Source organism: Pseudophaeobacter profundi (assembly GCF_029697505.1).
GTDB lineage: Bacteria > Pseudomonadota > Alphaproteobacteria > Rhodobacterales > Rhodobacteraceae > Pseudophaeobacter > Pseudophaeobacter profundi.
Genome location: NZ_JARJEF010000006.1, coordinates 55,700 through 110,575, shown reverse-complemented (window position 1 = coordinate 110,575; position 54,876 = coordinate 55,700). Strand labels below are relative to the sequence as shown.

Annotated in this window: 55 protein-coding genes (1 of these 55 running past the window's edge); 30 read left to right on the top strand and 25 right to left on the bottom strand. The window is 60.3% G+C overall.

Annotated elements, in window-relative coordinates; all coding sequences use genetic code 11:
• On the bottom strand, positions 1–164 hold the 5' end (the start) of the coding sequence (locus tag P2081_RS11515; protein WP_278923015.1) for an EI24 domain-containing protein. It extends 529 nt beyond the left edge of the window; 164 of the gene's 693 nt are visible here — the first part of the coding sequence; the start codon lies at positions 162–164; its stop codon lies beyond the left edge, outside the window.
• The gene (locus P2081_RS11510) at positions 161–739 is read right to left on the bottom strand and encodes a nitroreductase family protein (RefSeq protein ID WP_278923014.1); all 579 of its coding nucleotides are present in this window, start codon (positions 737–739) and stop codon (positions 161–163) included. The genes P2081_RS11515 and P2081_RS11510 overlap by 4 nt, the downstream gene beginning before the upstream one ends.
• Before the next feature lie 166 nt (positions 740–905).
• Here P2081_RS11510 and P2081_RS11505 point away from each other — a divergent pair, with 166 nt between their 5' ends.
• Positions 906–1,193, top strand: a complete 288-nt coding sequence (locus P2081_RS11505; RefSeq protein WP_278923013.1) for a DUF167 domain-containing protein — start codon at positions 906–908, stop codon at positions 1,191–1,193.
• Positions 1,194–1,296: 103 nt separating this feature from the next.
• Here P2081_RS11505 and P2081_RS11500 read toward each other — a convergent pair whose 3' ends face one another.
• Positions 1,297–1,536, bottom strand: a complete 240-nt coding sequence (locus tag P2081_RS11500) for a DUF8831 family protein (RefSeq protein WP_278923012.1) — start codon at positions 1,534–1,536, stop codon at positions 1,297–1,299.
• Positions 1,537–1,694: 158 nt separating this feature from the next.
• On the opposite strand from P2081_RS11500, the gene P2081_RS11495 reads away from it, so the two are divergent.
• The 4 genes from P2081_RS11495 (at position 1,695) to P2081_RS11480 (ending at position 3,576) form a co-directional block, all read left to right on the top strand.
• The gene (locus P2081_RS11495) at positions 1,695–2,432 is read left to right on the top strand and encodes a M48 family metalloprotease (RefSeq protein ID WP_278923011.1); all 738 of its coding nucleotides are present in this window, start codon (positions 1,695–1,697) and stop codon (positions 2,430–2,432) included.
• A 31-nt stretch (positions 2,433–2,463) separates the two neighbouring features.
• The gene (locus P2081_RS11490) at positions 2,464–2,847 is read left to right on the top strand and encodes a YigZ family protein (RefSeq protein WP_278923010.1); all 384 of its coding nucleotides are present in this window, start codon (positions 2,464–2,466) and stop codon (positions 2,845–2,847) included.
• Between the two features lie 133 nt (positions 2,848–2,980).
• A complete protein-coding gene (locus P2081_RS11485) occupies positions 2,981–3,244 on the top strand; it encodes a DUF6455 family protein (RefSeq protein ID WP_278923009.1) in 264 nt (87 codons plus the stop codon).
• 53 nt (positions 3,245–3,297) lie between these two features.
• Positions 3,298–3,576 (top strand): DUF6455 family protein, encoded by a 279-nt coding sequence (locus P2081_RS11480; RefSeq protein ID WP_278923008.1) that lies wholly within the window; start codon positions 3,298–3,300, stop codon positions 3,574–3,576.
• Between the two features lie 65 nt (positions 3,577–3,641).
• Here P2081_RS11480 and rimO read toward each other — a convergent pair whose 3' ends face one another.
• On the bottom strand, positions 3,642–5,048 hold the full coding sequence (gene rimO / locus P2081_RS11475) for a 30S ribosomal protein S12 methylthiotransferase RimO (protein WP_278923007.1): 1,407 nt from the start codon (positions 5,046–5,048) through the stop codon (positions 3,642–3,644).
• A 193-nt stretch (positions 5,049–5,241) separates the two neighbouring features.
• Between rimO and P2081_RS11470 the strand changes: the two genes are divergently transcribed.
• A complete protein-coding gene (locus P2081_RS11470) occupies positions 5,242–7,197 on the top strand; it encodes an AsmA family protein (protein WP_278923006.1) in 1,956 nt (651 codons plus the stop codon).
• Between the two features lie 129 nt (positions 7,198–7,326).
• Here P2081_RS11470 and P2081_RS11465 read toward each other — a convergent pair whose 3' ends face one another.
• From P2081_RS11465 to P2081_RS11450, 4 genes are read right to left on the bottom strand one after another with little or no spacing between them, the layout of a single operon-like run.
• On the bottom strand, positions 7,327–8,823 hold the full coding sequence (locus P2081_RS11465; RefSeq protein WP_278923005.1) for a phosphomannomutase/phosphoglucomutase: 1,497 nt from the start codon (positions 8,821–8,823) through the stop codon (positions 7,327–7,329).
• Between the two features lie 23 nt (positions 8,824–8,846).
• Entirely contained in the window at positions 8,847–9,680 is an 834-nt protein-coding gene (gene kdsA, locus P2081_RS11460) for a 3-deoxy-8-phosphooctulonate synthase (protein WP_278923004.1), read from the bottom strand.
• A gap of 3 nt (positions 9,681–9,683) precedes the next feature.
• Positions 9,684–11,435: a KpsE/RkpR family capsule polysaccharide export protein gene (locus P2081_RS11455; protein ID WP_278923003.1), complete on the bottom strand. Its 1,752-nt coding sequence runs from the start codon at positions 11,433–11,435 to the stop codon at positions 9,684–9,686.
• Positions 11,413–12,072, bottom strand: coding sequence for an ABC transporter ATP-binding protein (locus tag P2081_RS11450; RefSeq protein WP_278923002.1), 660 nt, complete (start codon positions 12,070–12,072; stop codon positions 11,413–11,415). Before P2081_RS11450 ends, P2081_RS11455 begins: the two co-directional genes overlap by 23 nt.
• A gap of 91 nt (positions 12,073–12,163) precedes the next feature.
• Between P2081_RS11450 and P2081_RS11445 the strand changes: the two genes are divergently transcribed.
• The 3 genes from P2081_RS11445 to P2081_RS11435 are packed head-to-tail and all read left to right on the top strand — an operon-like array spanning position 12,164 to position 13,805.
• Positions 12,164–12,367 carry a hypothetical protein gene (locus P2081_RS11445; protein ID WP_278923001.1) on the top strand — a complete coding sequence of 68 codons (204 nt, stop codon included), beginning with the start codon at positions 12,164–12,166 and terminating at the stop codon, positions 12,365–12,367.
• 59 nt (positions 12,368–12,426) lie between these two features.
• Entirely contained in the window at positions 12,427–13,017 is a 591-nt protein-coding gene (locus P2081_RS11440; RefSeq protein WP_278923000.1) for a uracil-DNA glycosylase family protein, read from the top strand.
• Entirely contained in the window at positions 13,014–13,805 is a 792-nt protein-coding gene (locus P2081_RS11435) for an SseB family protein (protein ID WP_278922999.1), read from the top strand. The genes P2081_RS11440 and P2081_RS11435 overlap by 4 nt, the downstream gene beginning before the upstream one ends.
• A gap of 419 nt (positions 13,806–14,224) precedes the next feature.
• On the opposite strand, the gene yghU is transcribed toward P2081_RS11435, so the two are convergent.
• Positions 14,225–15,106 (bottom strand): glutathione-dependent disulfide-bond oxidoreductase, encoded by an 882-nt coding sequence (gene yghU, locus P2081_RS11430; protein ID WP_278922998.1) that lies wholly within the window; start codon positions 15,104–15,106, stop codon positions 14,225–14,227.
• A gap of 289 nt (positions 15,107–15,395) precedes the next feature.
• Here yghU and P2081_RS11425 point away from each other — a divergent pair, with 289 nt between their 5' ends.
• A complete protein-coding gene (locus P2081_RS11425; protein WP_278922997.1) occupies positions 15,396–15,911 on the top strand; it encodes a YHS domain-containing (seleno)protein in 516 nt (171 codons plus the stop codon).
• A 175-nt stretch (positions 15,912–16,086) separates the two neighbouring features.
• On the opposite strand, the gene P2081_RS11420 is transcribed toward P2081_RS11425, so the two are convergent.
• Positions 16,087–16,680 carry a GcrA family cell cycle regulator gene (locus P2081_RS11420; protein ID WP_278922996.1) on the bottom strand — a complete coding sequence of 198 codons (594 nt, stop codon included), beginning with the start codon at positions 16,678–16,680 and terminating at the stop codon, positions 16,087–16,089.
• Positions 16,681–16,840: 160 nt separating this feature from the next.
• Here P2081_RS11420 and P2081_RS11415 point away from each other — a divergent pair, with 160 nt between their 5' ends.
• Positions 16,841–17,683, top strand: a complete 843-nt coding sequence (locus P2081_RS11415) for an ABC transporter permease (RefSeq protein ID WP_278922995.1) — start codon at positions 16,841–16,843, stop codon at positions 17,681–17,683.
• Here the strand turns inward: P2081_RS11415 and P2081_RS11410 are convergent.
• The gene (locus P2081_RS11410; RefSeq protein WP_278922994.1) at positions 17,673–18,596 is read right to left on the bottom strand and encodes a DMT family transporter; all 924 of its coding nucleotides are present in this window, start codon (positions 18,594–18,596) and stop codon (positions 17,673–17,675) included. The genes P2081_RS11415 and P2081_RS11410 overlap by 11 nt on opposite strands.
• A gap of 385 nt (positions 18,597–18,981) precedes the next feature.
• Between P2081_RS11410 and P2081_RS11405 the strand changes: the two genes are divergently transcribed.
• From P2081_RS11405 to P2081_RS11395, 3 genes are all read left to right on the top strand, one after another.
• Positions 18,982–20,157 (top strand): aspartate aminotransferase family protein, encoded by a 1,176-nt coding sequence (locus P2081_RS11405; RefSeq protein WP_278922993.1) that lies wholly within the window; start codon positions 18,982–18,984, stop codon positions 20,155–20,157.
• A gap of 69 nt (positions 20,158–20,226) precedes the next feature.
• On the top strand, positions 20,227–21,153 hold the full coding sequence (gene argF, locus P2081_RS11400) for an ornithine carbamoyltransferase (RefSeq protein ID WP_278922992.1): 927 nt from the start codon (positions 20,227–20,229) through the stop codon (positions 21,151–21,153).
• 94 nt (positions 21,154–21,247) lie between these two features.
• On the top strand, positions 21,248–21,841 hold the full coding sequence (locus tag P2081_RS11395; RefSeq protein ID WP_278922991.1) for an isochorismatase family protein: 594 nt from the start codon (positions 21,248–21,250) through the stop codon (positions 21,839–21,841).
• A gap of 104 nt (positions 21,842–21,945) precedes the next feature.
• Here P2081_RS11395 and P2081_RS11390 read toward each other — a convergent pair whose 3' ends face one another.
• A complete protein-coding gene (locus P2081_RS11390; RefSeq protein WP_278922990.1) occupies positions 21,946–23,430 on the bottom strand; it encodes an inorganic phosphate transporter in 1,485 nt (494 codons plus the stop codon).
• Positions 23,431–23,523: 93 nt separating this feature from the next.
• The gene (locus P2081_RS11385; protein ID WP_278922989.1) at positions 23,524–23,982 is read right to left on the bottom strand and encodes an NUDIX hydrolase; all 459 of its coding nucleotides are present in this window, start codon (positions 23,980–23,982) and stop codon (positions 23,524–23,526) included.
• Between the two features lie 313 nt (positions 23,983–24,295).
• On the opposite strand from P2081_RS11385, the gene P2081_RS11380 reads away from it, so the two are divergent.
• Complete coding sequence (locus P2081_RS11380) at positions 24,296–25,045, top strand: SDR family NAD(P)-dependent oxidoreductase (protein WP_278923134.1); 750 nt, start codon at positions 24,296–24,298, stop codon at positions 25,043–25,045.
• Between the two features lie 184 nt (positions 25,046–25,229).
• On the opposite strand, the gene hrpB is transcribed toward P2081_RS11380, so the two are convergent.
• Positions 25,230–27,704: an ATP-dependent helicase HrpB gene (gene hrpB, locus P2081_RS11375; protein ID WP_278923133.1), complete on the bottom strand. Its 2,475-nt coding sequence runs from the start codon at positions 27,702–27,704 to the stop codon at positions 25,230–25,232.
• 188 nt (positions 27,705–27,892) lie between these two features.
• Here hrpB and meaB point away from each other — a divergent pair, with 188 nt between their 5' ends.
• The 4 genes from meaB (at position 27,893) to P2081_RS11355 (ending at position 30,475) form a co-directional block, all read left to right on the top strand.
• Positions 27,893–28,873 (top strand): methylmalonyl Co-A mutase-associated GTPase MeaB, encoded by a 981-nt coding sequence (gene meaB / locus P2081_RS11370; RefSeq protein ID WP_278922988.1) that lies wholly within the window; start codon positions 27,893–27,895, stop codon positions 28,871–28,873.
• A 283-nt stretch (positions 28,874–29,156) separates the two neighbouring features.
• Positions 29,157–29,447 (top strand): 50S ribosomal protein L28, encoded by a 291-nt coding sequence (gene rpmB / locus P2081_RS11365; protein WP_278922987.1) that lies wholly within the window; start codon positions 29,157–29,159, stop codon positions 29,445–29,447.
• A 140-nt stretch (positions 29,448–29,587) separates the two neighbouring features.
• Positions 29,588–29,938 carry a DUF2946 family protein gene (locus P2081_RS11360; RefSeq protein WP_278922986.1) on the top strand — a complete coding sequence of 117 codons (351 nt, stop codon included), beginning with the start codon at positions 29,588–29,590 and terminating at the stop codon, positions 29,936–29,938.
• Positions 29,939–29,995: 57 nt separating this feature from the next.
• Positions 29,996–30,475, top strand: a complete 480-nt coding sequence (locus P2081_RS11355) for a copper chaperone PCu(A)C (RefSeq protein ID WP_278922985.1) — start codon at positions 29,996–29,998, stop codon at positions 30,473–30,475.
• A gap of 90 nt (positions 30,476–30,565) precedes the next feature.
• On the opposite strand, the gene P2081_RS11350 is transcribed toward P2081_RS11355, so the two are convergent.
• Together P2081_RS11350 and P2081_RS11345 are read right to left on the bottom strand one after the other, a co-directional pair.
• Positions 30,566–31,567, bottom strand: a complete 1,002-nt coding sequence (locus tag P2081_RS11350) for a LysR family transcriptional regulator (RefSeq protein ID WP_278922984.1) — start codon at positions 31,565–31,567, stop codon at positions 30,566–30,568.
• 301 nt (positions 31,568–31,868) lie between these two features.
• Positions 31,869–32,210, bottom strand: coding sequence for a hypothetical protein (locus P2081_RS11345; protein ID WP_278922983.1), 342 nt, complete (start codon positions 32,208–32,210; stop codon positions 31,869–31,871).
• Positions 32,211–32,920: 710 nt separating this feature from the next.
• Between P2081_RS11345 and lepA the strand changes: the two genes are divergently transcribed.
• From lepA to P2081_RS11315, 6 genes are all read left to right on the top strand, one after another.
• Positions 32,921–34,720, top strand: a complete 1,800-nt coding sequence (gene lepA, locus P2081_RS11340) for a translation elongation factor 4 (RefSeq protein ID WP_278922982.1) — start codon at positions 32,921–32,923, stop codon at positions 34,718–34,720.
• A gap of 253 nt (positions 34,721–34,973) precedes the next feature.
• Entirely contained in the window at positions 34,974–35,279 is a 306-nt protein-coding gene (locus P2081_RS11335; RefSeq protein ID WP_278922981.1) for a TraR/DksA family transcriptional regulator, read from the top strand.
• A 210-nt stretch (positions 35,280–35,489) separates the two neighbouring features.
• Positions 35,490–36,023 (top strand): PhnA domain-containing protein, encoded by a 534-nt coding sequence (locus P2081_RS11330; RefSeq protein ID WP_278922980.1) that lies wholly within the window; start codon positions 35,490–35,492, stop codon positions 36,021–36,023.
• 115 nt (positions 36,024–36,138) lie between these two features.
• Entirely contained in the window at positions 36,139–36,792 is a 654-nt protein-coding gene (locus tag P2081_RS11325; RefSeq protein ID WP_278922979.1) for a protein-L-isoaspartate O-methyltransferase family protein, read from the top strand.
• 113 nt (positions 36,793–36,905) lie between these two features.
• Positions 36,906–38,318 carry a TolC family outer membrane protein gene (locus tag P2081_RS11320; RefSeq protein ID WP_278922978.1) on the top strand — a complete coding sequence of 471 codons (1,413 nt, stop codon included), beginning with the start codon at positions 36,906–36,908 and terminating at the stop codon, positions 38,316–38,318.
• A 73-nt stretch (positions 38,319–38,391) separates the two neighbouring features.
• Positions 38,392–39,405, top strand: coding sequence for a hypothetical protein (locus tag P2081_RS11315; RefSeq protein WP_278922977.1), 1,014 nt, complete (start codon positions 38,392–38,394; stop codon positions 39,403–39,405).
• A gap of 146 nt (positions 39,406–39,551) precedes the next feature.
• On the opposite strand, the gene P2081_RS11310 is transcribed toward P2081_RS11315, so the two are convergent.
• Together P2081_RS11310 and P2081_RS11305 are read right to left on the bottom strand one after the other, a co-directional pair.
• Positions 39,552–41,051, bottom strand: a complete 1,500-nt coding sequence (locus P2081_RS11310) for a cobyric acid synthase (protein ID WP_278922976.1) — start codon at positions 41,049–41,051, stop codon at positions 39,552–39,554.
• 273 nt (positions 41,052–41,324) lie between these two features.
• Entirely contained in the window at positions 41,325–41,642 is a 318-nt protein-coding gene (locus tag P2081_RS11305) for a DUF6280 family protein (protein WP_009811619.1), read from the bottom strand.
• A gap of 218 nt (positions 41,643–41,860) precedes the next feature.
• Here P2081_RS11305 and efp point away from each other — a divergent pair, with 218 nt between their 5' ends.
• Complete coding sequence (gene efp / locus P2081_RS11300; protein WP_278922975.1) at positions 41,861–42,424, top strand: elongation factor P; 564 nt, start codon at positions 41,861–41,863, stop codon at positions 42,422–42,424.
• Positions 42,425–42,503: 79 nt separating this feature from the next.
• Here the strand turns inward: efp and P2081_RS11295 are convergent, their stop codons facing one another.
• Both P2081_RS11295 and ygfZ read right to left on the bottom strand, forming a co-directional pair.
• Positions 42,504–43,079 carry an invasion associated locus B family protein gene (locus tag P2081_RS11295; RefSeq protein WP_278922974.1) on the bottom strand — a complete coding sequence of 192 codons (576 nt, stop codon included), beginning with the start codon at positions 43,077–43,079 and terminating at the stop codon, positions 42,504–42,506.
• Positions 43,080–43,121: 42 nt separating this feature from the next.
• A complete protein-coding gene (gene ygfZ / locus P2081_RS11290; protein ID WP_278922973.1) occupies positions 43,122–43,856 on the bottom strand; it encodes a CAF17-like 4Fe-4S cluster assembly/insertion protein YgfZ in 735 nt (244 codons plus the stop codon).
• 138 nt (positions 43,857–43,994) lie between these two features.
• On the opposite strand from ygfZ, the gene P2081_RS11285 reads away from it, so the two are divergent.
• Complete coding sequence (locus P2081_RS11285) at positions 43,995–44,687, top strand: TIGR04283 family arsenosugar biosynthesis glycosyltransferase (RefSeq protein WP_278922972.1); 693 nt, start codon at positions 43,995–43,997, stop codon at positions 44,685–44,687.
• Positions 44,688–44,718: 31 nt separating this feature from the next.
• Here P2081_RS11285 and P2081_RS11280 read toward each other — a convergent pair whose 3' ends face one another.
• Complete coding sequence (locus P2081_RS11280; protein ID WP_278922971.1) at positions 44,719–46,578, bottom strand: ABC transporter ATP-binding protein; 1,860 nt, start codon at positions 46,576–46,578, stop codon at positions 44,719–44,721.
• A 292-nt stretch (positions 46,579–46,870) separates the two neighbouring features.
• Between P2081_RS11280 and P2081_RS11275 the strand changes: the two genes are divergently transcribed.
• Entirely contained in the window at positions 46,871–48,094 is a 1,224-nt protein-coding gene (locus P2081_RS11275; RefSeq protein WP_278922970.1) for a pyridoxal-phosphate-dependent aminotransferase family protein, read from the top strand.
• A 35-nt stretch (positions 48,095–48,129) separates the two neighbouring features.
• Here the strand turns inward: P2081_RS11275 and P2081_RS11270 are convergent, their stop codons facing one another.
• Positions 48,130–48,354 carry a histidinol phosphate aminotransferase gene (locus tag P2081_RS11270; RefSeq protein ID WP_278922969.1) on the bottom strand — a complete coding sequence of 75 codons (225 nt, stop codon included), beginning with the start codon at positions 48,352–48,354 and terminating at the stop codon, positions 48,130–48,132.
• Positions 48,355–48,461: 107 nt separating this feature from the next.
• Entirely contained in the window at positions 48,462–49,586 is a 1,125-nt protein-coding gene (locus tag P2081_RS11265) for a pyridoxal phosphate-dependent aminotransferase (RefSeq protein WP_278923132.1), read from the bottom strand.
• 92 nt (positions 49,587–49,678) lie between these two features.
• Between P2081_RS11265 and P2081_RS11260 the strand changes: the two genes are divergently transcribed.
• Positions 49,679–50,761, top strand: a complete 1,083-nt coding sequence (locus P2081_RS11260; protein WP_278922968.1) for an SMP-30/gluconolactonase/LRE family protein — start codon at positions 49,679–49,681, stop codon at positions 50,759–50,761.
• Positions 50,762–50,902: 141 nt separating this feature from the next.
• Complete coding sequence (locus P2081_RS11255; RefSeq protein WP_278922967.1) at positions 50,903–51,688, top strand: crotonase/enoyl-CoA hydratase family protein; 786 nt, start codon at positions 50,903–50,905, stop codon at positions 51,686–51,688.
• A gap of 260 nt (positions 51,689–51,948) precedes the next feature.
• Here P2081_RS11255 and P2081_RS11250 read toward each other — a convergent pair whose 3' ends face one another.
• The gene (locus P2081_RS11250; RefSeq protein ID WP_278922966.1) at positions 51,949–52,845 is read right to left on the bottom strand and encodes a fructose bisphosphate aldolase; all 897 of its coding nucleotides are present in this window, start codon (positions 52,843–52,845) and stop codon (positions 51,949–51,951) included.
• 215 nt (positions 52,846–53,060) lie between these two features.
• Positions 53,061–54,704 carry a CTP synthase gene (gene pyrG / locus P2081_RS11245; RefSeq protein ID WP_278922965.1) on the bottom strand — a complete coding sequence of 548 codons (1,644 nt, stop codon included), beginning with the start codon at positions 54,702–54,704 and terminating at the stop codon, positions 53,061–53,063.
• Between the last annotated feature and the right edge of the window lie 172 nt (positions 54,705–54,876).

Below are 54,876 nucleotides of genomic sequence, written 5' to 3'. Positions count from 1 at the left end.
GGCAGGGTAACGCTGGACGCGGTCAGCCATTGCACCAGCCCCAGAAACCCAAGGGTGGCGCCAATCAGCAGCGCCAGCGTCAGTCCGACACCAAGGAACAGAACCCGGCGAAACCGTGGGTCGCCCATTTGGCCAAGAGTTTTGAAAAACGCATCAAATATCATGCCGACATCCAGGTGGTCAGCTCTTCAAGATCCGGGCGGGGGCGTTCCGGTGGGATGGCGCCCTGGGTGGCGATATGGATGATCCCGGCGATGCGCTCGTTTTTGGCGAGGTTAAAGCCTTCCTCGCAGAACTGGCGGTCATGGCTGGCCCAACCTGACAGCCAATTGGCCCCCCAGCCCGCCGCCAAAGCCGCATTCAACAGTGCCAGGCAGACTGCCCCAGCGCTGTAGCTTTGTTCGATTGCTGGAATTTTTGCGCTTTCTTTCTGCACCTCGATCACCGCCACGGCCAGATGCCCCAGCTCGAACTGGCTGCGGCCCTTGGCAATATCCTCTGGTGATTTGCCCAAACGGGCGCCAGCCTGGCTGGTCAGATCGGCGAGGCGCGCCATGGCCGCCTTTTCGATCACCACAAATCGCCAGGGTTCCAGTTTGCCGTGGTCGGGGCTGCGGGCCGCAGCCTGCAACAGCGGTGCCAGCTCTGCGCGGCTGGGGGCGGGTGCGATCAGTGTCTTTGCCGGACGAGAGCGCCGCGACAGCAGGAATTGGAGGGCAGGAGCATTGGGTTGGGTCATATGTAAAGCCTTTTTACATCAATGAGCGTAATTTCGGCATCTATAGGCGGAAATTCAAGAGGAGGGGAGCGCAGTTTCTGTGCAACCCGTCAAGAGGACCCGGCAGCAGCCTGGGACGCGGCAAAAATCTCTGGTCATGGGGGGGCTTTGCAGGCATCCCTTGCACATGGGAAAGCCAAAGAAGAAAGACCTGCCGGATCTGTCGCATCTTGCGGTCAGGGATGGATTGATTGCCGTGAAGGTGGTGCCAAAGGCGGCGAGGAACGCCCTGACCGTGGCGGATGGCCTGATCAAGGTTGCGGTGACGGCCGCGCCAGAAAATGGCAAGGCCACCGAGGCGGTGCGCCAGCTCTTGGCTCGCGCCATGGGGACGGCCAGCTCCAACCTGGAATTGCGCCGGGGTGCCACCTCTCGCAGCAAGGTTTTTGTCTATATCGGTGCAGAGCCGCGCTAGCGCATGTTGCGCAACTCAAACATGCGAAATCAGATGGGCAGGCATGCGGCCTGACTGCACATGGTTGCGACAAGCGCTAGACCAGATCTGATCTGTTTTGCGCCTAGGGCTTGTCTGTCACCAGTCGATAGACGCCTTCGGGCAGGTCCAGGGCGGCTGCAAGGTCTCGCACCTGAGTATAAGAGAGGGTGATCTTTTGCACCTGATCGGTGCGCGCATCCAGTTGTTCAATCGTCACACATTCTGCAAAGGCATTGAGTGTAATGTCTTCTTGCAGCGGTGTTACCCCTTCATCCAGCAAGGTGACGGTGGTGCAGTCAAAGTCATGTTCGATACTAAACATGGCTTATAGGGTGCCCCCATTTCCAAAGACTTGCAAGGCCATAGCGGGGCTGCCACAAGGTTCCCCAGATTGGGCCGGTGGGGTACAATGCCGCGAACTGTGATTGTACCCCAGGCTCAATGCGGCTTATGATCCATGGCAGCAGCAGGGAACCCGATATGCGCCGTCCAATTTCCAAACTGGCTCTTGCCGTCACCGTTGCGTTTCTGGCGGGCTGCGGCATTGACATTGATGCGCCCCCTCCCGGTTCAGCGGGGGGTGGGGGATCGGTGGCGCCGCAGCTTGCAGGCATGGCCCCGGCGCAGGCGCGGCAGGCCTTTGCCACGGTCAGCCGCAGCGTGGAACCGGTTGCTGAACGCAGCTGCCGCGAGTTGTCCAAAGGGGTGAACTGCGATTTCCTGATCCGGATAGAGCCGAACCCGAATGCGCCGCCAAACGCCTATCAAAGCCTTGATAAATCCGGGCGGCCGGTGATCACCTTTACCCAGTCGATGCTGGGACAGATTGCCAACCGCGATGAACTGGCCTTTGTCATGTCGCATGAGGCGGCGCATCACATCCGTGGCCATCTGGCGCGTCAGCAGCAAAATGCAGTTGCGGGGGCCGTTTTGCTGGCGGGCCTGGCAAGCCTTGCGGGGGCTACGGCGGCAGATGTGTCGGCGGCTCAGGACATTGGGGCCAGTGTTGGCGCGCGCAGCTATTCAAAGAATTTTGAGCTGGAGGCCGATGAACTGGGTACGCTGATCACCCACAAGGCCGGGTATCGGCCCAGTGTTGGCGTGCAGTTCTTTTATCGTCTGCCCGATCCGGGGGATCGCTTCTTGGGCAGTCATCCCGCCAATCCCGACCGGGTGCGCGTGGTGCAGCAGACCATTCAACGCTATGGTTTGAACTAAACCTTCACTGTGACAAAACGGATGCCCCCAGATGACCTCGACTGACACCCCTGCCATTCCGCTGACCCAGCTGGGGGTGGTTCTGACGGATCGTGGCTCGCGCTATGCGGTGACGGGCGCGCCTGTGACATCGCGCGGGCAGGTCGATCAGGTACTGGCCGACCTGAAACAGGATCGCAGCTACGCCAAGGCAACGCACAACACCTGGGCGGCCCTTTTGCCGACAGGCGGGCTAAAGGCGGATGATGGCGAAAGCGGCGCGGGCATGGTGATCCTGCGGATGCTGGAACGTGAAGACCTGCGCGATCACATTATCATCGTGACCCGCTGGTACGGCGGCAAGAAGCTGGGTGGCGATCGGTTTCGCCGGGTGCAGGACGCGGTGCGCGCCTATCTGGAACACCGCGCGGGATAAGTGGCCTTTGGCCTGTCTCTGCTTTCTGTGGCGTGCTTTCCGGCGCTGTCCGCGCTGGCGTTGATCTGCATCAAAGCAAGTGTTCCCCTTGGTGCTAGGTTGTTTTCCAGCCATCACAGACGGAGGAAAAAACATGCCTGACCTTCCAACACTCACGCGACATGCAGCCCTGTTTGATGACATGGGGCAGGCCCTTGGGCTGGATCTTCAGGAAGAGGCCATTTCCGGGCGGCTGCAGTTTGATGAAATCTGCGAGGCGGTCCTGCGGTGCGGTCGCTGTGCCCATCCAAACTACTGCGCGGCACAGCTCGCGCGGGGGACGAATAGGCTGGCTGTCGCACCCGACTATTGCCGCAACCGTGATCTGCTGGGGTTCCTGAAAGAGGCTGTCGCCTGATCCGCTCGGGCTGCTCTGATTGCCGCCACTCTCCACGGTAAAGGAACTTTGACATGCATCCGCTTGGGGAGCCAATGCAGCATCTTCATCTCTTGGCCCGGATGGGAAAGGCCCTGGGCGTAGATCTGACCGAAGCCTTTCACCGGGGCGAGATCAGCGCCGAAGACTGGGCTGGGATGATCACCTCTTGTCGTGGATGCGATGCGCCAGAGGGCTGTAGAAGATGGCTGGACGCGCAGGAACGGGCCAGGGGCGCACCATCTGCGGTTCTGCCATTGGGCCAGTGCAGCAACGCTGCGCGCCTGTTGCATCTGCGCGACGGATCCCGCTAGCGGTGGCAATCCATGACAGCGCGGTCAGCGCCCCTGTACCCAGAACATACGCTGCCAGAGCATATCTATTCCGGGATGCATCCCCAAAGGTCATATTCGCCAGCCTCGTCCACCTCGACCGTCACCAGATCGCCGACCGATAGCCCATCGGTGCCTTCATCAATGAACAGGTTGCCGTCGATTTCCGGCGCGTCAGCCTTGGTGCGGCAGGTGGCGATGCCGTCTTCGTCGATATCGTCGACGATGACCTGCATGGTCTGACTGACCTTCGCCTGCAGCTTGGCTTCTGAAATGGCCTGCGCCTTTGCCATGAAGCGTTCCCAGCGGTCTTGCTTTACCTCGTCGGCCACATGATCGGGCAGCGCGTTCGAGCGCGCGCCAGCGACGTTTTCGTATTTAAAGCAGCCAACCCGATCCAGCTGCGCCTCATCCATCCAGTCCAGCAGGTGCTGGAACTCGGCCTCGGTTTCGCCGGGGTAGCCGACAATAAAGGTGGACCGCAGGGTGATGTCGGGGCAGATCGCGCGCCAGGCGGCGATTTCGGTCAGGGTTTTGGCGGTATGGGCGGGGCGCGCCATGCGTTTCAGCACATCCGGGTGGGAATGCTGAAACGGGATATCCATATAGGGCAGCAAGGCATTGTCCGGGTCGGCCATCAGCGGGATCAGGTCGCGCACATGCGGATAGGGATAGACATAGTGCAGCCGGATCCACAGTTCATCCGCCGGGGCCAGCTTGCCCAGCTCGCGCGATAGATCCAGGATATGGCTGCGGACCTCTTCGCCGTTCCACGGGTTCACGTCGTATTTGCGATCCAGCCCATAGGCCGATGTGTCCTGGCTGATCACCAAGAGCTCGCGCACGCCGGCCTTGACCAGCTTGTCGGCTTCGCGCAGCACCGCATGGGCCGGACGCGAGGCCAGACGCCCACGCATATCGGGGATGATGCAGAACTTGCACTTGTGGTTGCAGCCTTCCGAGATCTTCAGATAGCTGAAGTGGCGGGGCGTCAGCTGCACGCCAGTGGCAGGCAGCAGATCAATGAATGGGTTGGGGTCGGCCGGCACGGCGGCATGGACCGCATCCAGCACCTGTTCGTATTGATGCGGGCCAGTGACGGCCAGAATACGTGGGTGATGTTCGCGGATGTAATCGGGTTCAGCCCCCAGACAGCCGGTCACGATGACCTTGCCGTTTTCCTTCAGAGCTTCGCCAATGGCTTCCAGGCTTTCAGCCTTGGCACTGTCGAGAAAACCGCAGGTGTTGACGATCACCGCATCTGCGCCTGCGTAGTCTGGCGAGATGCCATAGCCTTCGGCGCGCAGCCGGGTGAGAATCCGTTCGCTATCAACCAATGCCTTGGGGCAGCCAAGAGAGACCATGCCCAGGGTAGGCTGGCCCGCGCGGGCAGGCTCTCCCAGGATGGCTTTGGGGGCGAGGTCGGGGCGAAGCTCTGGCGGATTGCTGGTCATGGCTGCGCATATAGTACGGGCGGGCGCCTTTGGGAATGGAGGATTTGCATGCAGGCTCGGTGATGCCTCTGCGGTCTTTGTGCCGGGATTGGCCCCACAGGGCGGGGCAAGCGACGCAAAAGCCTTGCATTGCCGCATTGCACCTGCTGTGGCTTGCGCTAATCTGTTTGAAATCAAGGGGCAGGAGCAGAGCATGCGGTGGATTTTTCGGATATTGAGCGCATTGGTCGCGACGGCGTTGCTTCTGGTTGCGCTGGTCTTTGTGTTGCCGGGAGAGAAAATCGCTGGTCTGGCTGCGGATCAGATCGAGGCCCAGACGGGCCGACGCCTGACATTTCTTGGGGATGTGCGCTTTACGCTTTGGCCGATTCTCGGGGTGAAATCCGAGGCGGTCACCCTGTCCAACGCGGACTGGGCCGGGCCAGAGCCGATGCTGACCGCTGAACGCCTGTCGATTGGGATTTCGGCCTCTGATCTTTTGCTGGGTAAAGTCCGCGTTACCGAGGTTTCGGCGCTATTGCCGCACCTGAACCTGAGCGAGCGAGAGGATGGCCTGGGCAACTGGGTGTTGGAGGGCCGCGGCGCTGCGGCCCCTGCGGGCAGCGGGGGGCAGTCGCAGAGGCAGCAGGCCGACATTCCCGCTATCAGCATCGAAAAACTGACCCTCGCCGGGGCCTCTGTGCGCTATCGCCCGCACCAGGGGGCACCAGTTGAACTGTCGGCGATGGATCTGGTTTTGAACTGGCCGGACCCCAGTGGCACCGTCAATGTGGATTTGAACTTCCTCCCGCTTGGGGCACCCATGCGTGTACAGGCCGAGGTCGGCACCTTTACCTCTTTCCTGAGCGGCAATGTCGCCTCGGTCGGGGCCACGGTTTCGGCGGATGGTGGTATGCTGCGCTTTGACGGGCGGGCCGATCTTACCGGGGCGGCAACCGGGCGGATCACCGCCAAGGCGACAGATACCAGCGCCTTTCTCGCGGCCTTTGGTCAGGCTGGTATCACCCTGCCACGCGGTCTGGGTCAGGCGCTGAGCCTGGGTGCGGATGCGACCTATACCACAGACGGCCGCCTGGCCCTGCGGGATATGGCGTTGGATCTGGATGGCAACCAGTTGCAAGGGGCGCTGGATTTGACCCTGACGGAGGTGCCGCAATTCACCGCGCAGCTGAACGGCACGCATTTGCAGGTGCCGGGGCTTGCGCCTGTAGCGGCCGGGGGCGGATCCGGCGCGCCCTCCGGTAGCGCGGCGGCCAGTTCTGTCGGCTGGTCAAAAGAGGCGATAGATGCCGCGGCGCTGGGGCTGGCCAATGGCACGGCAGTGCTGAGCTTCAAGAGCCTGAATGCGGCTGGCTATGAGTTGGGGGCCAGCAAGCTGTCGCTGACCCTGGATCGGGCGCGCGGGGTGCTGAAATTGCAACCGGCGGTGCTGTTTGATGGGCTGGTGCAGGGGCAGGTGGTTGCCAATAACCGCAATGGGTTCTCGACGGGTGGCAAGCTGAGTTTTAGCGGTATCCGGTTGGAAAAGGCGTTGGACCAGGTCGCAGGCTATGACCGGATGAACGGCGAAGCGCTGGGCGAGCTGGAGTTTCTTGCCTCTGGCAACACGGTGGATGAGCTGATGCACTCGCTTTCGGGCAAGGGCTGGCTAGAAGTCAACAAGGGCTTCTTTTCGGGCTTTGACCTTGAGGGGCTGATGCGGTCTGGCAAGGGCAATGGCGGCAGCACGGTGTTTGACCAGTTGACCGGCAGCTATGACATCGCGCAGGGGAATATGCGAAATGATGATCTTCTTGTGACACTCAAGGGGTTGCGGGCCGAGGGGGCCGGGCGGATCGGACTGGGGGCGCGGGATCTCGACTATCTGTTTTCACCCACGATTGCCGGGGTGAACGGCGGCAATGGTTTGACCATTCCCGTTTCGATCACCGGTCCCTGGGCCGACCCCAAGATTCGGCCTGATCTGAAAAACGCGCTGCAACCGCAGATCGACGAGGTGGAAGCCGAAGCCAAGGAGCGCCTGCGTGAAAAGCTGAGCGAAGAGCTGGAAACAGAGATCACGCCAGAGCAGGACCTGAACGAGGTAATCCGCGACCGTATCGAGCAGGAGGCCAAGGATCAGTTGCAGCGCCTATTGCTGGGCGATTGATACGGGGAAGCGCGCCCTGTTACATTGGCCCGCCTGGCGGCGGGACCGATCAAGCAAAAGGGCCTGCCGTTCGGCAGGCCCTTTTACGATTGGAGACCCTGGCTGAAGAGCGATGATCAGCAGATCGGATCAGATGGTTTGATCGTAGTCCCCGACCAGGGGTTCGCTACGGACCACTGCGTCGATATCGGCAAAGATAGCGCGCATTTCTTCTTCACTTTCTGAACTTTCGCAGACCACAACCAGGTTTGGCGTATTGGAGGAGGCCCGCACCAGGCCCCAGGAGCCATTGTCGAGGATCACACGGGCGCCATTGACGGTGACCACCTCTTTGATGGCGCGCCCGGCGATGGTTTCTTTGGCGGCGTGTTTGGCGACCAGTTTTTCGACCAGGCGGTCCAGTACGGTGTATTTTTCCGTGTCGGCGCAATAGGGCGACATGGTTGGGGTCGACCAGGTCTTGGGCAGCGCCTTGCGCAGGTCCGACATCGACATTTCCGGGTTGCGGTCCATCAGTTTGCAGATCTCAACCGCAACGCGCATGCCACAGTCGTACCCGCGGCCTATGGGCTCGGCCAGGAAATAGTGGCCGGATTTCTCAAAGCCCGCCAGCGCGCCGATTTCTTTCACCCGGCGCTTCATGTGGCTGTGGCCGGTTTTCCAGTAATCTGCTGTCACGCCGTTTTTGATCAGTTCCGGATCTGAGGCAAAGAGCCCGGTGGATTTTACATCGGCCACAAAGGTCGCGTTAGGGTAGATCTTGCTGAGGTCGCGCGCCATGATGACGCCAACCTTATCGGCAAAAATCTCTTCGCCCTCGTCATCCACCACGCCGCAACGATCACCGTCGCCATCAAACCCCAGCGCCATATCGGCCCCCGAGGCTTTGACGCTGGCAGACATATCATGCAGCATTTCCATGGCTTCGGGATTGGGGTTGTAGTGGGGGAAGGTGTAGTCCAGCCTGTTGTGGCTGGGCACCACTTCGACGCCGATCCGTTCAAACAGCTCTGGCGCAAAGGCCGAGGCGGTGCCATTGCCGGTGGCGCAGACGACCTTGAGCTTGCGGGTCATTTTGAAATCGCCCACCAGATCGTCAAGATAGGCCTCTTTGACACCATCGACAAATTCGTAAGAGCCGCCTGCGCGGGCCTCGCCATCGCCGTTCAGCACGATATCGCGCAGTTCCGACATTTCGTCCGGGCCATGGGTGAGGGGGCGTTCAAAGCCCATTTTAACACCGGTCCAACCATTGGGATTGTGGCTGGCGGTGACCATGGCGACCGCAGGCACGTCCAGGTGGAACTGGGCGAAATAGGCCATGGGCGACACCGCCGGGCCGATGTCCTTGACCTGAATGCCCGCCTGCATCAGGCCCAGAATAAGCGCCTGTTTGATCGCCAGAGAATAGTCGCGGTAATCATTTGCAACGGCGATGACCGGGGGAATGCCCCGGCGATGCATCTGGGTGCCCAGGCCAAGGCCAAGCGCCGTCATGCCGGGCAGGTTGATTTCTTCGGGGTATTTCCAACGGGCATCATATTCACGAAAGCCGGTGGGGGTAATCATCGGGTCACGCAAAAAATTCCAGGTGTTTGGCTGCACCGGAGAGCTTGGTTTCTTCATCTTAAAAAAAATCCCTTTTGGGCTCAAATATGTATGGGGTTGGCTTTGGCGAGCGCATCAAAGGCCATCAAGGTCTCGATAAGTTTCGGCATCTGATCGAGATAAATCATGTTTGGCCCGTCGCAGGGGGCATTGTCCGGATCCTGGTGGGTTTCCATAAAGACCGATGCAATGCCAGTCGACACTGCGGCGCGGGCCAGGACCGGGGCAAATTCACGCTGGCCGCCCGATGCACCGCCAAGACCGCCGGGCTGGGCCACGGCATGGGTGGCATCCATCACCACCGGATACCCGGTGCGCGCCATTTCCGGCAGGCTTTGCATATCGACAACCAGACGATTGTAGCCAAAAGAGACGCCGCGTTCGGTCAGCATGATGCGGGTATTGCCGGTGCTTTCGATCTTGGCCACGACATTGGGCATGTCCCAAGGGGCCAGAAACTGGCCTTTCTTGACATTGATTACGGCACCTGTGTGCCCTGCCGCGAGCAAGAGCGAGGTCTGGCGGCACAGGAATGCCGGGATCTGCAGGATGTCGACCACGGCTGCAACGGGGGCGCAGTGCTCGGCCTCGTGAATATCGGTGAGCACAGGCACGCCGATGGCATCCTTGACGGATTGCAGCACCTCCAGCCCCTTGTCGAGGCCAAGCGCAGGCTTGGCATTGATCGAGGTGCGGTTGGCCTTGTCGTAAGAGCCCTTGAAGACATATTGCGCCCCGGCCTTGTCACAGGCTTCTTTCAGGGTGCCCGCAATCATCTGGGCGTGATCTGCGCTCTCGAGTTGGCAGGGGCCAGCCAGAATGGTCAGGGGGCGATCATTGCCAATGGAGAGGTCGGCGACTTGGATGTTTTTCATGACTTACGATGAAACCTGTTCCCGGAGAATGGATGCTGTGAGTGAACACAACAGATAGATACCGGAAAAGATCAGGAATGCCAAAATCGTATTTTCAAACTTGCGCGGATACGAGGGTTCCTGGCTTGCGACGGGGGCAACAGCGGTGGTCAGATACCGTACCTGGCGGTTGGCCTCCATACGGGTTGATTCCACTTGCTGCAAAGCCGATTGCAGCATCAAATCGCGGGTGGCGAGGTCGGCCTGGGCCATCTGGATTTGCACCCGTGAATTGGCCAGCGAATTTTCGCCTTCCGAGGCATCGGTCATGCGGTCATTCAGTCGATTGATCACCACAGTCAGGCGCGCGATATCGGCCTCGACACCGTCGACCTTGGCGCGGTTGGGGCGGGTATTGTCCATCAGGGCGGCCAGTTCCAGCTCTTTTTGCTGCAACTGCACCTCAAAGGTGTTTATCTGCGAGCGCAGCGACAGGATGACGCCTTCAGGATCCAGCACCGTGCCATCTTGTTGCAGCTCGACCAGGCGGCGCTGGGCTTCGCGGCGTTTGGTTTCGGCCAGCACCAGGGCGGCTTCGGATTCGCGCACCTGATCCGCGCGCTTTTGTTCCGACAGGTGGTTCACTTCTTCCTGGGCATAGGAAATCAGGCGACGGGAAAAATCAGCCGAGACCTCGGGGTCGGCGGCTGAGACCTCCATGCGGACCACGCCTTCGGTGGGATCATAGCCGATTTTCACGTTGCGCTTGTAGGTTTTATAGGCCTGCTCATTGGTTGCATTCGGATCCAGCCGCTGGATCGGGTCGATCCAGTCCTGGGAAAAATGGGATTTGAAGCCGATTTCATCATCCAGGCGCAGCATGGCGCCCTTGGATTCCAGGTAGCCTTGTACCGCGATGGAATCCTGGCTGGTGGCAAACTGGGTGCCGCTCAGCAAGCCACTGACAGCGCCGGCACCATCAGCCTTTAGCACCAGAAAGGCGGATTTGGTCGCATACATCGGAGTGGCGACAACGTAAAAGAAATAGCCGGTGATCAGGGTTGGCAGCATGACAAAAAAGGCCAGGCGCCCCATCAACAGAACCAGTTTACGACGGCGTCGTCTGGCGATATCTTGCTGAATTTCCTGAATTTCCCGGTTGCGTCGTTCTGCCGGGCTCAGATCGGTTGAGGGCAGATTGGTCTTGGCTGTCGGCACGGTCTGGGGCAGTTGTACCCGGCTGTCACCACCGGGGACACCGTCTGGCTTGGCCTTGTTTTGCGGCACCACCAGTTCCAGCATGTTGGCATGCTTAAAGGGGTCAATGCCCTTTTCGCGCAGCAGCCGCACGGCCTCAAAATCCGAGGTCGCCGGCAGGTTATGCTTTTGTGCGACGCGGCGTGCCATGCGCAGTTGTCGCCCCGTCAGCCCCTCGCTTCGGATCGCATCCATGTTGGTTTCCAGCTGGGTTTCACGGGCGGAACTGACCTCACCTGACAAGGCGCCCCCCGGTTTTGGCGCGGCCTTAGCCTTGTCGGATCCAGACGCTGCCCGGCTGGCAGAGCCGCTGACCTGCGCGGCATCGGACGGTATCGCCTCAGCCTGCCGAGAGCTGGCCGGGGCCATCTGGGCAGAGGCGCTGGCAGCGTCAGCACTGCTTTGGGCACTCGGCGCTGGGACTGCGCGTGCAGCTGCTGGTTCTGTCGCGGGACTGCCCCCCGCGGTTGCGGGGTTGCGGCGAATTCTGAACTTTTTAGCCTTGGGTTTGATAGTCATAGAGCTGTTTCGCTTCTTCCAAGGTTTCAAACTGATTTAATTGCCCGTCCAGCAGTACAGCCGCCGAGCGGGCAAATTTTTCCAAGGTCTTCGCCTGATGCGAGACGATGATGATGGTGGTGGTCTGCAAGCGTTCCTGCAGGATCGTGCCAGCCTTTTTGTTGAACTCCACATCGGTGGTGCTGGGCATGCCTTCGTCGATCAAGTAGATGTCGAAGTCCAGAGCCAGCATCAGCGAAAAGCTGAAACGGGCGCGCATGCCTGAAGAATAGGTGCCAATGGGCTGGTCGAAATATTCGCCCAGACCACAAAGCCAGCGGCAATAGGCTTCGACATAGTCGGGGTCCAGACCGTAAAGATTGGCGATATAGCGTGCGTTGGCCAGGGCAGACAGGCGGCTGACAACCCCCCCCATGAAGCCAAGCGGAAAAGAAATCTTGCAGCCGCGCCTGATTTCGCCCTCATCCGGTTTTTCCAGCCCGGCCATCATATTGATCAGGGTTGTCTTGCCCGTGCCATTGGGGGCCAGGATGCCAAGAGATTTGCCCAGCTCAACCCGAAAAGACGCCTGGTCGAGGATGACCTTGCGCTGGGTTCCAGTCCAGAAGGACTTGCTGACATTTTCAAATTCAAGCATCGTTTGTTCCGGTTGGTGCTGGTGGTCGGCTGGCTTTCTGGCCTTTGTGCTGGCCCGATGGGGCGAAGAATATATCAGGAATGTTAAGGGTATGGCCTCTGACTTGGGCTTTATTATGTCGAATTATGGCATAATTATTCAATCATTGAGTAACCAATTGGGCCAAGGTCAAGCAGGCATCATGCGCGAAACGATGGTGGATTATACCTTTAACTGTTTTGATTTTGGAAACAATGCGCTTGCGCAGCGCCATGCAGATAACTCTGTCGCGGCGCGGGCGGGTTGGCACCGGTGACGTAGCGCCGTAGTCGCGCGTCGGATCAGCCGTCGGGCCGCGATGAACAGGAGGAAACGATGCAGGCAGACGAGCTTTGTGTGCAGATCAGCGCCTGCCGAATTTGTGCCGATCGGTTTGCCAAGACGCAGACCGCGCACCAGCCGCGCCCGGTGGCCTGGTTTGCCACTGGCGCGCGCATCCTGATTGCGGGGCAGGCGCCGGGGCTGCGGGTGCATGACAGCGGGCGCCCCTTTACCGATGCCTCGGGGGATCGTTTGCGCGACTGGTTGGGGCTGGAGGAGGCGCAGTTTTATGATCGCGCACAGGTGGCTATCGTGCCGATGGCTTTTTGCTTTCCCGGCTATAACCGGCAGAAATCGGATCTGCCCCCGCCGCCGATCTGTGCCCGCACCTGGCATGACAAGGTGCTGCAGGCACTGCCGAATATAGAGCTGACCGTTCTGGTCGGTGGCCATGCGCAGTGCTATCATCTAGAAGGGAAGACCCCGGTCAATCAACGCGTTGCCGCCTGGCGGGACTATGCGCCGCGCGTCTTTCCCTTGCCTCATCCCTCCTGGCGCAATACCGGGTGGTTGAAACAAAACCCCTGGTTCGCGGCAGACCTGCTGCCGGTTCTGCGGGGCCGGGTAAAGGAGCTGATGAGATGAGCGAGACAACCCCACTGGATCAGGCGCATGCAGCCATGCAGGCCGCACCGGAGGATGATGGCGTCAGGCTGCGCTTCTATGAGCGGCTGGCGGATAGTGAACTCTTTATGATGCTGAGCCAGGAGGCCGATGGGGATCGCATCTCACCGGAGCTGTTTGAAACGCCAGAGGGGCGGTTTGTCCTGGTCTTTGACCGCGAAGACCGGCTGGCACAGTTTGCCGGGCGTGCGGTGCCCTATGCCGGGCTGGCCGGGCGCGGGGTGGTCGAAATGCTGGCGGGGCAGGGGATCGGGCTTGGCGTGAACCTGGAGGTTGCGCCCTCATCGACGCTGCTGGCAGCACAGGCCGTTACCTGGCTGCATGAGACCCTGCAGAATGTGCCAGATCAGGTGGAGGCAGCGATCCAAGAGCTCTTGCCACCTGGCGGTCTACCCGAGGTTCTGCTGGGGGCCCTGGATGCCAAACTGGCAACCGCTGCAGGTCTGGCCGCATCTGCCTATCTGGTCTCTCTGCGCTATCAGGGGGGTGGCCAGGGGCATTTGCTGGGCTTTGTCGATGCCAAGCCCGAGGCCGAAGGTGCCCTGGCCAAGGCGGTTGGCGAGGCACTGACCTTTTCGGGGATTGCCGCCGGGGCCCTGGATGTGGGGTTCTTCGCCGGGTCGGATCAGATGGCGGCCCGGCTGGCACGGGTTGGGTTGCGGTTTGATCTGCCACTGCCGGAAGAGCCAAAGATCTACCAGCCGCGCATTCCGGGCAGCGACCCGGAGAACCCGCCAATCCTGAAATAGTTGGGCCGACAGAACGTCATGTCGGCGGCTTTAGAGTATGATCACCCTGCAGGGGGAGGCTCCCGCCCGTCATCACCCCTTGCGGGGGTCTTCCCGTTGGGCCCAGCGCCGCGCGATGCGCGGCGATAGTGGCTGGCGACAGCGAGTGGCAAGAGCCTGAGTGCTGCGATTTGTTGCGGACTTGCACCGGTATGGGGCACCGGGACGGGTCACTGGGTCGGGTTCTGCCGATCCGGCAACGGCGTGGCCAAAGCATGTCCTGCTGGTGCAAATGCCGTGGCCACTCGCCATTGCAGCTTGCAGTATTGCGGTAGCGCACTGCGCTTTTGCGCAGTGCCGGGCCCAAGGCCATTGAGGTCATTTGGCCTTGGCCAAACGACCTCTGGGCGCGGGAGCCCCCGCCTGCCCGTGTTCTGGCGTTAGCTGTTGGTTTCGACCGCTTCCAGCTTGTCCTGCGTACGGGTGTCAAAGTCACTGGCGTCGTGGCGCTCGTGCAGCTGGGTGTGTGGCTCGCCAAAGGCGCGGTTGACCATGCGACCCCGGCTGACGGCGGGGCGGGCGTCGATCTCTTTGGCCCAGCGCATGACGTGCTCGTAGGATGCCACATCCAGGAATTCGGCCGCGCTATACAACCGTCCCAGCACCAGCTGGCCGTACCAGGGCCAGATCGCAATATCGGCAATGCTGTAGTCCTCGCCCGCGATAAAGCGGTTGTCAGCCAGCTGCCGGTTCAGCACATCCAGCTGACGTTTGGTTTCCATGGCGAAGCGGTCGATCGGGTACTGCCATTTTTCCGGCGCATAGGCGTAGAAGTGGCCAAATCCGCCGCCCAGATAGGGCGCACTGCCCATCTGCCAGAACAGCCAGTTCATCACTTCGGTCCGGGCCGGACCTGATGCAGGCAGGAATTCGCCAAACTTTTCCGCCAGATGCACCAGCATTGAACCGGATTCAAATACCCGCAGAGGGGTCTCTCCGGTCAGGTCATGCAGGGCAGGGATTTTGGAATTGGGATTGATCGCAACAAAATCAGAGCCAAACTGATCGCCTTCACCGATATTGATCAGCCAGGCATCATATTCCGCGCCGCTATGGCCCTTGGCCAGCAGCTCTTCCAGCATCACCGTGACCTTTACCCCGTTGGGCGTCGCCAGCGAATAAAGCTGGAAGGGGTGCTTGCCGACAGGCAGTTCCTTGTCATGGGTCGGGCCGGAAATGGGGCGGTTGATCGAGGCAAACTGGCCGCCATTGCCCTTTTCCCAGGTCCAGACGGCTGGTGGGGTATAGGTTGTATCGCTCATCGTGTGAAACCCTGTCTTATGTGAGTGATGGCCCCTGCGCCGAAAACGCCAGGCCGCTGCGTAAGCTAGATAAGACCCTTGCTGAATATTCCAATGACTGGAAGGTCTATTCTGATCAACTTTTTGCGTCATCACAATAACGCCGGGGAAGACACAGTGGCGTGAGCCCCCGTTTCGCGGTGCCTGGGAACCGGCTAGCTTGCTGTCATGCGGGCCGATCGGCCTGTCTGTTGCGGCTATGGCTGCCGCAGCTGTGAATGTAGAATAGATAGATAGGAGAGTGAGCCTGATGAAGAGATTTGCATATGCAGCCCTGGCAGCCCTGAGCTTTGGCCTGCCTGCCTTTGCTGGTGAACAATTTGTCGACCAGACCGGCTTTGCGGTCTCTGGCTATGACGTGGTGGCCTATCGCAGCCTCAAGCAGAGCCCAGTTGGCACGATGCAGGTGGCAGCCGTTCCTGGGCAGGCGGATATCACCGCAGAATACAATGGCGCTACATTCGCCTTTGCCAGCCAGGAGAACCGCGACATGTTCCTGGAAAACCCCGAATATTTTGTGCCGCAATATGATGGCCACTGCGCCTATGGGGTCTCCAAGGGGGGGAAGGTGCCGGGAAACCCCAATCTGTGGCGCATCGTGGATGACCGGCTTTATCTCAACATCACCAAGAATGTTGTTGGCTTCTGGGAAGAGGATATCCCCGGTAATATCACCTTGGCCGAAGGCAATTGGCCGGGGATCGAGCCAGACGCTGCCTCTGAAAACCCAATTCCCAATTTCACCTCTCAGGCGCCAGCGCAATAAGATCGCGCGCGCAGGCGAGGCAGAACAGGCAGGTGAGGCGGAATTGCCTGGCCCCGCATAGCAAAAGCCCCGCGCCATAGGCTGCGGGGCTTTTATCAAAATAGATCGCTGCGGACGAACGCTTGCGCATATTTTCAGCGACGCAATACTGGTCGCCACTATTGCATGGGGTGCTCTAACGTTTGCGGTCGCGGCGGGCACTCATTGGCTGGAAGGCGACGCCAACATGCGCCTCGCAATAGGGTTTACCCTGCTGCACTGGCAGGCCGCAGAACCAGAAATCTTCGGTGGCGGGGTCACCAACGGGCCATTTGCAGGTGCGCTCAGTCAGGTCCATCAGGGACAGTTTCTTGGCTTTTTTCTCAACCTCGTTGACCTTGGCAAGGGCCTCTGGGCTGATTTCATTGGCCGAGGGCTGCGGCGGCAGAGGCTGACCAGCCGGGATGATCTGCTTGCGGGCAGGCACCACGGGGCGCGATTCTGTGGTTGTCGCCGTATTTGCGGCTGGCGGGGTCGTGGGGCGCGCGGGTTCTGTCTTGGGTTGCGGTTTGGGCTTTGGCGCTGGTTTGGCGGCCGCGGCAGGCTTTTCCTTTGGCTCGGCTGCGGCCTTGGCGCCGGTGGTCGCACGGTTGGACAGGCCGAGGCGATGCACCTTGCCAATCACCGCGTTGCGGGTCACCCCGCCCAGTTCTTTTGCGATTTGGCTGGCCGACTGACCTTCGCCCCACATCTTTTTGAGCAATTCGACGCGATCGTCTGTCCAGGACATCTGTTGCCTTCCCAAGCTAAAAGCGGCCCCAGAATCCTGTGGCCGCCATCGAGTTCCATATTCTGGTCCTATCTTAATCACTGGTGAGCGAGTTACAAGAGACCTTGCACCTCAGAACCCAGCGGCTATGCAGGGAAAACACAACAAATGTGGGGAAATCATGCGCGACCATTCGTCAGACCAGCCGTCAAAGCCGCTGAACGGCTATCAAATCTCCCTCGGAGAGCGCAGGTTTGGCCGGATCAACTGGCTGGGGTTACAGACGCTGGCAGGGCGCGAAGTGACTCGGTTTCTGGTGGTCTGGACCCAAACACTTCTGGCACCACTGATGACGGCGGCCCTGTTCCTGATGATTTTCAACCTGGCCATCGGTCCTAGACGCGGTGATGTGATGGGGGTGCCGTTCCTGCATTTTCTTGCGCCAGGCATCATGATGATGACAGTGATCCAGAATGCCTTTGCCAATACGTCCTCTTCGATTGTGATTTCAAAGGTGCAGGGGAATATTGTCGATACCCTGATGCCGCCGCTTTCGGGGCTAGAGATCCTGCTGGGCTATCTGGCGGGCGCGGTGGTGCGGGGCACATTGGTGGCCTGTGGCATCGGGTTGGGGCTGGCGCTGGTCTTGCAGATGATCCCGGCGCATCCGCTGGTGGCCCTGGTCTTTATCGTGCAGGGGGCTTTGTTTCTTGGTGGCCTGGGTATCGTCGCCGGTGTTTTTGCGGATAAGTTCGACCAGATGGCGGCGATTACCAATTTCATCGTCACGCCCTTGGCCTTTTTGTCGGGGACCTTTTATTCGGTGCAGGCGCTGCCGCCGGTTTTGCGGACGCTGTCGCAGTTCAACCCGGTGTTCTACCTGATCGACGGGCTGCGCTTTGGCATGATTGGTACATCGGACAGCCCGCCGTTTGTGGGGATGATGATCTGCTCTGGTGCCAGCTTTGGTATCTGCCTGCTGGCCTGGCTCATGCTGCGCAGCGGTTATCGCCTCAAGGCCTAAAGGCTGGGGCTTGGGGGGTACCCTCTGGCAGGCGCGGCTTTTGCCGCCCCTCACGCCAGGCCAGCACCGCCGCCCCAGTCAGGATTGCACCCGCCCCGGCAAGGGTCACGGCATCCGGAATGACGCCAAAGCCGAGATAGTCATAGAGGCTGGCAAAGATTAGCGTCGCATAGCTGAACGGTGCGGCAAACGAGGCATCTGCCCGCGCCATACCATTGATGAAACAGGCCTGGGCACAGGCCATCAGGGTGCCAAGCGCCGCCAAAGCGCCCCATTGCATTGGGGTTGGCGCTTGCCAAACCGGAAGCACTGCCACGGTGGCGATCACCATTCCCAGCGCATTGTTGAACCATAGCACCTGCAGTGGGCGTTCGCGCCCGGCGAGCTTTTTGATAAAGATCAGCTCTAATCCGATCACCGCGGCGGCGCTCAGCGCCAGCAGGGCAGTGGGCTGAAAACTGTCCCCGCTGGGCCGCAGCAGGGTCATTGCCCCGAGCAGGGCCAGCCCAGCCGCGCCCCAGCGCCAGCGGCCCACCCGCTCCCCCAGCAGTGGGATCGCCAGCAGCATGGCAAAGACCGGGTTCAAAAAGGCAATTGCGGTGGCGTCTGCCAGCGGGATATGCGCGACAGCAGCAAACATCAGCGTAATCCCCAGCCAGCCACAGCTGGTGCGCCCCAGATGCAGCCGCCACTGCGGCCCCTGCAAGCGAAAGCGCAGCAGCACGACGGCGCTGGAAATCACCATAAAGGCAAAGAGAAACCGCCCATGGCTGATCTGCAGCGGGTGCAGCGGCGTGCCAAGCGTATCGGTCCCAAGGGCTTTGGCCAACAATGTGGTCGCCGCAATAAAGACCGAGGCCATGGTGATCAACGCGGCAGCCAGGGGCGGGTTTTGTGGTGTGGTATGCATCATGATCTGCAGCTTTACCGCTTTCGCGGCATTTGCAAGACTTGCTGCTGCAAAACCCGCCCCGGCTGTTTCGCCTTATCGCAGTAGGGGATAACGGCAGGCGCAGGGGCGGCGGAACTGCGGCAATAGGGTGGTTGCCAAATTGTCCGTCTGTGGTGGCAAAAGGGCTTTCATTTTGTCAAATCCTCCGATATGGAGCTGACTTATGATCAAAGCCACGCATATCCCTTTGTTGCGACGTCGACGCCGACTGGCGTAATTCGACCACTTTGACCTATGGCCTGGCCGCTTTTGCGGTGCATTGGCACAAAACCATTCTCTCTTTCTTGACCCCTTGGCCCAGCTCATGCACTGCTTTGGCCGCAACCTGTGAAAAAGGATGATCCCGATGATCCCGTCCGTACTGCCCACCTACAATCGCGCTCCGTTGGAGTTTGTCAAAGGCGAAGGTTCCTGGCTGTTTGAGGCGGATGGACGCCGATTCCTGGATCTCGGCTCTGGGATTGCGGTGAACGCGCTGGGCCATGCGCATCCAAAGCTGGTTGATGTGCTGACCACCCAGGCGCAGAACCTCTGGCATGTTTCCAACCTCTACCGGATCCCGCAGCAGGAAAAGTTGGCCGATCTGCTGGTGGAGCACACATTTGCCGATACGGTGTTCTTCACCAATTCCGGCACCGAGGCCTGTGAATTGGCCGTCAAGATGGCGCGCAAGTATTTCTATGACAAAGACCAGCCAGAGCGGGTGGAGATCATTACCTTTGACGGGTCGTTCCACGGTCGTTCTTCTGCGGGTATTGCAGCGGCAGGCACGGAAAAGATGGTCAAGGGCTTTGGCCCGCTGCTGCCGGGCTTTGTGCATCTCACCTTTGGCGATATGGATGGCCTGACCAATGCCATCAGCGATCAAACCGCTGCGGTTCTGATCGAGCCGATACAGGGCGAGGGCGGCATTCGCCCGCTGCCGGATGCCGAGCTGAAGGCGCTGCGCCAGATCTGCGATGCGGCTGGCATTCTGCTGATCCTGGACGAGGTGCAATGCGGTGTCGGGCGGAGCGGTAAATTCTTTGCCCATGAATGGGCCGGGGTCACGCCCGATATCATGATGGTGGCCAAGGGCATTGGCGGCGGCTTTCCCCTGGGCGCGGTGCTGGCCACGGAAGAGGCCGCGTCTGGCATGACTGCGGGCACCCATGGATCCACCTACGGCGGTAACCCCTTGGGCTGTGCCGTTGGCTGCGCGGTAGTCGAAGAGGTGATGGCGCCGGGCTTCCTTGCGGATGTGAACCGGCGCGCGGGCCTGTTTCAGCAAAAACTGGAAGGCCTGGTTGCCGCCCACCCGGATGTGTTCGAAGAGCTGCGCGGCGCCGGGCTGATGCTGGGGCTGAAATGCAAGGCTGCGAACATGGATGTCGTGCAGGCAGGCTACGACAATGAGGTGATCACCGTGCCGGCCGCCGATAATGTCATCCGTCTGTTGCCGCCACTCACCGTGAGCGACGACGAGATCAGCGAAGCCATTGCCCGTCTGGACAGGGCCGCCACCCAGGTGGCAAGCGCCTGAATTTCCAATCTTACCTTTCCCCGTTCGCAGGCAGCCGCCTGTGGGGCTGATATGAAAAGCGAATACCCCATGAACCACTTTCTTGATATTCACAAAACCAGTGCCGCCGATCTACATGGCATTATCGACCAGGCCAAGGCGATGAAACAGGCGCGCCAGGGGCGCCCCAAGGGCATGCTGGACGACGAGCTGCCCCTGGCTGGCCAGATGGTGGCGCTGATCTTTGAAAAACCATCAACCCGGACGCGCATTTCCTTTGACGTGGGGGTGCGCCAGATGGGCGGCCAGAGCATGGTTCTGTCGGGCAAGGATATGCAGCTGGGCCATGGTGAAACCATTGCGGATACAGCGCGGGTGATGTCGCGTTATGTCGATCTGATCATGATCCGTACCTTTGACGAAACCGTGCTGACCGAAATGGCGGAATATGCCACGGTGCCGGTGATCAACGGGCTGACCGATCGCACCCATCCCTGCCAGATCATGGCCGATATCCAGACCTATGAAGAACACCGCGGCCCGATCAAGGGCAAGAAGGTGGTCTGGGCGGGAGACGGCAATAATGTCTGTGCGTCTTTCCTGCATGCGGCGGCGCAGTTTGGCTTTGACCTGACCTTCACCGGCCCGGCACAGCTGGATCCAGAGGAGGAATTTGTCGGCCTTGCGCGCAGGGCGGGCAGCAAGGTGGTGATTGAACGGGATGCGGTCAAGGCGGTAGCTGGCGCCGATCTGGTGGTGGCCGATACCTGGGTCAGCATGCACGACAGCCAGTCCTCAAAGGAGCGGCGGCACAACATGCTGCGCCCCTATCAGATCAATGACGCGCTGATGGCCCATGCAAAGGAGGATGCGCTTTTCATGCATTGCCTGCCCGCCCATCGCGAAGAAGAGGTGACCTCTTCGGTGATGGATGGCCCGCAGTCGGTCATCTTTGACGAGGCCGAAAACCGGCTGCACGCCCAAAAAGCCATCATGCGCTGGTGTCTGGGCCTCTGAACCGCCTGTGCCCCCGCCTGGGCGGGGCCTGCGGCTGGTAAACGCGGAAAATTTCTGCAACCCTCGCGCAGCACAACCTGCGCGGGGGATTATTTTGACACAAACAACAGATCAGGCCATGGGGCCAAATTGCGCGCTATTGGTGGTCGATATGCAGATGGAAATGGCCAATGCCACCGCTGCGGGACGTCCACGCGCCAACCCAGATGCCGAAGACAATGTCGCAAGCCTGCTCGCGGGCTTTCGTGGGGCTGGGTTGCCGGTGCTACATGTGCTGCATGATGATCCGCGCCCCGAGAGTAAATTTCGCCGGGATCTGGCCTCTGGTCAGCCAATGCCCTGTGCGCAGCCGCTGCCCAGTGAAACGCTGTTCTGGAAAACCGGGTCTTCGGGGTTCGTTGGCACCGGGTTGGCTGCCACGCTAGAGGCCGAGGGGATTACCAATCTGGTTATCGTGGGCGGGGTGGCGGCGTTTTGCGTCAATTCCACGGCCCGTTCGGCGGCCAATCTTGGTTTTCAGATCGAGGTGGTCGAAGATGCGCTGATCGCCTTTGCGATGCCCGCGCGAAACGGCGGCGACATTGATGCGCATCTGGTGCTTGAGGTCACGCTTTCAGGTCTAGCGGCGGGCTTTGGCGCGGTGGTGCCCACGGCAGAGGTTTTGGCGCGGCTAAGCGTTGCTGCATGACCGCCCCCCCCCAAGGCGCTGCATGTAGCGCTGGTCGGGGAGGGGATGTTTTGGACCCGTCGGCAGGGCATTCGGTGACCCTGCCGGGGTGGCGGGGCAGCCTTCTAGTGGGTGACTGTGGCCAGCAGCAGGTAAATACAGCCGGAAAGCAGCGCGGCAGCCGGAACGGTTATCACCCAGGCGGCGGCAATGGTCATAAAGTGGCTGCGCCGGACCAACTTGCGGCGGCGGCGTTCTTCAGGGGCGATGCGTTTTTCTACCGGGCGGCCCACGGCGGATTGACGCGAGCGGCGCTCGTGATGCCATTCGCGGAAGAAGCCAACCCCAAAGACAGCCCCAACCGCAATATGGGTCGAGGAAACCGGCAGCCCCAGCCAGCTGGCGACAATCACCGTGATCGCAGCCGAGAGCGACACGCAGAAGGCGCGCATCGGGTTCAGCTTGGTGATCTGGCTGCCGACCATGCGGATCAGCTTGGGGCCAAACAGGAACAGACCAAAGGAAATCCCAAAGGCGCCAATAACCATGACCCAGGTGGGGATCGCCACCTTGGAGGCAAAGTCGCCAAACTCGGAGGCATGTACGATGGCGGCCAGCGGGCCAACCGCATTGGCCACATCATTGGCCCCATGGGCAAAGGACAGCAGCGCGGCGGAAATGACCAGCGGGATCCGGAACAAAACCTTCAGGGATTTGTTGCGGTTCTCCATGCCCTCGGACTGGCGCCGGATCAGCGGGGCGGTGATGACATAGGCCAGCGCCCCAATCATTGCACCGATCAACAAAGCCGTCTGCAGGTCAATCTTGACGATACGTTTCAGACCTTTCAGAGCCAGATAAGAGGCAAAGGCGCCAGCCATGATGCCGACCAGAACCGGCACCCAGCGCCGCGCGGCGGCAATTTTGTCGTCCTGATAGATGATCTTTGCTTTGATCAAGGCCAGGAACAGGGCGGCGACAAGACCGCCCAGAAGTGGTGAAATCACCCAGCTGGCCGCGATCTTGCCCATGGTTGCCCAGTTCACCGCGGCAAAGCCTGCTGCGGCAATACCTGCGCCCATGACGCCGCCAACAACCGAATGTGTGGTGGAGACTGGCGCCCCAATCCAGGTGGCAAGGTTGACCCAAAGCGCCGAAGAGACCAGCGCGGCCATCATGGCCCAGATGAAAATTTCCGAGGTGGCGACCACCTGCGGGTCGATGATGCCCTTGGAGATGGTGGAGACCACGTCGCCGCCCGCCAGAAGCGCGCCGGCGCTTTCGAATACGGCGGCGATGACGATGGCGCCGCCCATGGTGAGCGCATTGGCACCCACTGCCGGCCCCATGTTGTTTGCCACGTCATTGGCGCCGATATTGATCGCCATATAGGCACCAAAGACTGCAGCAGCCACCACGATCAGATTGGTCTGGCTACCCCCAAAGAGCATGGCAGCCCCAAGGCCGGCCAGAACCATGAACACCAGGGCGATACCGGGGGCGACCATGGGGCGGGCGACATATTGGGTTGCGGATTCAAGGTGCGAAAACCGGTGCAAGTCCCGGTCAAGCGTTTCGTGGTGATTGGCGTCGTTTGATGGGGTGCTCAAGATGATCGTCCCTTTGGCAGGCAGTTTGGGGACGCACTAAGTGAGCCCGCCGGATGGGGCAAGCTTAGCTGTCATAAAAATGTCGCGCCCGTGTTACAATTGACGCAGGATTTCCTGCAGCTCGGGTTCGCGTACCAGATTTGCAGCCTCTTGCGCAGAAAACCATTTGCGCTGCCGTTGGTGTGACTCGGGGTAGGTATCTGACAGCTCTACGTCGCCAACTGTATAGACATAGGTCTGAACCGGGATCGGCAGGCCTGTCTTCAACTCTTTTTCATAGCTGAAGGCACCAATGGGCGCGCCTTCGACACGGCCGTTTTGTACGCCAGCCTCTTCCCAGGCTTCCTGAAGGGCGGACTCACCGCCATCTTTGCCGTTGATTGGCCAGCCCTTGGGCAGGATCCAGCGTCCGGTGCCGCGACTGGTGATCATCAGGACTTCGGTTTCGCTGCTGGTTGTCCGGTGGCACAGGGCAGCAACCTGAACGCGCTTGGGGCGAAACAGAATAGGCTTGATCATTTCTTCCCAAGCCTGGGCGAAAATGTTGCTCATCTTGAACTGCCTTAATCGTGACTTTTTTGGCAACTGTGCTGGTGAGTGAGATACATCACCGCCGCTGCGTTTTCCTTAACTGCCTTTAAATTAGGGCTTCGTGGATAAAGTACAACCCTTCAACAGGTTAAAGTACAGCCCATTTACATGTTGTGTGGCGCTGCCGCCGCAAAAAGGCAGTGCCGCTCTTGCCGATCTGGGGGGGCATGCCTGGGGGACAGGGCGGGGTCATGATGACTTTGCAAGGGCTGGGTTGACTCTGCAAAGGCTGGCGGGCTCAGTGACGGGACTAGGGTTTTGAATGGGCAAAATGATGAAAACAGCACTGATTACAGGCGCGGCGCGCGGAATTGGCCTGGCCACGGCGCGGGGGCTGCAAGAGGCAGGATGGCAGGTCGCGCTGATGGACTGGGACGGGCCAGAGCTGGCAAAGGCGGCGGCCCAGTTGCCAGAGGCGCTGGTGATTGAGGGCGATGTCTCCAAGCCACAGGATGTGGCGGGGGCGGTTGCCGAGGTCACGGCACAGTTTGGCCGTTTGGATGGTTTGGTCAATAACGCAGGCGTGGCAGATTTTGGCCCGATCCGCGAAACGACATTTGAACGCTGGCGCCGGGTGATGGAGACCAATCTGGACGGCCCCTTTCTGATGACGCAGGCCTTTACCGATTTGCTCGCGGCTGATGGTGGTGGGGCGGTGGTCAATATCACCTCAATCTCTGGTCTGCGGGCCAGCACACTGCGGGTCGCCTATGGCACGTCAAAGGCGGCGCTGGCGCAGTTGACTCTGCAGCAGGCGGTGGAACTGGGAGAATTGGGTATTCGCGTCAATGGCGTTGCGCCGGGGCCGGTGGCGACAAAGCTCGCCATGGCGGTCCACAGCCCCGAGATCATTGCGGCCTACCACGATGCGCTGCCGCTGAATCGCTATGGCTCAGAAGATGAAATTGCCGCGGCTATCAATTTTCTGCTGTCTGACAAGGCGAGTTTCATCACCGGCCAGATCCTAGCTGCCGATGGGGGCTTTGAGGCGACCGGGATTGGTTTGCCAGCCTTGCGATCCTGACAGAGCGGTGAATTGCTTCATATGTTGCACGCTGGTCTTTTGATGCGAGGCTCTGCCTCGCGCTCCGGGATATTTGAGGCCAAATGAAGAGGCAGCAGTTTTCATTTGGCCAGAAATATCCTGGGGGTGAGCGTCTTGCACGCGAGGGGGCAAAGCCCCCTCATTTGGCAGAGTTGTCCTGGTATCATCGGCGCTTTTTTGCCCGCAGGGTTGGGTCTTCGCGGGTGGGATCCTCGGGCCAGGGGTGGCGCGGGTATTGTGCGCGCATGTCCTTGCGCACATCGGCGTAGGAGCCAGTCCAGAACCCCGGCAGATCGCGGGTGATCTGGATCGGGCGCTGGGCCGGAGACAGGAGCGTGATCTTGAGGGGCACACCGCCGACGCTGGGATGTCGGGTGACGCCAAACAGTTCCTGCAGGCGGACCGAAATTTCCGGTGCCTCGGCGCCATAGGTGATCGGGATCTTGCGGCCCAGCGGCGTGGTGAAACTGCCCGGTGCCTCGCGGTCCAACAGTTGGGTCTGTTCCCAGTTGAGCGCGGCGCGCAGAGCGGGCAGCAGGTCGAATTGTTTCCAGGCAGCGGCTGTTTTTACCCCGCCCAGCATTGGTAGCAGCCAGCTTTCCAGGGTTTCCATCAGGCCGGGCATGGAAAAATCGGGCAGGTCATGGCCATCGGCGCGCAGCAATTCAACCCGTGCGGCCAGCCGTGCGGCGGCGCCGTCCAGCCGCAGGCCCAGATCCCCCACGCCCTCTAGCATGGCCGTGGCCACCTGGTCTGCCGGGGCGTCTTTCCAGAGTCGGTCATCCAGGGTAATGGCGCCAAAGCGTTCCTGCTGGCGGGTGATCACCCGGCGATCGCGTTTGGACCAGTGGCAATTGTCCTGCCATTCGATCTGATCGGTAAAGAGCGCGCGGATTTCCCCGAGCGTTATCTGGCAGGCCATGCGCACGCGGGCTTCACGCGGGTTGCCATCGGTATCCAGTGCCACGATGAAGGGCGCGGCAGCAAGCGGGTCGCCGGGATCAAGCACAACGCCCTTGCCGCCCGAGAGCACATAGCGCGGCTGATCCCCCTTGCGGCGCTGCCCGACGCGATCGGGATAAGCCAGGGCAGCCATCGCCGCCGACGAGAGATGGACCCGGTCTTTTGGAGCCGAATCTCCATGTTTTTGCAAGCGTCGCGTTTCGCTGCGAATGCGCTCAACCACTGGATGGAAGAGCTGATAGGAGCGGTTGCGCTGAAAGCCCTTGGGGTTTTTCAACGCTTCAAGGCGCAACGCCAGATCGGTTGGGGCACCACGCAGCGGGTCGCGCTCTGCCAAAAGCGCTGCCAGCTCGGCGGCTTTGGGACCGGCGCGCAACAGCATATGGCCCAGACGGGGATGGAGCGGCAGTTTGGCCAGTGCCTTGCCGTGATGGGTCATCCTGGTCTGCTGATCCAAGGCCCCCAGCATCTGCAACAGCCTGCGGGCCTCTGCCATGGAGCCGCTGGGCGGCGGGGTGAGAAAGGCAAGATCGTCAGGCGCAGCGCCCCAAAGAGCCAGTTCCAGCGCCAGCCCGGTCAGATCCGCCGAGGCGATTTCCGGCGGTGGGAAGGCCGCCAGCGCGCCTTCCTCGCCCTTGGTCCACAATCGATAGGCGGTGCCGGGGGCCACCCGGCCAGCCCGACCCTGCCGCTGGGTGGCCTCGGCGCGGGTGACCTTTTCGGTGATCAGCCGCGACATGCCAGAGCCAGGATCAAACCGGGCCCGCCGCGCCTGGCCCATATCGACGACAACGCGGATGTCCTGAATGGTCAGCGAGGTTTCGGCGATTGAGGTCGCCAATACAATCTTGCGCCCGGATGTCGCGGGGCGGATGGCCGCCTGTTGTTCCGCAAAGGGCAGCGATCCAAACAGTGGCTGGATCAGACAATCGCCGGGCAGGCGGCCTTCCAGGTTTTTGGCGGCGCGGCGGATTTCGCCCTCGCCGGGCAGGAAGACCAGGATGCCGCCGCCCATCTGGGCGCCCAGGGCGGTATCGCGGCTATCGGCTTCAGCCCGCACCACCAGATCGCACAGCGCATCCAGGCGTCGCACCTGCGGGGCCAGCGGGCGATCAAGCCAGCGGGTTTCAACCGCAAAGCTGCGCCCCTCGGAGGTGACAAGTGGTGCCTGCATCAGCTCGGCCACCGGGGCGGCATCAAGGGTGGCAGACATGGCCAGCAGGATCAGATCGTCGCGTAGGGCGCCTGCTACCTCTAGACAGAAGGCGAGGCCAAGATCAGCATTGAGGGAGCGTTCGTGAAATTCATCAAAGATCACCGCGCCGACGCCGGGCAGGTCGGGGTCCGATTGCAGCATCCGGGTGAGGATGCCCTCGGTGACCACTTCGATACGGGTGGCTGTGCTGATCTTGGCCGCGCCGCGAATACGGTAGCCGACGGTTTGACCAACCGGCTCTTCCAGGGTTTCGGCCATGCGTTCGGCAGCGGCACGGGCGGCCAGACGGCGGGGTTCCAGCATCAGGATCCGCTGATCCGTCAAGCCCGCTGCGCGTATGGCCAGCGGCACCTTCGTTGTCTTCCCGGCCCCAGGCGGCGCCTGAAGCACGGCGCGGCGGTGCTGTTTCAGGGCGTCGATCAGCGCTGGCAGCGCGTCATCAATGGGAAGGCGAGGGATTGAAGGCTGTGTCATGCCCTGCTTATCGCCAAAGCGCCTGCCGGGGTCCAGAGCCGAGCTGTTGTGCAGCCCCAGCAGGGGCCGACCCGTGCCTGGCCTGCGCCAGCTTGGCTCTGGACAAGGGGTTCGCGGCTGCGTCAAGAAGGGCGGAGAAATTTCAAGACCTGACGAATAACGGGAGACCGGGCATGCAGATCGCCGCGTTGAGTGAGAAAATCCTTGAGGGAGATCGCCGGGCGCTGGCGCGGGCCATCACGCTGGTTGAAAGCGGGCGCGAAGATCACCGCGCCGCCGCAACAGAGCTGCTGGAGCGGCTGGCGAAATCCGGGCGACAGGCGCTGCGCATCGGCCTATCGGGCACGCCAGGGGTGGGGAAATCCACTTTTATCGAAAGTTTTGGCATGATGCTGGTGGCGCAGGGGTTGCGGGTGGCGGTGCTGGCGGTGGATCCCAGTTCCGCCCGGACCGGCGGATCCATCCTGGGCGATAAAACCCGGATGGAACACCTGAGCCGCGAAAAAGCCGCCTTCATCCGGCCATCGCCCAGCCAGACCAACCTGGGTGGCGTCGCGCGGCGCACCCGCGAGGCGGTGGCCCTATGCGAGGCGGCTGGCTTTGATGTGGTGCTGGTAGAAACCGTGGGGGTGGGGCAATCGGAAACGGTTGTGGCGCAGATGTCGGATCTGTTCTTGCTGCTGCTGGCACCGGCCGGCGGGGATGAGCTGCAGGGCGTCAAGCGGGGCATCATGGAAATGGCCGATATCATTCTGGTGAACAAGGCCGATGGCGATTTGAAATCGGCAGCCATGCGTACCTGCGCTGATTATTCTGGTGCCCTGCGCCTGCTGCGCAAACGGCCACAGGATCCAACAGGTTTTCCCAAGGCGCAGACGGTTTCCGCCCTGCAAGAGGCTGGGTTGGAAAGCGCCTGGCAAGAGATGCAGGCCTTGGTGACCTGGCGGCGAGAGCAGGGCCACTGGGACCGAACGCGGGCCGAGCAGGCGCGCTATTGGTTTGGCGAGGACGTGCGCCAGGCGCTGTTGGCGCGGTTGCAAACCCCCTGGGCGCGCGAACGCATGGCAGAGCTGTCGGATCAGGTGGCCGCAGGGGGCATGTCGCCCACCGTGGCGGCGCAGGATCTGCTGAAGGGGTTGGGGGTCTCGGCCTAGCCGTTTTGCGCGGCAGGGGCGTGTTGACACAAAAGGCAAAGAAGACTCGTCAAGGGCGGTAAAAGCCCCTATAGCGCTGTTGAAAATCACGGGTTGGGGTGGGTTTTGCCATTTCATCGGAGGGTTGCCACAAAACGCTGTCATATGGCTTGACCCCTGCGGCGATTCCTCCTAAACGCATCCAACCAGTTTTCGGGCGTCGCCAATGGCTGCGCCCTTTGAGATATGGTAGATGATTCGAGGACTGCCCTCGGATACTGCCCCAGATACGAAGGATGAACCTATGTCGCGCCGTTGCGAACTGACCGGAAAAGGCCCGATGACTGGCAACAATGTCAGCCATGCTAAAAACAGAACTCGTCGCCGGTTTCTGCCCAACCTGAATGATGTCACCCTGCAGTCCGAGACGCTGGGTCGCGGCATCAAGCTGAAGATCTCTGCTGCAGCTCTGCGCACCGTCGATCACCGTGGTGGCCTGGACGCTTTCCTGGCGAAAGCCAAGGACGAAGAGCTGTCCACAAGCGCGCTGAAAGTGAAAAAAGAAATCGCCAAGGCGCAGTCCGTAGAGGCCTGATCGTTGGCGCGTCTGGTCCAGCACCAGCGCATGTGATTTAAAAACGTCGTGTATCCTTGCGGATGCGCGACGTTTTGCCGTTATAGGCATATTTCATTTACAACTTGCAGCCCCTGTCAGGTGGGGGCATATGCTTGGGTATGGCACATCTTCTGCGGATATCTTTGGCCCTTGTTCTGGCCTTGGTGGTGACCCTGACGGGGCATGCCTCTGCCGCTGCGCAGGGGGCGCGCGATGCCAGTGGGCAGATAGTGATCTGTTCCGGCAGCGGCCCCGTGACCATCTATATCGACGATCAGGGGCAACCGACCCAGCCGCCGCATTATTGCCCGGACTGCGTGATGCATCTGCTGGATGCCGTACCTGCGCCGGATGCTCTGGTTCTACCGTCCTATGCCGGGCAGGCCTATGATCGCAGCTGGGTGAGCCTGGGACTGCATCATCGGCCCAAGCTGACCGCAACGGCACGGGCGCCTCCCGTCGCTGTCTGACGATCCAACAGCCAGAATTACACCTATAATTTCAGTAACTTGAGAAAGGAGACAGAGATGTCCCTGAAATCCGTTTTGTTTGCGGCGGTTGCCGCCGTGTCGCTTGCTGGTGCTGCCTCTGCCGAGGGCGCCAAGATCATGGTGCAGGACCAATATGCCCGCGTCTCTACCAAGATGGCCACTAGCGGGGCTGCCTTTATGAACATCATGAATATGAGCTCCGAAGCAGATCAGCTGCTTGCGGTGCGCTCTGACGTGGCCAAGCGGGTTGAACTGCACACCCATATGGAAAGCGGCGATGGCATCATGAAGATGGTGCATGTAGAGGATGGCTTTGCCATCCCGGCTGAGGGCAGCCATCTGCTGCAACGCGGCGGTGACCATGTGATGTTCATGGGCTTGACCGAAACGCTGGAGCATGGCGATGTGGTCTCCCTCACGCTGGTGTTTAAGAACGCCGGTGAGATCAGCATCGAAATCCCTGTGGATCTGGAACGCAAGCCCGGTCAGGGTGGCCATATGAAGCACACGAACTAAGCCGCAAGGCCGAGAGGGAGGCGGCGCGACCGTGCGGCCTTCCTCTGTATCGCGCTTGAGGGACCCGGCAGGGCAAACCGAGGCGCGAGGTTACAGCAATTCGTCCAGCAGCCGGAAGTCCTGCGCCAGCCAGGGCAGGCGGGCGATGGCGGGGGCCACCATCTGCCGCTTGATCAAGCCCTGGGTTGTCTGCGCCACAGTGCGGGGCAATTGATCGGCCCAGTCCTTGCCGGCAAAGAGCGATATCTTGCGCGCAGAAAGCCCGTCAGAGGGGCCGAAGGGCAGCGGAAAGGCGTCGATTTCATCGTGGAACCGCGCCGCACGCATATAGCCCAGCGGCGTTGTCACCGCCCAGCCGATACGGCGCGCTACCATGGCCATCAGCGCCAGGTGTGATCCAATTTCAAACCGATTTTCAAACGCTTGTTCCTGCTCTAGTGCCTGTGTGCGATCCTGGACCAGGGCTTCGATTTGCTGCGAAATCAGCTGGTCGGCAGCATAGCGCAGAAATGGCAGCCGACCGAGCTGCTCTGCGGTGACCTTGGGTGTGGGGTAATAGCCCTTGGGGGCCACCAGAATAAAGGGATCGCGCACCAGCGGGAATTCTATCAGCCCGCCTTGCGGGGCGCCGGTGGTGGCGGTGATCGCCAGATGAAGCTCCCCGGCTTCGATGGCGCGCAGGATGTCATGGCTGGAGGCGGTGATCATCTTGAACCGGCATTCAGTCAAGCTCTCGGCGAGGGACGTCACCAGACGGGGGGTGAGATCGTTGTCAAAGTCATCAATCAGACCAATCGACAGCTCTGGCAGGTGGCTCAGATCCATCATTGACAGCTCGCTCTGTGCCAGTCGCAGTTCGGACAAAACCGCATGGGTCCGGGCCAGAAAGTTCCGCCCGGCAGAGGTTGGCACCATGGGGCGGCGGCTGTGATCGACCAGCTCTGTTCCCAGAGCCTTTTCAAGGTTGCGCAGCTGTTGGCTGACCGCAGGCTGGCTGAGGCCCGTCACATCGGCGGTCTGCGCAACCGAGCCGGTCTTGGCCAGGGTTTCAAAAACCTCTAACCCTCGAAGGGTGACCCCCTTGATCAACATGCCCGCGCTCCTGAAAAAAATGTTTGCCTGACGATAGTTTCCTCCAGCGCTTGCTGGTGGGTCAAGGGTGCCAATCCCCCGGCTATTCCCCCCCAAGGTCGCATCTGACGAGGGTTGAAAGCCCGGATGCGGAGGGAAGGGGCCGTATTGGTGTCGGCTTTGGGTTTCTGAAATCATCCCGCGTCGCGGTCTGTCGCTGCCGCCTGGGGGCAGGCCGGGCCTGTCTGATCTGCCTGTCTGATCTGCCTGTCTGGCCGACCTGTTCAATCGGTGTGTATTGGGGAAGGGGCGGACTGGTGCCTTAGCCGCAGGTCTTGGCGGCGGTGTCACCAAAAACCTTGTAGCGCAGCCAGAGCTGTTCGTCGCGCTTATTGCTGGACTGGCGCACCACCTGGGCCTGATGCGGGTCGGCAAACCATTTGGACACAGTGCGCCGCTCGGAAGAGGAGAGCTGCTGGTTGGCCACCTTCTGGATGCAGTTGCACAGGGCCGGGCTGGCGGCGAGCCGGTCAGAGCTGCGGCAGGCCCGTTCGATCGCACCGGCCTGGGCGGGCTGTACAAACACGATCTGCGCAGTAAGAACCTGAGCAGCCAATACGGCACAAAGCCCTGCAGGACGCAGGCAGGTGGGCAGCAATTTCATCAAATGTCCCTCGTGTGATTGTCCCGGATCCCGTGCCCGGTTTTGCGGGAATATGGCGAAGCGCGGGGTAAGTTTCAATCGTGGTTAAATTCGCTTTACAAATGCGCAACATCTTGCCGGGTTCGGGGCTGGGGTGGGAACCGGTGTGGGGCGTGCCTGACCCTGGGCAGGTGCGACGCCATGTTTCCTCAAATAGGCGGGGTGCGATCAGCTGAGGTTTTGACCGGAGGCCCCCCGGTCAACGCCCGACCTTCACCACCGGAGGGTGCTTCGCCCCCACCCGTGGTCAGGCGCTGACCTTTGTTGGACTAAAGCAAACCCAAAATACGCAGGCAAACTTGCGCAATGGCATAAAAGTAGATGGAGTGCCGTACCGTCCACGTGTACCAGGCGAGCCGTCTTGATCTCATTGCGGTCGAAGACTTTCGCGCCTTTCTTCGTTGCGACAGGCATTTTCGATACTCGACAAAACACCCGTTTGTTGCGTCTGCGCGGATATGACGCTGGCGTGCAGTGTGGCGCGGGTGGTGATTGCGCGGCTGATGCTTTCATCTTGCGGCATTGGCCAGACATCCAGCGGGTCCAAATTTTTGCATTTGTCCAAATTCGCCAAGCTCAATTCGTCTTTGGCTGTCGATTTGGATAAATAACTTCATCCCAGCATAGACGCGCGCTTGACCAGGACAAGAAACCAAATCATATCCACTTGCATGACAGATCTCGCCAAAATCCGCAATTTCTCCATCGTCGCCCATATCGACCATGGCAAATCCACCCTCGCTGACCGGCTCATCCAAGAGACGGGCACTGTGGAGGTGCGTGATATGAAGGCGCAGCTCTTGGACTCGATGGATATCGAGCGCGAGCGCGGCATCACCATCAAGGCCAATACGGTGCGCATTGACTACAAGGCGGACGATGGCGAGCAATACGTGCTGAACCTGATCGACACCCCTGGTCACGTCGACTTTGCTTACGAGGTCTCGCGCTCGATGCGTGCGGTTGAAGGCTCTTTGCTGGTGGTCGACAGCACGCAAGGGGTTGAGGCGCAGACATTGGCCAATGTCTATCACGCGATGGAGGCCGACCACGAGATCGTGCCGGTGCTGAACAAGATCGACCTTCCGGCCTCGGACTGTGACCGGGTGGCAGAGCAGATTGAAGATGTCATCGGCATTGAGGCCACCGGCGCCATTCGGGTTTCGGCCAAGACAGGCCAGGGCATCCACGAAACACTGGAAGCCATCGTCAATGAACTGCCTGCACCGACGGGCACCCGCGACGCGCCGCTAAAGGCGATGCTGGTGGACAGCTGGTATGACGCCTATCTTGGCGTGATCGTTCTGGTGCGGATCATGGACGGGGTGTTGAAAAAGGGTGAGCGGATCAAGATGCTCTCCAATGGCTCTACGCACCATGTGGATCGCATCGGCGTCTTCCGCCCGGCCATGACGGTGATTGACGAACTCGGCCCCGGCGAGATCGGCTTTCTGACCGCCTCTATCAAACAGGTGCGCGATACCCGGGTAGGCGACACCATCACCCATGAGAAAAAAGGCACCGAAGATGCTTTGCCAGGCTTTAAGCCTGCGCAGCCGGTGGTGTTCTGTGGCTTGTTCCCAGTTGATAGTTCCGAATTTGAAGATCTGCGCGATGCCATCGACAAGCTGGCGCTGAATGACGCGTCTTTCAGCTTTGAGATGGAAACCTCGGCGGCGCTGGGCTTCGGCTTCCGCTGTGGCTTCCTTGGCCTTTTGCACCTGGAAGTGATCCGCGACCGGGTCGAGCGCGAGTATGACATTGATCTGATCACCACCGCGCCTTCGGTGGTTTATCACGTCTATATGCGTGATGGCAGCATGGTAGAGCTGCACAACCCCGCCGATATGCCGGACCTGACCATTGTTGATCACCTGGAAGAGCCGCGCATCAAGGCGACCATCCTGGTGCCGGATGAATATCTTGGCGATGTGCTGAAGCTCTGCCAGGATCGTCGCGGCATCCAGCTGGATCTGACCTATGCAGGCAGCCGCGCCATGGCGGTCTATGATCTGCCACTGAACGAGGTGGTGTTTGATTTCTATGACCGGCTGAAATCGGTGACCAAGGGCTATGCCTCCTTTGATTACCAGATGACCGGCTACCAGCAGGACAACCTGGTCAAGATGTCGGTGCTGGTGAATGATGAACCCGTCGATGCCTTGTCGATGATGGTGCACCGCGACCGTGCCGAGGCCCGTGGCCGCGCCATGGTTGAAAAGCTGAAAGATCTGATCCCGCGCCATATGTTCAAGATCCCGATCCAGGCGGCGATTGGCGGCAAGGTGATTGCCCGCGAAACCCTGTCTGCGATGCGCAAAGACGTGACCGCCAAATGCTACGGTGGCGACGCAACCCGGAAGAAAAAGCTGCTGGAAAAGCAGAAGAAGGGTAAGAAAAAGATGCGCCAGTTCGGCAAGGTCGACATTCCGCAGGAAGCGTTTATCTCGGCGCTCAAGATGGATAGCTGAACGCCGTCCGGGGGTAGGGCGCTTTGCGCCCACCCTGGGTTCGCCGCTGTCCTTTGTTTTGTCGTGGCCGCTGTAGCTATTTCTAGATTGTCTGAAATTCACGCATGTGGCTGTGATTTTATGCGTTGCGCAAGCGGTCTTCGCGAAATTGTCGCAACTTTTTGCTGATCTTCCCTCATTTTTCACGTCGTGAACTGCCTGTCCCTAACCTATGGTAGGATCGGGGCAGGTCACTGATTTGGGAGGGTCGGGGATGAGCTATTCAGCACAAAAAGCGATACTGGAGGCGCGTCGCCGGGCGCTGACGGTACCGGCGAAAGAGGCCGCACAGGTCTTTTCTGGCGCGCGACAGCAGGGTGGGGTACTGCCTGATCTGTTGCTTTATCCAGGTAGGCCTTTGGGTGACCAGTATGCGGATGAGTTGCACCAGATTGATGCCGCTCTGGCCCGCTTGCAGGAAGGCACTTACGGGTATTGCCAGATTTGCGGTGAAGAGATTGGCGGCCAATTGCTGGATTCGGTGCCGTCGACCCGCTTTTGCAGCACCTGCGCCGAATAACGCCCGGTTGCCCGTCGTCATGTGGAGCACAGGATGGCCTGTGTCGAGGGGGGCAGGGGGCGACGTATTGTCGGCGCTCGCGCGGGGCTTTGCCTGGGCGGTGGCAGCTGCCCCGTAGACCCGCGAGAGGCCCGCGAGGCTTTTCTTCCATGGAAGAAGCCGCTAAGGCGAGGGCAACCTAACCTTATTTCCTTTTTCCGGAGCCCCGCCATGTCCGCCGCCACACCAGCTTCCCCGGTTTGTGATCTGTGTTCTGCCGCGCAAGAGACCCGTTTTTACGCTGTCCCGGGCGGCCCCGAGGATGCAGGGGTGCAGATCTGCGCCACCTGTCAGACGCAGATCGACGGCGATCTGGATGCGGCGCATTGGCGCTGCCTGGGGGCGTCCATGTGGTCGTCAGAGCCCGCAGTGCAGGTTCTGGCCGCGCGGCTCTTGGCCCGGCTGGCAGAGCACGACTGGGCCCGCGATCTGGCAGAACAGCTCTGGCTGGAGGATGAGACCCGTGCCTGGGTGGACAACCAGGTGGTGGCTGGTGGCCATGTTGACAGCAACGGCGCGCCGCTTGCGGCTGGCGACAATGTGGTGTTGATCAAGGATCTGCCCGTCAAGGGCGCAGGCTTTACCGCCAAGCGCGGTACCGCGGTGCGGGGCATCTCTCTGGTGCAGGACAATCCCGAGCACATCGAGGGCCGCGTTGAGGGCCAAAGAATTGTTATTTTGACCAAATTCGTGAAGAAGAAATAGCTCTCAGTGCAACAGGACCTGCTTTTTGCCGCTGCGCGAGGTTATGCGTCGTTGCTGTAGATGCTGTGATATGGCACAATATCCCGCAAACAGACTGAACAAAAGAGTTTAGCATATGACCGACTTTGCCGAACGTCGCCGCATGATGGTTGACACCCAGGTCCGCCCTTCGGATGTGACCAAATACCCGATCATCGAGGCGCTGCTGGCTGTTGCGCGCGAAGATTTTGTTCCAGATGCACAACGCGAAGCCGCCTATGCGGACCGCAACATGGATCTTGGGGCCGGGCGCGCATTGATCGAGGTGCGCACGCTTTCCAAAATGCTGGACGCGCTTGATATCCAGCGGAATGAACTGGTGCTCGATGTGGGTTGCGGGCTGGGCTATTCCACCGCCGTCGCCGCCCAGATGGCGCAGATGGTGATCGGCGTCGAAGAAGATGAAGAAATGTCCGGTGAGGCCCAGTCGCAGCTTGCAGAGGCGGGCGCTGATAATGCCATCGTCCATGTCGGCCCGCTGACCGAGGGCGCTGCCGAACATGGCCCCTATGATGTTATCCTGGTGCAGGGCGGCGTCGAAGTCCTGCCCGACCAGTTGCTGGCACAGCTGAAAGACGGCGGTCGCATTGCCGTCATCTTCATGACCGGAGCCCTGGGCGAGGTGAAGGTGGGATATAAACAGGGCGATCAGATTTCCTGGCGCTTTGAATTCAACGCAACTGCGCCGGTCATGCCAGGGTTTGAACGGGCTGCGGCCTTCGCGCTTTAGGGGGGCTTTGGTTCGGGGGCGTTGCAATGATATGCTAGGTCCGGCTGAATGTGGGGCCTGATACATAATAATCTTCCCGCGGCTGGCGGCGCGGCAAACGAATAGGGTTACCGATGTACAAGAAGAATTTGGCAAGTTTGTTTAAGGCTTTTGTATTCGCAGGCACTGCGGCGCTTGCCTTCACACTGCCAAAAGCCGCCAGCGCGGATAATCTGTCAGACGCACTGATTGGCGCTTATAAATCCAGCGGCTTGCTGGAACAAAACCGGGCTTTGCTGCGGGTGCAGGACGAAAACGTCGCTGCCGCCGTTGCCGGGCTGCGCCCGATTATCAACTGGACGATCACTGCCAGTCACCGAAACAGCGATACGGGGCTTTCAGCCCGCGACATTACGAACGATGAGCTGAGCACGGGCCTGAACTTGAGCCTGCTGTTGTTTGATGGCGGCGCGACGCGCCTTCGACAGTTGGCTGCGCAGCAAACTGTTCTGGCCACTCGGCAAAGCCTGATCAACATTGAACAACAGGTGCTGTTCAATGCGGTGCAGGCCTATGTGAACGTGTTGCTGCAAAATGAAATCGTGCGGCTTCAGGGCAACAACCTGCGTTTGCTGCAAGAAGAGCTGAAGGCCTCGCAGGATCGCTTTGAAGTTGGCGAAGTCACCCGCACCGATGTTGCCTTGGCGCAGAGCCGCCTTGCTTCGGCCCAGGCCAATCTGATTGAAAGCCGTGGTAATCTGCTGGAAGCCAAAGCCTCCTATGTTGAGGCGGTTGGCAACCCCATCGGGACTGTTGCCGGCGCGCCCCCTTTGCCTAAGCGGGTGGCCTCTTTGTCCTCTGCCGAAGCCATCGCCAACCGCAATCACCCCAGCCTTCTGGCGCAGCAGCATTCGGTTAAGGCAGCTGATTATAGTGTTGAAGCCGCGCGCAAGGGGCTTGGCCCAAACGTCAGGTTTAGTGCGGATGTCAGCACCACCCTCGGGCTTTCCTCGACGGCTGACTCTGATACATCTGGTGCTAGCATCACCTTGACCCAGCCAATCTATGCCGGCGGTGCGCTGGCTTCGGCCCTGCGTTCCAGCATGGCCTCTGGCGATGCGGCGCGCGGCCAGTTGATCACCGTACAGCGGGCCGTGACCCAGGATGTCGCAGCGGCCTATGTCACGCTTGAGGCCGCCTCGGCCAGCCTTGTGTCCTCTAACGAAAGTGTGCGGGCGGCGCAGGTCGCCTTTGACGGGATTCGCGAAGAGGCCACCCTGGGTGCGCGTACCACGCTGGATGTGTTGCAGGCGGAACAGGATTTGCTGAATGCGCTGACCTCGCGGGTACAGTCGCGGGCCAACCAGGCGACCGCTGCCTATGCCCTGTTGCAGGCGCAGGGGCTTTTGACGGCTGAACACCTTGGCCTGGCTGTCGAAATCTACGACCCAACGCTGTATTATAACCTGGTCAAAAGTGCGCCAGCCCAGGTCAGCCAACAAAGCCGCGATCTGGATCGTGTGCTGCGGGCCCTGGGAAAAAACTAAAAGGCAGCAGAAATGTTGTGCGTGTGCAGCGGGGCAGCTACACTCGCGTAAAGGCTAGAGTGGTTTAAATACTATGTCCGATCCTGTAACGCAGGCTGAAATCGAAGATGTGCTCTCCTCTATCCGCCGTTTGGTGAGCGAAGATGGGCGCGTGGCCCCACCTGCGAGCGCGGCGGCAACGCCAAAGTCGCGGTTGGTTCTGACGCCTGCTTTGCGGGTGGCCGAGAGCGCACCGGAAGGCGCCCCCGCTGCCGCAGAACAGGACGCAGTTCCCCCCCTGCAAGATGAAGCGGCTATCGTACTGGATGCACAGCCGGAGCTTGATCCAGCCGAGGTGTTGAGTTTTCAGACCAATAGGGACGTCAAGGATGGTCCGCTGCCAGGACTGACAGCGGAGATTGCCGAGGCGGCGCAGGCAGCGACTTCAGAGGCAGAACCGCCAGAGACCGTGGTCGCCGATGCCGAGATGGAAACCCCGGATGACACTGCCCCCTGGCAGGAGCCGGGGGCAACTCTGTTTGGTGCAGCAGATCCCTTTGCCGCCCCGCAAGAGACCCTGCACGGCGCGGATGCGCCTGCCAGCCCGGATGCTGCGCGCCAACCTTCAGAGGTGCAACTGACGCCGGAGCTGGATGGCAGCGAACGGGTTTCGGCTGTGGTGCAAAAGATTGCCGAGCTTGAGGCCAAGGTGGCGCGGGCGCAGGACCAGTGGGAGCCTGATGGCGATTCCAGGGATCCCTATGCCGGCACCAATATCGAAACGCTGGAATGGCAGGACGACATTGTCGCGCCTGCAGAGGACGCAGCCGAGACCGCGTCTGCATCAATTGCAGATGAACCGGCTGAGCAAGAGCCTCTGGATGCGGCAGATCTGGTTCAGGACGCGGTGACCCGCGAAACTCTGGACCTGTTGGAGCAGGGTGCCGGGGATGATCGCTACCTGGACGAAGACAGCCTGCGCGAAATGGTGGCAGAAATTGTCCGAAGCGAGCTGCAGGGGGCGCTCGGCGAGCGGATTACCCGCAATGTGCGCAAATTGGTACGCCGCGAAATCCAACGTGCCCTCGCGGCGCAGGATCTGATCTAGCGCATTTAAGACATGCGAAATCAAAGCCTATAGGCCACCGTATGCTATCGGCATGTCGCCCCCGCCTGCCAAATCCGCTAGATTCCATGTCGATGGCTGTTAGGTCGCAGCACCCATCTGTGCCCGCATTTGGTGCCTCGTGGGGGCTATACTGTCAGATTTGGGGTGGAATCCGGTGAGGGGATCTCTGTTGCCAAGGCCAGCAGTTGGTCCAGATCCATATGCTGCTCCAGATGGTTGGCCAGCGCGTCAAGCGTGGTTTCAACGCCTTCGTCATAGGGGGTCTGGCTGCTGTGGCCCAGTCCGGCCAGATACTGGCCGCGAAAGCGATCAGAGCTGAACAACCCATGTAGATATGACCCCAGCACCCGCCCATCGGGTGAGGCGGCGCCCTCGCATCGGTCGCCGACCTGAAGCCAGGCGCGGGCGCAGTCGGCGCCGGTGGTGCGCCCCATGTGAATTTCATAGCCGCTGACCGGCAGCCCGGCCTCAAACAGGCCACCGCCCAGGCTTTCGGCCTCGGTCAGGGTGACGCGTTTGCTCTCGGCCATCACCGTATGCACATCCAGCAGCCCCAGCCCGGCAACCTTGTCTGGCCGCCCCTCGACCCCATGCGGATCGTCGATGGTCTGGCCCAGCATCTGATAGCCACCACAGAGCCCGAGCACATGGCCGCCGCGCCGGTGATGGGCCAGAATGTCGATGTCCCAACCCTGGGCGCGTAGATAGGCCAGATCGGCGATGGTGGATTTGCTGCCCGGTATCAGCACCAGATCCGCATCCCCCGGCAGCGCTTTGCCCGCGGGGACAATTTCAACCGTCACTTCTGGCTCTACCGCCAGCGGATCGAGATCATCAAAGTTTGCCATCCGTTCCAGCTGGGGCACGACGACCTTGCAGGCGCCGCCCTTGGTCGAGACGATATCCATCATGTCTTCTGCGGGCAGTTTCCAGGCCTCCCAGAACCAAGGCACCACCCCCAGTGATGGCCAGCCGGTACGTCGGGCGATGTCATCGCGCCCGGCGTCAAACAGGCTGATATCGCCGCGAAAGCGATTTACGGCAAAGCCAACAATGCGGTCGCGATCCTGCTGGTCCAGCACCGCCTGGGTGCCGACGATCTGGGCAATGACTCCGCCACGGTGGATATCCCCGACCAGCACCACCGGCGCCTGCACCGCGCAGGCAAATCCCATATTGGCAATGTCGCCCCGGCGCAGATTGGTTTCCGCAGGCGATCCAGCGCCCTCGATCAGCACCAGATCAACCCCCTTGGCCAGCCGGTGATAGCTGTCCAGGGCCGCCTCCATCAGGCCGGTCTTGTCGCGCATGAAAGAGCCCGCAGCCTGACTGCCGCGCCGCTTGCCCTGAACGATCACCTGGGCGCCGGTATCCGTTTCGGGTTTCAGCAGCACCGGGTTCATATCCACATGTGGTGCGCGCCCTGCAGCCCGCGCCTGCAGCGCCTGGGCCCGGCCGATTTCTCCGCCTTCTGGGGTGACGGCGGCATTGTTGGACATGTTCTGCGCCTTGAAAGGTGCCACCTTCAGGCCGCGCCGATGAAAAGCGCGGGCAAGACCCGCCACAAGCATGGATTTGCCAACATTGCTGCCGGTGCCCTGAATCATGAGTGCGCGTGCCACCATTGGGGTTCTCCTGCCTGTGCTGTGGTTTGACCTGTGATTGCCGATTGGGCGACAGAGGAAAAGCCCTTTTTGACAAGGCTAGCGCATTGGCGGGGTGGGGGGCGGAAATTTACGCCCCAAAGTGGCACCTGCGCGACAGCTGCCCTGGGCCTGGGCGCGGGGGGAAGGCGCTGCAAAGGGTAGTGCACAAAAGAAAAACGCGCCCCCCAGGACGCGTCTTTCTATAGATCGTTGGTCTGTCCCGGCCCTTCTGGGCCATGGCCAAGTTTAGCTTCAGGCAGCTTCTGCCTGGGCTGCATTGCGCCGTTCGCTTTCTTCGCGCGACAGGGCAACGGAGGTCCGAACCCCACGTCCGACAAAATCCATCAACCCGCCGACAACCCGTTCGTTCGGGTCAATGCCAGCACAGCTGAGGACTTCGCGCCCATCGCGTGAGCGTGCCCAGCGGGCAATTTGTTCAGGGCCGTTGCCATATTTTTTATCATCGGCAATGGCGTCATCCAGCGCGGCCAAAACAACAGCGGCAAAGAGCTTGCGTGCTCGGTTGCCCTGTTCATTGTTGTACGCGGTGCCGTCAACGAAATCTCGCATCCCGTTTCCTTTATTGTTCTTGCTATTGCAATTCGCGGCGTGGCGTTCCTTATGACGGAACTATGACGATTCGGATAGCCCGTGTGTGCATAGCTTTCATGCAAAATTTGCATGGCTTTAGTGCTTTACCTACGAGATATCGTTGTCTTGCCAGCGATGACCACGCCAGATATAGGGTCTCTTAAGATATCATCAACCTTCCCAGATGGATTTTTCAGATGCCCAAGATCAATGGTAACGAGATCCGCCCCGGCAATGTTCTGGAGCACAACAACGGTCTGTGGGCCGCAGTCAAGGTCGATCACGTGAAGCCTGGCAAAGGAGGCGCCTTTGCCCAGGTAGAGCTGCGCAACCTGCGCAATGGCTCAAAGCTGAACGAACGTTTCCGCAGTGCCGACAAGGTCGAGCGCGTGCGGCTGGAGCAAAAAGACCAGCAGTTTCTCTATGAAAGCGACGGCATGCTGGTGTTCATGGATGCCGAAACATACGAACAAATCGAATTGTCTGCCGAACTGCTGGGCGATCGCCGCCCCTTCTTGCAGGATGGCATGACCATCGTGATGGAATTCTACGAAGAGGAAGCCCTGAACGCGACCCTGCCGCAGAAAGTGACCTGCAAGATTGTCGAGACAGAGCCGGTGGTAAAGGGGCAGACTGCTGCCAATTCCTTTAAGCCTGCCATCCTGGAAAATGGCGTCAAGGTCATGGTGCCGCCCTTTGTCGGTCAGGACGAAATGATCGTGGTCAATACCGAAACCATGGAATACGCGGAACGCGCCTGATATTGGCGGTTCTGCCAGTTTAGATTTCTTCTAGCCCCCGCTGCCAGATCCTGGCGGCGGGGGTTTTGTCTATTTTGTGTCAGTTCATCTGATCGACGAGTTCGATGCTGAAGCCGCATTCATCCATCATCTTGCCATAGGCCGCAGTAAAGCCCGCCAGCGAGACCTGCAGCACGGGTTCACCGGCACCATAGGGCTGCACCGTACGGATATCGATGTTTTGCCCGGCCTTCATCCAGCGCAGCATGTTCAGACTATCCTGCCAACGTGGCGATACCCGCGCCTGGGCAAAGCCATCGGCGTCATAGTAGCCATCCGCAATGCCATAAAAGGCGGCCTGCTTGTCAAAGACAAACCCCAGCGCCTGACCGTTTTGCACCTGGGTCCCATGGCCGCGCGGGGCGCTTTCTTCTAGGGTTGGGGCGGGGTAGTCGGTGGGCGGGCCTGCATCCAGGTCATGCACCGTAAGGCTGAGCACGGGCAGCCCATCGCCGCCAGTGGAGGCCCGGCAGGTGCGGCTGACGTGTTCGGTGGTTTCCTGCACTGTGAGCGAGACGCGCCAGTCGCCAAATTCCCAATATTGGTTCTGTGCCTGGGCAGGCAGCGCCGTCAGTGCAGGGAGCACCGAAACGGCAAGGGGAAGGAAATGTCGCATATTGTCTCCGAAAAATTGATTTGTGACATAAGAAGGCGCGTGTCAGGGCGTCCAGTGGAGCTGGGCTGTCTCGGCCTGCATATCGCCCTTGGCACGGTCAAAGCGGAGATAGGCGATGGCCTGGCCATGCGCCTGGCTGTACAGGGTGCCAACAGGTTTGCCAGCGGCGGTGATGGCACTGCCTACGGGTGCGGTGCCGGTGATATTTACCCGGCGCAGGCCTTTTCGCAGCTCGGTCTTGTGCTTCATGCGGGCGGTGATTTCTTGGCCGACATAACAGCCCTTGCGAAAATCAACGCCGTTCAGCGCCTCAAAGCCGGCTTCCAGGATATAGCTGTCCTGCCCCAGCTCAATGCCGCTTTGCGGAATGCAATGGGCCACATGCAGCCCGGTCCAGTCGCTATCGTCCTCGCCGGTTTCAGCGCCAATCAGCCGCCAGCCTAGCGACGGGTGGCGCGGATCGGCCAGTGCGCCGTCGGGGGCGGGGCCTGTACCGCGTGTGACGCCAAGGTCGGTAAGGGCAATGTCGACCTTGGCCCGCAGCCGGTACATGGTCAGCCGCTTCATCAGCGCCTCGGCCTGTTCGGCGTCGGCATCCAGCAGCACGGCGTCGCCGTCAGCGGCAAGAAAGAAATCCGCGAGGTATTTACCCTGAGGCGTCAGCAGGGCGGCATAGGTCAGGCCCTGATCGATCTTGTTGATATCATTGGTGATCAGCCCCTGCAGAAAGTCTCGGGTATCGGGGCCCGACAGGCGAAGGATCTTGCGCGCGTGCATGGCGTGGTCTCCTGATGGGTCCACCCATTTGGGTGGCGCGGTGATACGATCATGGGATGGCTGGCCCGCCAACTGGGGCGTGGCCAAGTCCGGGACCAGTGATATAGAAATAAGACCTGAATTGAATAGGAAAATCCCATGACGGCGCCAATTACTGTTGTGATACCAACCTTGAATGCGGCGCAGGCCCTGCCGGGGTGCCTGGGTGCGCTGATGGAAGGTCTGGGCGAGGGGTTGATCCGCGAGCTGGTGATCAGCGATGGCGGGTCTGATGATGCCACAGTGCAGTTGGCCGATGAGGCCGGGGCGCGGCTGGTGTCGGGGGCTGCCTCGCGCGGGGGGCAGTTGCGGCGCGGCTGTGCGCAGGCCCGTGGGGATTGGCTCTTGGTGCTGCATGCCGATACTGAACTGGCCCCCGGTTGGGCCGCAGTTGTGGCGCAGCATCTGCAGGCCGGGGAACAGGCCCCCGCTTATTTCCAGTTGCGGTTTCGCGCTAGGGGCTTTTGGCCCGTTGTGGTGGCGGGCTGGGCCAATCTGCGGGCGCGGCTGTTTGCCTTACCCTATGGCGATCAAGGGCTGCTGATCCCGCGTGAAGCCTATCTTGCGGCTGGTGAATACCCGGATCAGCCGCTGATGGAGGATGTCGCCCTGGCGCGCCGTGTAAGGGCGCATCTGGGGAGGTTCAAACCCTTGCAGGTCTTGGCGTACACCAGTGCTGCGCGGTATCAAGAAGAAGGCTGGCTTCGGCGCGGGGCGGCCAATCTGTGGACCTTGTTGCGCTACGCCCTGGGGGCTGATCCTGCAACCCTGGCGCGGGGCTATCAGAAATAGCCCGCGCCAGAGGATCGATAGCGGGAATGGGTTAGCCGAGCAGGCGGCCCACAACCCGGCGAAGCCAGCCGGATTGTTCTTCTGGATCCTGTGGCTTGGCCTCTGACAATTGTGCAGCCATGCCTTGGCGGTCCAGCAAGGTCTTGCCGTCCTGAAATTGCAAGCGGTAGAGATCGGCATAGATGCCACCGCGCTCCAGCAGCTCTTCGTGGGTGCCTTGGTCGACAACCTTGCCGCGGTCCATCACGATGATCTTGTCGGCGTTGCGTACGGTCGACAGGCGATGTGCGATCACCAGCGTGGTGCGCCCACCTGCCAGGCGATCCAGTGCCTGCTGTACCACCTTTTCAGACTGCGCATCCAAGGCCGAGGTCGCCTCGTCCAGCAACAGCACCGGTGTATTGCGCAGCAGGGCGCGGGCAATAACCACCCGCTGACGCTGACCACCCGAAAGCGCAGAACCGCGCGGCCCCACCAGGGTCTGGAGCCCGTTTGGCAGTTTTCCCAGGAAATCAGAGACATGCGAATCCTTGAGCGCCTTTTGCAACTCTTCCTCGCTGACGTCTTCGCGCCCCAGTATGATATTTTCGAGCAGGGTTTCGTCGAACAGCAGCCCCTCTTGGGTGACAACTGAAAACAGCCCGCGCAGATCGTCGGTCGACAGATCGGCGACGCCGATCCCGCCAACCTGGACCGCGCCGGACTGTGGATCAACCATTCGGGTCAGCAGATTGAAGATGGTGGATTTACCGGCCCCCGAGGCACCAACCAGCGCAGTGGTCTTCCCAGCCTCGGCTTCTAGGTTGAGGCTATGCAGGATTTCGGCCTCACCATAGTTGAGATCCACGTTTTTCAGGCTGATGGAAGGCAGGCCCTTGGGGGGGGCGACTGGATTTTTAGGCGAGGTCAACAGGATCGGCGCATCCATCAGCGCCTTGATGCGCTCTAGTGCGGCGGCGGCTGCCTGCCAGATGCCGGCAATATTCGCCAATCGGCGCATGGGCTCAAAGGACAGGCCGATCGAGGTAAAGAAGCTCATGAACTGGCCGACGGTCTTGTCGCCCGCAATAATTTCGGACCCGCCATAGAGCAGCACCGACATGAAACCGACCCCGGCCATGATATCGGTCATGCCGGAAATGGCCGAGGTCCCAAAGGCAGATTTGACCTCGGCGTTCACAAAGCTTTCTGTGCTCTTGGTGAACCGGCCAACCTGATAGTCTTCCAGCTTGTTCAGTTTGATCGGCACAATGCCGTGAAAGATTTCATCCAGGCGGGTGGCCAGGCTGGCACCGAGATCACGCGCCGTAGAGGCTTGGCGGCGCACAAATTTCTGCAACAGGGAAATCGGCAGCAACATCAGCGGCACCCCGATAAGCAGAATTGCGGTCCAGCGCCAGTCGATGCTGATGGCGACGCTTAGCACCGCGATCAGCGCAACAGTGTCGCGCCCTGCACCGGTGATCATCGCCTGCCAGACGGCATTGATGGCACCAACGTCGCTTTGCACCCGTTGAAGCAGCAGGCCGGGGGCATGGACCTGGTGAAATGACGGGTCCTGCCGGATCAGCCGGGCCAGCATATCCTTGCGCAGATGCGCCGCAGATGTCTGTGAGACTTTGCTCAGCAGTACCTTTTGGGTGACGCTGGAGATGCCACGCAGGGTGAAAATGGCAAGAAAGGCAAGGCTGACCCAATACAGGGCATTGGTGTTGCCGGCGACAAAGATCAGGTCGAACATCGGCTGCATCATGTAGCCGAGCGCGCCCATGGTGGCACCTTCAAGCAGCATAAAGACCACGGCTATCGACAAGAGCCCCATGTAGTGCCGCAGATAGCCACGCCAAAGCCAGCCAAGCAGCTCGCGCGAGGAAGTGTATTCAGTTTTCATGAGGGGCAGACCTGATTGCAATAACGGCGGAATTGAACTGTCATTTTGCGCTTTCTAGTTACTTGCTGGCGCCATTTAAGCAGCTCATGGCTCAGGTGCAAGCGTTCTACCTTGCAGCGGTGGGGCAGTGGCCCTTGCTGGATGGGGCAAAGGGGCAATGTCGCGGCAGGCGCAAAGGCCCTGCGCCGGGCGTTTCGGCAATTGACCTCAGCCGGGTGCAGGCTAGGGTTGCGCCAGCGATAATCTGGCCGGGACACCGTCATGGCATCCCGGCCCCTGCAAGGGAGTGCAGATGAGCACCACAACAAACCTATCAGCCGGTCGGCCCTATCTTGCCATTCCTGGTCCCTCTGTCATCCCGGATGCGGTCCTTCAGGCGATGCATCGGCCCTCGCCCAATATCTATGCCGGCGAATTGCTAAGCCTGACCGATAGCCTGATCCCCGATCTGAAGGCGCTGGCGCGGACAGAACATTTTGTCGCAATCTATATTGCCAACGGCCATGGTGCCTGGGAAGCGGCGCTGACCAATACCCTGCAACCCGGTGACAAGGTTCTGGTGCCGGCCTCGGGTCGGTTCGCTATTGGTTGGTCGGAAATGGCCGCGGCCCTGGGAATCGAGATCGAGATCCTTGATTTTGGCACCGCCGCCCCCTGGGATCTTGAACAGGTGGCAGCGCGTCTGCGCGCCGATCCCGGCCATCAGATCAAGGCGGTTTTGGGTGTTCACGTCGATACCTCCAGTTCGATCCGTAATGACGTCGCGGGCCTGCGCGCAGTAATGGACGCGGCGCAGCATCCGGCGCTATTGATGGCTGATTGCATTGCCTCGCTGGGCTGTGATCGGTTCGAAATGGATGCCTGGGGCGTCGATGTCATGGTGTCGGCCTGCCAAAAGGGGTTGATGACGCCGGCTGGGATGAGCTTTGTTTTCTTCAATGACAAGGCAGCAGCGGCGCGGGCAAAACTGTCGCGTGTCAGCCGGTATTGGGACTGGACGCCGCGCGCCAATCCGGCTGAATTCTATCAGTATTTTGGCGGCACCGCGCCGACACATCATCTATATGGTCTGCGGGCGGCACTGGATCTTGTTCAGCAGGAAGGCCTGGAGCAGGTCTGGGCCCGCCATGCCCGTCTGGCCGAAGCCATCTGGGCCGCGTGCGAAAGCTGGGGGGCGATCGACGACCCTATGCAGGGGCTGCGGTTGAATGTTGTTGACCGGGCGCTGCGCTCGCATGCTGTGACGGCGCTGCATCTGCCCGCGCCCAGTGCTAGCAACCTGCGGCAGTGGCTGGAAGAGAACCTTGGCCTGACGCTTGGCATCGGGCTGGGGCTTGCACCTGCGGGCAGCCCCGAGTGGCATGGCCATTTCCGTCTGGGTCATATGGGGTATGTGAACGGTCACATGATCATGGGGCTTTTGGGCGGTATCGAAACCGGGCTCAAGGCGCTGCATATTCCGCATGGGCAGGGCGCGCTTGCCGCCGCCGCTACGGTTCTGGCACGGCCTGCGTAATCAGTGCCCCTCGCAGGGACAGGCCTTGCGGGGGGCTAGGACTGTTCCTGCGCGATGCGGTCTTCCAGCCGGTTGATCATATGGTTCAGCAGCAGGGCGAAGAACAGCACTGGCACCAGGCCAAACAGCATCCAGATGGCTAAGAAGAGCCAGATCAGATTAAGGCCGATAAACGACAGCGCGTTGGCAAACAGATCAAGCGAGGCCACCGGCTGCTGGCGCAGCCCATGCAGGTGATTGTTGCCTTTGTCATGGGACATGCGGGATCCTCCTGGGACATCTCTGCCAGGAAGGGTAGCGCGCAGGGAATGAAAACCAGGTAAAAACACCACAGCGCATCGGTACCATATGTGTTTTATTACGATGCTTAGGTTGATGCAGCCATCTGCGTCCGCGCTGACGTCAAGGCAATGGGTAGCGCTGCCGCAAAAAGGGCAAGGTCCTCTTCGGGGCCGCAGCTGACGCGGATGCAACGGTCCTGTGGCGCAGCAAATGGCATCCGCACAAAGACATCCTGGGCAAGCAGCGCCTCAAGCACGGCCTTGGCAAAGGCTCCGTCGCTGCCGCAGTCAACGGCGACAAAATTGGTTGCCGAGGGCAGGGCGGTCAGCCCATTTTCTGCGGCGATATCAGCAATGTGGCTGCGTGCTGCGGCGATTTCCCGTTGCACGTGCGATAGCCAGTCCTGATCCAGCAGAGCCGCCAGAGCACCAGCCTGGGCGGTGCGGTTCATGCCAAAATGATTGCGCACCTTATTGAAGGCCCGGATCAGATCAGCCTGCGCAAGGGCATAGCCGACCCGCGCGCCCGCCATGCCATAGGCCTTGGAGAAGGTGCGCATGCGGATGACGCGGGGATCATTGATGTCCACCGGCGCGGCGGTACCTTCCGGGGCGCATTCGACATAGGCCTCGTCCAGCAACAGCAGGCAGCCTTCGGGCAGGTCCTGCAGCGCGGCAACGATGTCGGCCCCGCTGTGATGGCTACCCATCGGATTGTCGGGATTGGCAAGATACACCAGCTTTGCGTCCACTTCCGCAGCCTTTGCAAACAGGGCCTGAATATCCTCGTGATCGTTCTTGTAGGGCACCATATGCAGGGTGCCACCAAAACCAGCCACATGGTAATTGAAGGTTGGATAGGCCCCCTGCGATGTCACCACCGCGTCGCCGGGGCCAATCAGCAGCCGCACCAGATAGCCCAGCAACCCGTCAATGCCTTCTCCGACCAGAATGTTTTGCGCAGGGATGCCATGATGCGCCGCCAGAGCCTGGACCAGATCATGGCTTTGCGCATCGCCATATTTCCAGATCTCTTCCGCAGCGCGCTGCATGGCCTCGATCGCCAGCGGCGATGGGCCAAAGATGTTTTCATTGGCACCCAAACGGGCGGCAAAGGGCTTGCCACGTGCGCGTTCTTGGGTTTCGGGACCAACAAAAGGCACGGTCGAGGGCAGGGATAGGGCAAGCGGGGTGTAGCGTGGCGTTTTCATGCCCAGCAGATAGCCCAGAATCTCAGCCCGCGGCAAGGCTTGCCTGATGTTGCAACCCAGAGCAGACTGCGCAAAACCTTGGGAGATTTGGAATGAAACGAATTCTGTTGCTGTTGCTCTGTGTGGGCTTGGGCTATTTGTCATTTTGGCCAGTCCCGCTGACACCAGAAGTTTATCGCCCGTTGAAGGCGCCGGGCTTTACCGGCGAGTTTGAAGCCAATGATGCCCTGGCCGGGTTGGATCTGGTGTCGCTGCCCGATGGGGCAATCGGCCCCGAGGATCTGGCGGTGATGCCGGATGGCAAGATCTATACCACCGATCTGGCAGGTGGGCTGTACCGTATTGATGGTGCCACCCCGGAAAAGATCGAAGATCTGGGCGGTCGTCCCTTGGGCCTGAAGGCGGGGCCGGATGGCGCTCTGTATATCGCGGACAGTTTTCGCGGCATCCTGCGTTGGAGCGGACCGGGACAGCTGGAAACCTTGGTGAGCGAGGTTGAAGGCGCGCCGCTGATTTATGCCAACCAGCTGGATATTGCGCGCGACGGGACGATCTATTTTTCCAATTCGTCGGATCGTTTTGATCCTGAAACTCTGGGTGGCACCAAACCCACCTCGGTGATGACCGTCTGGGAGCAGAGCGACAGCGGCTATGTGGCGCGGCGCCTGCCGGATGGGACAGTCGAAAAAATCGCCAGCGGCTTTGTCTATACCAATGGCATCGCCCTGTCGCAGGCCGAGGATTTCCTGTTGATCAACGAAACCGGTCGGGCGCAGGTGCATAAATTGTGGCTGACAGGCGACAAGGCAGGCGAGCAAGAGTTGTTTTTGGGCAATCTGCCTGGCTATCCCGACAATCTGGAGGCCCAGGGCGATGGCACCTTCTGGCTGGCCTTTGCCAGCCCACGCCTGCCTTCGGAGGTGCTGATGCCCTATCCGTTTTTACGCAGCGTGATCTGGCGTCTGGGGCCAAAGGTGCGCCCGGCGCCGGTGCATCGGGGCATGGTGATCCAGTTCGACGAAGAGGGAAATATTTTGCGAAATCTGCAGGATCCAGACGGCCTGCTGGGGGTGACCACCAGCGCCCTGGTAGCGGGGGATCAGTTTTATGTCATGTCCCTGGATGGGCCAGGCTTTGGTCGTGGCGCGGCGCGCGATTTGCCGCCTATGCAATAGGCAAGGCCAGGCTTGGGCCGCTGTTGAAAATATCGGTAACGCCGGGGGCTTCCTGCAGTGCCCCGGCGTTATGCTGGCATGGGCCGCGCCAACAGGGCACTCTGCCGCAAGCAACATAGATAACGCAGGGGAGGGGCCGCAATGGCGCGGGTTAACCTAGAAATCAAAGACCATATCGCCCATGTCACTTTGACGCGCGGCGACAAGATGAACGCCCTGGATGATGCCATGGTCAAGGCTATCCTGGCGGCGGGAGCCGAGGTCGCCGCCTCTGATGCGCGCGTGGTGGTGCTGTCCGGAGCGGGCAAGAGCTTTTGCGCCGGGCTTGATCTCATGAGCTTTATGGCGATGGGCAACACCCCCCCCGAGGACTGGCTGATGGAGCGCAGCCATCACGACGCAAATGAAATGCAAGAGGTTGCCATGATCTGGCGTCGGCTGGAGATCCCGGTTATCGCGGCACTGCAGGGGGCAACCTATGGCGGTGGCCTGCAATTGGCACTGGGTGCCGATATCCGCATTGCCGCCCCCGATACCAAACTGGCTGTGATGGAGATGAAGTGGGGTCTTATTCCCGATATGGGGGGGATGGTGCTCTTGCCAAAGTTGCTGCGCTCGGATGTGTTGCGCCAGCTGACCTACACGGCCAGCCCGATCACCGCCGCCCAGGCTGAAACCTGGGGGCTGGTGACCTCGGTCTGTGATGACCCGCTGACGGCAGCGCAGGCAATGGCGCAAGACATCGCCAGCAAGGGGCCAAATGCCATGCGCGCGGCCAAGCGGATGATCGACTATGCCGAATCCGGGGCTTCGCAAGCCGAAGTCCTGCTACGCGAAAGCGCCGAACAGGTGCAGTTGATCGGCAAGCCCGAGCAAATGGAAATGATTGCAGCCCAGATGCAAAAACGTGCTCCGGTCTTTAAATAGTCCGGCCGCGGCCTATATCGGGGGTACAGTCGTCCCTCCCAGACTGTTGAGACTTCTCACCCGGAAACGGGGTTGCAGAAGCAGGGGCGGTGCCGGTGAGCTGGCACCGCCCCTTTTTTGTTTGCAGGCCGGGCGCTTCGCGGGTGGTTCTGGCCTGCAGGTGGTTCTGGCCTTGGTCGATTGATCCTGTGGTCGTGCCCCCCATTGCAAAAGGCCGCCCATCGGGACGGCCTTTCACAACGGTTCAATGAGCCTGGATGTTAGAGCGAGGCCTGATAGATCTTGTCGATATTGGAGCCAAGCGCCTGATTATACTCGTCATCGGACATGGCGACATTCAGGCCCTCGGTCAGGGCGCGGCTAAAAGAGGCGATCATCTTTTTGTTCTGGGCCAGTCGGGCGCAGGCCTCATCGGTGCTGTAGCCGCCAGACAGGGCAACAACGCGCACCACGGCGGGGTGATCTGCCAGCGAATCATAGATACCGGCCTCATTCGGGATGGTCAGTTTCAGCGAAACCTTGGTGCGTTCGGGCAGGGCGTCCAGCTGATCCTTGATTTCCGCCTTCAGGAAAATTTCGGCCTCGCCCTTGGTGGGGGAGTTGATATCGACCTCGGGTTCGATGATCGGCACCAGCCCTGCGGCTGCGATTTGTTTACCAACTTCAAACTGCTGCGCGACAACATTCTTGATGCCCAGAGGGTTTGCCTCTTTCACCACCGAACGCATTTTTGTGCCAAAGATGCCCTTGTCAACGGCGCGCGACAGCAGCGCGTCCAGGTCCGGCATTGGCTTCATCAACTGTACGCCGTCCGCTTCATCTGCCAGGCCCTTGTCGACTTTGAGAAAGGGCACAACGCCGCATTTTTCCCACAGATATGTCGGGACAGGGATCCCGTCGATGGCATTGTCCATTGTCTTTTCAAACAGGATCGCGCCAAGAACCTTGCCAGAGCTGAAATCCGGCGCGCAGATGATACGGGCACGCATCTTCTGGATTTCGCCAAACATTTCGTCATCATTGGCATAGGCGTCTTCTGTCACACCATAAAGGGCAAGTGCCTTTGGAGTGGAGCCGCCGGATTGATCCAGCGCGGCAATAAAGCCGACGCCATTGGCGATACGGTCAAACTGTTCCTGGTGAATCTCTTGCGCCATGATCCTGTCTCTCCGCGAAAAAAACGTTTCTATATCTGGCCCTGTCTATAGCGCGCCTGTCACAGGAAACAAGTTGTGCTGTCGCCGCTTGCGCTAACGGAGTGGGGATTTCTGCCCATCGCGGCACTGCTTGGCGTATTGTCCGGTCCCGCACAAGAAACGGGCCCCCAAACTGGGGACCCGCATGAGATAGATTTCAGAAATCCGGGGCTGGATCACACCAGGCGCGAGGCCTCTTTGGCGGCGCGCACGAAGCCGTCAAACAGGGGGTGCGGCGCAAAGGGTTTGGATTTCAGCTCGGGGTGGAACTGAACGCCGATAAACCAGGGATGGTCGCTCCATTCCACGATCTCGGGCAGGCGGCCATCGGGCGACATGCCGGAAAAATTCAGACCGCAGGCCTCAAGTTTTTCTTTGTATTTGATGTCCACCTCATAGCGGTGGCGGTGGCGCTCTTCGATATGGCTGCTGCCATAGACATTGGCGACATTGGACCCTTCGCTGAGGGTGGCGTCATAGGCGCCCAGGCGCATGGTGCCGCCCTTGTCGTCATCCGCCTTGCGCTGGACCCGGTGATTGCCCTGCACCCATTCTTTCAGGTGGTAGACTACGGGTTCAAAACGCTTTTCACCGGATTCATGGTCAAATTCTTCGGAACCGGCTTCGCTGATACCTGCGACATTGCGGGCGGCTTCGATCACCGCCATCTGCATGCCAAGGCAAATGCCAAGGTAGGGGACCTTGTGTTCACGGGCATATTGGGCCGCCTTAATCTTGCCTTCGGTGCCGCGTTCGCCAAAGCCGCCAGGCACCAGGATCGCATGGAACCCCTGCAGATGTGGGGTGGCATCTTCACGGTCAAAGAGTTCGGCATCGACCCATTCGATCTTGACCTTTACCCGGTTGGACATGCCACCATGGGTCAGCGCCTCGGCGATGGATTTATAGGCATCTTCAAGCTGGGTGTATTTGCCAACAATGGCCACCCGCACTTCGCCTTCGGGGTTGTAGATGCGGTCGGCCACATCTTCCCAGCGGGCAAGGTTTGGTTTTGGCGCCGGTGAGATGCCAAAGGCATCCAGAACCGCCTGATCCATACCTTCACGGTGATAGGCGAGCGGGGCCTCGTAGATGGATTTGAGATCCTGCGCCGCAATCACCGAATCGGGACGTACATTGCAGAACAGCGCCAGCTTTTCGCGCTCTTTCTTGGGGATCGGCCCTTCAGACCGGCAGACCAGGATATCGGGTGCCAGACCAATCGAGCGCAGTTCTTTGACAGAGTGCTGGGTCGGCTTGGTCTTCAGCTCGCCGCTTGCCTTGATGTAGGGCAGCAGGGTGAGGTGCATGAACAGGCACTGGCCGCGCGGCTTGTCCTGGCTGAACTGGCGGATGGCTTCAAAGAAGGGCAGCCCTTCAATATCGCCGACGGTGCCGCCGATCTCACAGAGCATGAAATCAACCTCGTCTTCGCCAATCGAGATGAAGTCTTTGATCTCGTTTGTCACATGGGGAATCACCTGAATGGTCTTGCCCAGGTAATCGCCTCGCCGCTCTTTCTCCAGCACATTGGTGTAGACGCGCCCCGACGAAATCGAGTCGGTCTTGCGCGCAGGCACGCCGGTGAACCGCTCATAGTGGCCAAGGTCCAGATCGGTCTCTGCGCCATCGTCGGTGACAAAGACCTCCCCGTGTTCAAAGGGGCTCATGGTGCCGGGGTCAACGTTAAGATAGGGATCCAGCTTGCGCAGGCGGACTGAATAGCCGCGCGCTTGCAAAAGAGCACCAAGAGCGGCGGATGCCAGACCCTTGCCCAGTGATGAAACAACACCGCCAGTGATAAAGATGAAACGCGCCATGAGTGTCGGCTGCCCCCGTGAGAAGTCAGAATATAGCTGCCCGACGGTTGTGAGAAAACCGCTGCACCACGGGGCTATACATGTATAGGATTCGCGCAGAATGCGCAAGGGAACCGCAAGATGCTGTTACGGTTCCCGGCCAGAATTCTAGGTCTTGTAGATTTTATGTCGT

What these genes read in the sequence shown, in the direction of transcription:
- P2081_RS11260 (WP_278922968.1), top strand. Translation starts at nt 49,679, where the DNA reads ATGAAACGAATTCTGTTGCTGTTGCTCTGTGTGGGCTTGGGCTATTTG.
- P2081_RS11320 (WP_278922978.1), top strand. Translation starts at nt 36,906, where the DNA reads ATGTACAAGAAGAATTTGGCAAGTTTGTTTAAGGCTTTTGTATTCGCA.
- P2081_RS11450 (WP_278923002.1), bottom strand. Translation starts at nt 12,072, where the DNA reads ATGCTTGAATTTGAAAATGTCAGCAAGTCCTTCTGGACTGGAACCCAG.
- P2081_RS11305 (WP_009811619.1), bottom strand. Translation starts at nt 41,642, where the DNA reads ATGCGAGATTTCGTTGACGGCACCGCGTACAACAATGAACAGGGCAAC.
- P2081_RS11325 (WP_278922979.1), top strand. Translation starts at nt 36,139, where the DNA reads ATGACCGACTTTGCCGAACGTCGCCGCATGATGGTTGACACCCAGGTC.
- P2081_RS11425 (WP_278922997.1), top strand. Translation starts at nt 15,396, where the DNA reads ATGAAGAGATTTGCATATGCAGCCCTGGCAGCCCTGAGCTTTGGCCTG.
- P2081_RS11505 (WP_278923013.1), top strand. Translation starts at nt 906, where the DNA reads ATGGGAAAGCCAAAGAAGAAAGACCTGCCGGATCTGTCGCATCTTGCG.
- P2081_RS11415 (WP_278922995.1), top strand. Translation starts at nt 16,841, where the DNA reads ATGCGCGACCATTCGTCAGACCAGCCGTCAAAGCCGCTGAACGGCTAT.
- P2081_RS11410 (WP_278922994.1), bottom strand. Translation starts at nt 18,596, where the DNA reads ATGATGCATACCACACCACAAAACCCGCCCCTGGCTGCCGCGTTGATC.
- P2081_RS11385 (WP_278922989.1), bottom strand. Translation starts at nt 23,982, where the DNA reads ATGAGCAACATTTTCGCCCAGGCTTGGGAAGAAATGATCAAGCCTATT.
- P2081_RS11310 (WP_278922976.1), bottom strand. Translation starts at nt 41,051, where the DNA reads ATGGTGGCACGCGCACTCATGATTCAGGGCACCGGCAGCAATGTTGGC.
- P2081_RS11465 (WP_278923005.1), bottom strand. Translation starts at nt 8,823, where the DNA reads ATGAAGAAACCAAGCTCTCCGGTGCAGCCAAACACCTGGAATTTTTTG.
- P2081_RS11255 (WP_278922967.1), top strand. Translation starts at nt 50,903, where the DNA reads ATGGCGCGGGTTAACCTAGAAATCAAAGACCATATCGCCCATGTCACT.
- yghU (WP_278922998.1), bottom strand. Translation starts at nt 15,106, where the DNA reads ATGAGCGATACAACCTATACCCCACCAGCCGTCTGGACCTGGGAAAAG.
- P2081_RS11360 (WP_278922986.1), top strand. Translation starts at nt 29,588, where the DNA reads ATGGCACATCTTCTGCGGATATCTTTGGCCCTTGTTCTGGCCTTGGTG.
- P2081_RS11265 (WP_278923132.1), bottom strand. Translation starts at nt 49,586, where the DNA reads ATGAAAACGCCACGCTACACCCCGCTTGCCCTATCCCTGCCCTCGACC.
- efp (WP_278922975.1), top strand. Translation starts at nt 41,861, where the DNA reads ATGCCCAAGATCAATGGTAACGAGATCCGCCCCGGCAATGTTCTGGAG.
- P2081_RS11345 (WP_278922983.1), bottom strand. Translation starts at nt 32,210, where the DNA reads ATGAAATTGCTGCCCACCTGCCTGCGTCCTGCAGGGCTTTGTGCCGTA.
- P2081_RS11435 (WP_278922999.1), top strand. Translation starts at nt 13,014, where the DNA reads ATGAGCGAGACAACCCCACTGGATCAGGCGCATGCAGCCATGCAGGCC.
- P2081_RS11285 (WP_278922972.1), top strand. Translation starts at nt 43,995, where the DNA reads ATGACGGCGCCAATTACTGTTGTGATACCAACCTTGAATGCGGCGCAG.
- P2081_RS11500 (WP_278923012.1), bottom strand. Translation starts at nt 1,536, where the DNA reads ATGTTTAGTATCGAACATGACTTTGACTGCACCACCGTCACCTTGCTG.
- argF (WP_278922992.1), top strand. Translation starts at nt 20,227, where the DNA reads ATGAACCACTTTCTTGATATTCACAAAACCAGTGCCGCCGATCTACAT.
- P2081_RS11445 (WP_278923001.1), top strand. Translation starts at nt 12,164, where the DNA reads ATGGCCTCTGACTTGGGCTTTATTATGTCGAATTATGGCATAATTATT.
- ygfZ (WP_278922973.1), bottom strand. Translation starts at nt 43,856, where the DNA reads ATGCACGCGCGCAAGATCCTTCGCCTGTCGGGCCCCGATACCCGAGAC.
- P2081_RS11455 (WP_278923003.1), bottom strand. Translation starts at nt 11,435, where the DNA reads ATGACTATCAAACCCAAGGCTAAAAAGTTCAGAATTCGCCGCAACCCC.
- P2081_RS11355 (WP_278922985.1), top strand. Translation starts at nt 29,996, where the DNA reads ATGTCCCTGAAATCCGTTTTGTTTGCGGCGGTTGCCGCCGTGTCGCTT.
- P2081_RS11315 (WP_278922977.1), top strand. Translation starts at nt 38,392, where the DNA reads ATGTCCGATCCTGTAACGCAGGCTGAAATCGAAGATGTGCTCTCCTCT.
- P2081_RS11350 (WP_278922984.1), bottom strand. Translation starts at nt 31,567, where the DNA reads ATGTTGATCAAGGGGGTCACCCTTCGAGGGTTAGAGGTTTTTGAAACC.
- P2081_RS11490 (WP_278923010.1), top strand. Translation starts at nt 2,464, where the DNA reads ATGACCTCGACTGACACCCCTGCCATTCCGCTGACCCAGCTGGGGGTG.
- rimO (WP_278923007.1), bottom strand. Translation starts at nt 5,048, where the DNA reads ATGACCAGCAATCCGCCAGAGCTTCGCCCCGACCTCGCCCCCAAAGCC.
- P2081_RS11250 (WP_278922966.1), bottom strand. Translation starts at nt 52,845, where the DNA reads ATGGCGCAAGAGATTCACCAGGAACAGTTTGACCGTATCGCCAATGGC.
- P2081_RS11330 (WP_278922980.1), top strand. Translation starts at nt 35,490, where the DNA reads ATGTCCGCCGCCACACCAGCTTCCCCGGTTTGTGATCTGTGTTCTGCC.
- P2081_RS11485 (WP_278923009.1), top strand. Translation starts at nt 2,981, where the DNA reads ATGCCTGACCTTCCAACACTCACGCGACATGCAGCCCTGTTTGATGAC.
- P2081_RS11405 (WP_278922993.1), top strand. Translation starts at nt 18,982, where the DNA reads ATGATCCCGTCCGTACTGCCCACCTACAATCGCGCTCCGTTGGAGTTT.
- P2081_RS11270 (WP_278922969.1), bottom strand. Translation starts at nt 48,354, where the DNA reads ATGTCCCATGACAAAGGCAACAATCACCTGCATGGGCTGCGCCAGCAG.
- lepA (WP_278922982.1), top strand. Translation starts at nt 32,921, where the DNA reads ATGACAGATCTCGCCAAAATCCGCAATTTCTCCATCGTCGCCCATATC.
- P2081_RS11480 (WP_278923008.1), top strand. Translation starts at nt 3,298, where the DNA reads ATGCATCCGCTTGGGGAGCCAATGCAGCATCTTCATCTCTTGGCCCGG.
- P2081_RS11440 (WP_278923000.1), top strand. Translation starts at nt 12,427, where the DNA reads ATGCAGGCAGACGAGCTTTGTGTGCAGATCAGCGCCTGCCGAATTTGT.
- P2081_RS11275 (WP_278922970.1), top strand. Translation starts at nt 46,871, where the DNA reads ATGAGCACCACAACAAACCTATCAGCCGGTCGGCCCTATCTTGCCATT.
- P2081_RS11510 (WP_278923014.1), bottom strand. Translation starts at nt 739, where the DNA reads ATGACCCAACCCAATGCTCCTGCCCTCCAATTCCTGCTGTCGCGGCGC.
- P2081_RS11335 (WP_278922981.1), top strand. Translation starts at nt 34,974, where the DNA reads ATGAGCTATTCAGCACAAAAAGCGATACTGGAGGCGCGTCGCCGGGCG.
- P2081_RS11380 (WP_278923134.1), top strand. Translation starts at nt 24,296, where the DNA reads ATGAAAACAGCACTGATTACAGGCGCGGCGCGCGGAATTGGCCTGGCC.
- rpmB (WP_278922987.1), top strand. Translation starts at nt 29,157, where the DNA reads ATGTCGCGCCGTTGCGAACTGACCGGAAAAGGCCCGATGACTGGCAAC.
- P2081_RS11470 (WP_278923006.1), top strand. Translation starts at nt 5,242, where the DNA reads ATGCGGTGGATTTTTCGGATATTGAGCGCATTGGTCGCGACGGCGTTG.
- kdsA (WP_278923004.1), bottom strand. Translation starts at nt 9,680, where the DNA reads ATGAAAAACATCCAAGTCGCCGACCTCTCCATTGGCAATGATCGCCCC.
- meaB (WP_278922988.1), top strand. Translation starts at nt 27,893, where the DNA reads ATGCAGATCGCCGCGTTGAGTGAGAAAATCCTTGAGGGAGATCGCCGG.
- P2081_RS11280 (WP_278922971.1), bottom strand. Translation starts at nt 46,578, where the DNA reads ATGAAAACTGAATACACTTCCTCGCGCGAGCTGCTTGGCTGGCTTTGG.
- P2081_RS11295 (WP_278922974.1), bottom strand. Translation starts at nt 43,079, where the DNA reads ATGCGACATTTCCTTCCCCTTGCCGTTTCGGTGCTCCCTGCACTGACG.
- pyrG (WP_278922965.1), bottom strand. Translation starts at nt 54,704, where the DNA reads ATGGCGCGTTTCATCTTTATCACTGGCGGTGTTGTTTCATCACTGGGC.
- P2081_RS11495 (WP_278923011.1), top strand. Translation starts at nt 1,695, where the DNA reads ATGCGCCGTCCAATTTCCAAACTGGCTCTTGCCGTCACCGTTGCGTTT.
- P2081_RS11420 (WP_278922996.1), bottom strand. Translation starts at nt 16,680, where the DNA reads ATGTCCTGGACAGACGATCGCGTCGAATTGCTCAAAAAGATGTGGGGC.